The 56,428-nt window shown below is 70.2% G+C and carries 51 protein-coding genes (2 of these 51 cut by a window edge); 26 read left to right on the top strand and 25 right to left on the bottom strand.

Annotated elements, in window-relative coordinates; genetic code table 11:
- The 6 genes from OHS16_RS05485 to OHS16_RS05460 form a co-directional block, all read right to left on the bottom strand.
- A protein-coding gene (locus OHS16_RS05485; RefSeq protein WP_328536029.1) for a hypothetical protein crosses the window boundary here: on the bottom strand, positions 1-157 show its 5' portion. The gene continues 32 nt to the left of window position 1, outside the view; 157 of the gene's 189 nt are visible here — the first part of the coding sequence; the start codon lies at positions 155-157; its stop codon lies beyond the left edge, outside the window.
- Positions 154-1,851 carry a nitrite/sulfite reductase gene (locus OHS16_RS05480; protein ID WP_328536028.1) on the bottom strand — a complete coding sequence of 566 codons (1,698 nt, stop codon included), beginning with the start codon at positions 1,849-1,851 and terminating at the stop codon, positions 154-156. The genes OHS16_RS05485 and OHS16_RS05480 overlap by 4 nt, the downstream gene beginning before the upstream one ends.
- Positions 1,852-2,024: 173 nt before the next feature.
- Positions 2,025-2,108 carry a putative leader peptide gene (locus OHS16_RS05475; protein WP_328540725.1) on the bottom strand — a complete coding sequence of 28 codons (84 nt, stop codon included), beginning with the start codon at positions 2,106-2,108 and terminating at the stop codon, positions 2,025-2,027.
- 114 nt (positions 2,109-2,222) lie between these two features.
- Positions 2,223-2,792 carry a GNAT family N-acetyltransferase gene (locus OHS16_RS05470; RefSeq protein WP_328536027.1) on the bottom strand — a complete coding sequence of 190 codons (570 nt, stop codon included), beginning with the start codon at positions 2,790-2,792 and terminating at the stop codon, positions 2,223-2,225.
- 192 nt (positions 2,793-2,984) lie between these two features.
- Positions 2,985-4,280, bottom strand: coding sequence for a GAF domain-containing protein (locus OHS16_RS05465; protein ID WP_328536026.1), 1,296 nt, complete (start codon positions 4,278-4,280; stop codon positions 2,985-2,987).
- Between the two features lie 202 nt (positions 4,281-4,482).
- Positions 4,483-6,123 (bottom strand): acyl-CoA dehydrogenase family protein, encoded by a 1,641-nt coding sequence (locus OHS16_RS05460; RefSeq protein ID WP_328536025.1) that lies wholly within the window; start codon positions 6,121-6,123, stop codon positions 4,483-4,485.
- Positions 6,124-6,140: 17 nt separating this feature from the next.
- Here OHS16_RS05460 and OHS16_RS05455 point away from each other — a divergent pair, with 17 nt between their 5' ends.
- Both OHS16_RS05455 and OHS16_RS05450 read left to right on the top strand, forming a co-directional pair.
- On the top strand, positions 6,141-7,322 hold the full coding sequence (locus OHS16_RS05455; protein ID WP_328536024.1) for a YihY/virulence factor BrkB family protein: 1,182 nt from the start codon (positions 6,141-6,143) through the stop codon (positions 7,320-7,322).
- Between the two features lie 23 nt (positions 7,323-7,345).
- Positions 7,346-8,095 carry a DUF6597 domain-containing transcriptional factor gene (locus OHS16_RS05450; RefSeq protein WP_328536023.1) on the top strand — a complete coding sequence of 250 codons (750 nt, stop codon included), beginning with the start codon at positions 7,346-7,348 and terminating at the stop codon, positions 8,093-8,095.
- Here the strand turns inward: OHS16_RS05450 and OHS16_RS05445 are convergent.
- Positions 8,035-8,439, bottom strand: a complete 405-nt coding sequence (locus tag OHS16_RS05445; protein WP_328536022.1) for a VOC family protein — start codon at positions 8,437-8,439, stop codon at positions 8,035-8,037. The genes OHS16_RS05450 and OHS16_RS05445 overlap by 61 nt on opposite strands.
- Positions 8,440-8,891: 452 nt before the next feature.
- Positions 8,892-9,245, bottom strand: coding sequence for a hypothetical protein (locus tag OHS16_RS05440; protein ID WP_328536021.1), 354 nt, complete (start codon positions 9,243-9,245; stop codon positions 8,892-8,894).
- A gap of 388 nt (positions 9,246-9,633) precedes the next feature.
- Here OHS16_RS05440 and OHS16_RS05435 point away from each other — a divergent pair, with 388 nt between their 5' ends.
- Positions 9,634-10,617 (top strand): L,D-transpeptidase, encoded by a 984-nt coding sequence (locus tag OHS16_RS05435; protein ID WP_328536020.1) that lies wholly within the window; start codon positions 9,634-9,636, stop codon positions 10,615-10,617.
- A gap of 489 nt (positions 10,618-11,106) precedes the next feature.
- Here OHS16_RS05435 and OHS16_RS05430 read toward each other — a convergent pair whose 3' ends face one another.
- Positions 11,107-11,643 (bottom strand): PadR family transcriptional regulator, encoded by a 537-nt coding sequence (locus tag OHS16_RS05430; RefSeq protein WP_328536019.1) that lies wholly within the window; start codon positions 11,641-11,643, stop codon positions 11,107-11,109.
- A 109-nt stretch (positions 11,644-11,752) separates the two neighbouring features.
- Positions 11,753-12,235 (bottom strand): DUF1877 family protein, encoded by a 483-nt coding sequence (locus tag OHS16_RS05425; RefSeq protein ID WP_328536018.1) that lies wholly within the window; start codon positions 12,233-12,235, stop codon positions 11,753-11,755.
- 279 nt (positions 12,236-12,514) lie between these two features.
- On the opposite strand from OHS16_RS05425, the gene OHS16_RS05420 reads away from it, so the two are divergent.
- Both OHS16_RS05420 and OHS16_RS05415 read left to right on the top strand, forming a co-directional pair.
- The gene (locus OHS16_RS05420; protein WP_328536017.1) at positions 12,515-13,138 is read left to right on the top strand and encodes an RNA polymerase sigma factor; all 624 of its coding nucleotides are present in this window, start codon (positions 12,515-12,517) and stop codon (positions 13,136-13,138) included.
- Complete coding sequence (locus OHS16_RS05415; RefSeq protein WP_328536016.1) at positions 13,135-13,971, top strand: hypothetical protein; 837 nt, start codon at positions 13,135-13,137, stop codon at positions 13,969-13,971. Before OHS16_RS05420 ends, OHS16_RS05415 begins: the two co-directional genes overlap by 4 nt.
- Positions 13,972-14,399: 428 nt before the next feature.
- On the opposite strand, the gene OHS16_RS05410 is transcribed toward OHS16_RS05415, so the two are convergent.
- Positions 14,400-14,798, bottom strand: a complete 399-nt coding sequence (locus OHS16_RS05410; protein WP_328536015.1) for a VOC family protein — start codon at positions 14,796-14,798, stop codon at positions 14,400-14,402.
- A 91-nt stretch (positions 14,799-14,889) separates the two neighbouring features.
- Here OHS16_RS05410 and OHS16_RS05405 point away from each other — a divergent pair, with 91 nt between their 5' ends.
- Positions 14,890-15,891 carry a helix-turn-helix transcriptional regulator gene (locus tag OHS16_RS05405; RefSeq protein WP_328536014.1) on the top strand — a complete coding sequence of 334 codons (1,002 nt, stop codon included), beginning with the start codon at positions 14,890-14,892 and terminating at the stop codon, positions 15,889-15,891.
- A gap of 27 nt (positions 15,892-15,918) precedes the next feature.
- Here the strand turns inward: OHS16_RS05405 and OHS16_RS05400 are convergent, their stop codons facing one another.
- On the bottom strand, positions 15,919-17,037 hold the full coding sequence (locus OHS16_RS05400) for a serine hydrolase domain-containing protein (protein WP_328536013.1): 1,119 nt from the start codon (positions 17,035-17,037) through the stop codon (positions 15,919-15,921).
- A 170-nt stretch (positions 17,038-17,207) separates the two neighbouring features.
- On the opposite strand from OHS16_RS05400, the gene OHS16_RS05395 reads away from it, so the two are divergent.
- From OHS16_RS05395 to OHS16_RS05385, 3 genes are all read left to right on the top strand, one after another.
- A complete protein-coding gene (locus tag OHS16_RS05395) occupies positions 17,208-17,888 on the top strand; it encodes a TetR/AcrR family transcriptional regulator (protein ID WP_328536012.1) in 681 nt (226 codons plus the stop codon).
- 541 nt (positions 17,889-18,429) lie between these two features.
- A complete protein-coding gene (gene rsgA / locus OHS16_RS05390) occupies positions 18,430-19,557 on the top strand; it encodes a ribosome small subunit-dependent GTPase A (RefSeq protein WP_328536011.1) in 1,128 nt (375 codons plus the stop codon).
- Between the two features lie 58 nt (positions 19,558-19,615).
- Positions 19,616-20,944 carry a DNA-3-methyladenine glycosylase 2 family protein gene (locus tag OHS16_RS05385; protein ID WP_328540724.1) on the top strand — a complete coding sequence of 443 codons (1,329 nt, stop codon included), beginning with the start codon at positions 19,616-19,618 and terminating at the stop codon, positions 20,942-20,944.
- 16 nt (positions 20,945-20,960) lie between these two features.
- On the opposite strand, the gene OHS16_RS05380 is transcribed toward OHS16_RS05385, so the two are convergent.
- The 3 genes from OHS16_RS05380 to OHS16_RS05370 form a co-directional block, all read right to left on the bottom strand.
- A complete protein-coding gene (locus OHS16_RS05380) occupies positions 20,961-21,335 on the bottom strand; it encodes a PPOX class F420-dependent oxidoreductase (protein WP_328536010.1) in 375 nt (124 codons plus the stop codon).
- A 58-nt stretch (positions 21,336-21,393) separates the two neighbouring features.
- Positions 21,394-21,873 carry a DUF456 domain-containing protein gene (locus tag OHS16_RS05375; protein ID WP_328536009.1) on the bottom strand — a complete coding sequence of 160 codons (480 nt, stop codon included), beginning with the start codon at positions 21,871-21,873 and terminating at the stop codon, positions 21,394-21,396.
- 106 nt (positions 21,874-21,979) lie between these two features.
- The gene (locus OHS16_RS05370) at positions 21,980-22,951 is read right to left on the bottom strand and encodes a helix-turn-helix domain-containing protein (protein WP_328540723.1); all 972 of its coding nucleotides are present in this window, start codon (positions 22,949-22,951) and stop codon (positions 21,980-21,982) included.
- A 263-nt stretch (positions 22,952-23,214) separates the two neighbouring features.
- Here OHS16_RS05370 and OHS16_RS05365 point away from each other — a divergent pair, with 263 nt between their 5' ends.
- Together OHS16_RS05365 and OHS16_RS05360 are read left to right on the top strand one after the other, a co-directional pair.
- Positions 23,215-24,606 carry a protein phosphatase 2C domain-containing protein gene (locus OHS16_RS05365; RefSeq protein ID WP_328536008.1) on the top strand — a complete coding sequence of 464 codons (1,392 nt, stop codon included), beginning with the start codon at positions 23,215-23,217 and terminating at the stop codon, positions 24,604-24,606.
- 96 nt (positions 24,607-24,702) lie between these two features.
- The gene (locus OHS16_RS05360) at positions 24,703-26,445 is read left to right on the top strand and encodes a pyruvate dehydrogenase (protein WP_328536007.1); all 1,743 of its coding nucleotides are present in this window, start codon (positions 24,703-24,705) and stop codon (positions 26,443-26,445) included.
- A 46-nt stretch (positions 26,446-26,491) separates the two neighbouring features.
- Here OHS16_RS05360 and OHS16_RS05355 read toward each other — a convergent pair whose 3' ends face one another.
- Positions 26,492-29,557, bottom strand: coding sequence for an alpha-mannosidase (locus OHS16_RS05355; RefSeq protein ID WP_328536006.1), 3,066 nt, complete (start codon positions 29,555-29,557; stop codon positions 26,492-26,494).
- A gap of 160 nt (positions 29,558-29,717) precedes the next feature.
- Here OHS16_RS05355 and OHS16_RS05350 point away from each other — a divergent pair, with 160 nt between their 5' ends.
- Entirely contained in the window at positions 29,718-30,116 is a 399-nt protein-coding gene (locus OHS16_RS05350) for an ATP-binding protein (RefSeq protein WP_443042563.1), read from the top strand.
- 28 nt (positions 30,117-30,144) lie between these two features.
- Here OHS16_RS05350 and OHS16_RS05345 read toward each other — a convergent pair whose 3' ends face one another.
- Both OHS16_RS05345 and OHS16_RS05340 read right to left on the bottom strand, forming a co-directional pair.
- Positions 30,145-31,224 carry a DUF2637 domain-containing protein gene (locus tag OHS16_RS05345; protein WP_328536004.1) on the bottom strand — a complete coding sequence of 360 codons (1,080 nt, stop codon included), beginning with the start codon at positions 31,222-31,224 and terminating at the stop codon, positions 30,145-30,147.
- A gap of 166 nt (positions 31,225-31,390) precedes the next feature.
- Entirely contained in the window at positions 31,391-32,242 is an 852-nt protein-coding gene (locus OHS16_RS05340; RefSeq protein ID WP_328536003.1) for a (2Fe-2S)-binding protein, read from the bottom strand.
- A gap of 120 nt (positions 32,243-32,362) precedes the next feature.
- On the opposite strand from OHS16_RS05340, the gene OHS16_RS05335 reads away from it, so the two are divergent.
- Complete coding sequence (locus OHS16_RS05335; RefSeq protein WP_443042562.1) at positions 32,363-33,151, top strand: GntR family transcriptional regulator; 789 nt, start codon at positions 32,363-32,365, stop codon at positions 33,149-33,151.
- Positions 33,152-33,239: 88 nt separating this feature from the next.
- Here the strand turns inward: OHS16_RS05335 and OHS16_RS05330 are convergent, their stop codons facing one another.
- Positions 33,240-34,010 carry a hypothetical protein gene (locus tag OHS16_RS05330; protein WP_328536002.1) on the bottom strand — a complete coding sequence of 257 codons (771 nt, stop codon included), beginning with the start codon at positions 34,008-34,010 and terminating at the stop codon, positions 33,240-33,242.
- A gap of 148 nt (positions 34,011-34,158) precedes the next feature.
- On the bottom strand, positions 34,159-35,847 hold the full coding sequence (locus OHS16_RS05325; RefSeq protein WP_328536001.1) for a PucR family transcriptional regulator: 1,689 nt from the start codon (positions 35,845-35,847) through the stop codon (positions 34,159-34,161).
- A 265-nt stretch (positions 35,848-36,112) separates the two neighbouring features.
- On the opposite strand from OHS16_RS05325, the gene OHS16_RS05320 reads away from it, so the two are divergent.
- The 6 genes from OHS16_RS05320 (at position 36,113) to OHS16_RS05295 (ending at position 44,620) form a co-directional block, all read left to right on the top strand.
- Positions 36,113-37,012 carry an FAD binding domain-containing protein gene (locus OHS16_RS05320; protein WP_328536000.1) on the top strand — a complete coding sequence of 300 codons (900 nt, stop codon included), beginning with the start codon at positions 36,113-36,115 and terminating at the stop codon, positions 37,010-37,012.
- Entirely contained in the window at positions 37,003-37,596 is a 594-nt protein-coding gene (locus OHS16_RS05315; protein WP_328535999.1) for a (2Fe-2S)-binding protein, read from the top strand. Before OHS16_RS05320 ends, OHS16_RS05315 begins: the two co-directional genes overlap by 10 nt.
- Positions 37,597-37,598: 2 nt before the next feature.
- Complete coding sequence (locus OHS16_RS05310) at positions 37,599-40,007, top strand: xanthine dehydrogenase family protein molybdopterin-binding subunit (RefSeq protein ID WP_328535998.1); 2,409 nt, start codon at positions 37,599-37,601, stop codon at positions 40,005-40,007.
- Positions 40,008-40,225: 218 nt separating this feature from the next.
- Complete coding sequence (locus OHS16_RS05305; protein WP_328535997.1) at positions 40,226-41,677, top strand: NCS2 family permease; 1,452 nt, start codon at positions 40,226-40,228, stop codon at positions 41,675-41,677.
- A 36-nt stretch (positions 41,678-41,713) separates the two neighbouring features.
- Positions 41,714-42,865 (top strand): XdhC family protein, encoded by a 1,152-nt coding sequence (locus tag OHS16_RS05300; RefSeq protein WP_328535996.1) that lies wholly within the window; start codon positions 41,714-41,716, stop codon positions 42,863-42,865.
- A gap of 264 nt (positions 42,866-43,129) precedes the next feature.
- Positions 43,130-44,620 carry a DUF6056 family protein gene (locus OHS16_RS05295; protein WP_328535995.1) on the top strand — a complete coding sequence of 497 codons (1,491 nt, stop codon included), beginning with the start codon at positions 43,130-43,132 and terminating at the stop codon, positions 44,618-44,620.
- Here OHS16_RS05295 and OHS16_RS05290 read toward each other — a convergent pair.
- From OHS16_RS05290 to OHS16_RS05270, 5 genes are all read right to left on the bottom strand, one after another.
- On the bottom strand, positions 44,595-45,041 hold the full coding sequence (locus OHS16_RS05290; RefSeq protein WP_328535994.1) for a GtrA family protein: 447 nt from the start codon (positions 45,039-45,041) through the stop codon (positions 44,595-44,597). The two genes, OHS16_RS05295 and OHS16_RS05290, sit on opposite strands and share 26 nt — an antisense overlap.
- On the bottom strand, positions 45,038-46,021 hold the full coding sequence (locus OHS16_RS05285) for a glycosyltransferase family 2 protein (RefSeq protein WP_328535993.1): 984 nt from the start codon (positions 46,019-46,021) through the stop codon (positions 45,038-45,040). The genes OHS16_RS05290 and OHS16_RS05285 overlap by 4 nt, the downstream gene beginning before the upstream one ends.
- A 232-nt stretch (positions 46,022-46,253) precedes the next feature.
- On the bottom strand, positions 46,254-46,433 hold the full coding sequence (locus tag OHS16_RS05280; protein WP_328535992.1) for a hypothetical protein: 180 nt from the start codon (positions 46,431-46,433) through the stop codon (positions 46,254-46,256).
- Positions 46,434-46,574: 141 nt separating this feature from the next.
- Positions 46,575-47,081, bottom strand: a complete 507-nt coding sequence (locus OHS16_RS05275) for a MarR family winged helix-turn-helix transcriptional regulator (RefSeq protein ID WP_328535991.1) — start codon at positions 47,079-47,081, stop codon at positions 46,575-46,577.
- A 57-nt stretch (positions 47,082-47,138) separates the two neighbouring features.
- Positions 47,139-48,857: an FUSC family protein gene (locus OHS16_RS05270; RefSeq protein ID WP_328535990.1), complete on the bottom strand. Its 1,719-nt coding sequence runs from the start codon at positions 48,855-48,857 to the stop codon at positions 47,139-47,141.
- 420 nt (positions 48,858-49,277) lie between these two features.
- Between OHS16_RS05270 and OHS16_RS05265 the strand changes: the two genes are divergently transcribed.
- The 7 genes from OHS16_RS05265 to OHS16_RS05235 form a co-directional block, all read left to right on the top strand.
- Positions 49,278-50,534, top strand: coding sequence for an ROK family protein (locus tag OHS16_RS05265; RefSeq protein ID WP_443042744.1), 1,257 nt, complete (start codon positions 49,278-49,280; stop codon positions 50,532-50,534).
- Between the two features lie 450 nt (positions 50,535-50,984).
- Positions 50,985-51,488 (top strand): flavin reductase family protein, encoded by a 504-nt coding sequence (locus OHS16_RS05260; RefSeq protein WP_328535988.1) that lies wholly within the window; start codon positions 50,985-50,987, stop codon positions 51,486-51,488.
- Positions 51,489-51,558: 70 nt separating this feature from the next.
- Entirely contained in the window at positions 51,559-52,608 is a 1,050-nt protein-coding gene (locus tag OHS16_RS05255; RefSeq protein WP_328535987.1) for an ABC transporter substrate-binding protein, read from the top strand.
- Between the two features lie 3 nt (positions 52,609-52,611).
- On the top strand, positions 52,612-53,511 hold the full coding sequence (locus tag OHS16_RS05250; protein WP_328535986.1) for an ABC transporter permease: 900 nt from the start codon (positions 52,612-52,614) through the stop codon (positions 53,509-53,511).
- On the top strand, positions 53,487-54,299 hold the full coding sequence (locus OHS16_RS05245) for an ABC transporter ATP-binding protein (RefSeq protein ID WP_328535985.1): 813 nt from the start codon (positions 53,487-53,489) through the stop codon (positions 54,297-54,299). Before OHS16_RS05250 ends, OHS16_RS05245 begins: the two co-directional genes overlap by 25 nt.
- Entirely contained in the window at positions 54,283-55,689 is a 1,407-nt protein-coding gene (locus tag OHS16_RS05240) for an LLM class flavin-dependent oxidoreductase (RefSeq protein WP_328535984.1), read from the top strand. The genes OHS16_RS05245 and OHS16_RS05240 overlap by 17 nt, the downstream gene beginning before the upstream one ends.
- 70 nt (positions 55,690-55,759) lie before the next feature.
- Positions 55,760-56,428: the 5' portion of an aldo/keto reductase gene (locus OHS16_RS05235; protein WP_328535983.1), read on the top strand. 366 nt of this gene lie beyond the right edge of the window; only the first 669 of its 1,035 coding nucleotides appear in the window; the start codon lies at positions 55,760-55,762; the stop codon falls past the right edge of the window.

Genomic DNA, 56,428 nt, shown 5'->3' with positions numbered 1-56,428 from the left:
TGTCGCGCTGAAGTCCCCGGGCGAGCAGGCCGAGGAACTTCAACTGGAATGCGCGGTTGCACGCCGCGCATTCCCAGGCCCCGTGACCGCTCTCATGCGGGCGAAGGTCCTCGTCGCCGCAGTACGGGCAGAAGAAGGGCGCGGCTCGCTCGCTCACGAGAGGGCCTCCGCGGACGCGCGCGCCGCCCAGGTCGCGAACCGCTCGCCGTCCGCGCGCTCGGCCTGGAAACGCTTCAGCACCCGCTCGACGTAGTCGGGCAGCTCATCCGAAGTGACCTTCAGCCCACGGACCTTGCGGCCGAAGCCGGCATCCAGACCGAGCGCGCCTCCGAGGTGCACCTGGAAGCCCTCGACCTGGTTTCCGTCCTTGTCCAGCATCAGCTGGCCCTTGAGACCGATGTCGGCGACCTGGATGCGGGCGCAGGCGTTCGGGCAGCCGTTGATGTTGATGGTGATCGGCTCGTCGAACTCCGGGATCCGGCGCTCCAGTTCGTCGATCAGCGAGGCGCCCCGCTGCTTGGTCTCGACGATGGCCAGCTTGCAGTACTCGATGCCGGTGCAGGCCATGGTGCCGCGCCGGAACGGCGAGGCGTTGACCTTCAGGTCCAGCGACTCGAGAGCGGCCACGAACGACTCGACCTGGGATTCCTCGATGTCGAGCGCGATCATCTTCTGCTCGGTGGTCGTACGGAGCCGGCCGGAGCCGTGCGAGGCGGCGACATCGGCGATCTTCGCCAGTGTCGTGCCGTCCACGCGGCCGACCCGCGGCGCGAAGCCGACGTAGAAGCGGCCGTCGTACTGCGGGTGCACGCCCAGGTGGTCGCGCCAGACACCGGCGGGCTGCTCAGGGGCCGGTCCGTCGACCAGCTTGCGCTGGAGGTACTCGTCCTCGAGGACCTGCCGGAACTTCTCCGGGCCCCAGTCGGCGAGAAGGAACTTCAGCCGGGCGCGGTTGCGCAGGCGCCGGTAGCCGTAGTCACGGAAGATGCCGATGACACCGCCGAAGACGTCGGGTGCCTCGTCGAGCGGGACCCAGGCGCCGAGACGTACGCCCAGCCTGGGGTTGGTCGAGAGGCCACCGCCCACCCACAGGTCGAAACCGGGCCCGTGGTCGGGGTGGTTGACCCCCACGAACGCGATGTCGTTGATCTCGTGGGCCACATCGAGCAGCGGAGAGCCGGAGATGGCGGTCTTGAACTTCCGGGGCAGGTTGGAGAAGTCGGGGTTGCCGATGAAGCGCCGGTTGATCTCGTCGATCGCCGGAGTGCCGTCGATGATCTCGTCGGCGGCGACCCCCGCGACGGGGGAGCCGAGAATCGTACGAGGGGTGTCACCGCACGCCTCGGTGGTGGACAGACCGACGGCCTCGAGGCGGCGCCAGATCTCCGGGACGTCTTCGATGCGGATCCAGTGCAGCTGGATGTTCTGCCGGTCGGTGATGTCCGCGGTGCCGCGCGCGAACTCCTGCGAGATCTCGCCGATGATCCGCAGCTGCTCCGTGGTCAGCCGCCCGCCGTCGATCCGCACCCGCAGCATGAAGTACTCGTCGTCCAGCTCCTCCGGCTCCAGGATCGCCGTCTTGCCGCCGTCGATCCCGGGCTTGCGCTGGGTGTAGAGCCCCCACCAGCGCATCCGGCCGCGCAGGTCGGCGCCGTCGATCGAGTCGAAGCCGCGCTTGGAGTAGATCGTCTCAATGCGTGTCCGCACATTGAGACCGTCGTCGTCCTTCTTGGTCTGCTCATTGCCGTTCAGCGGGGTGAAGTGACCCAGCGCCCACTGACCCTCGCCACGGTGACGGCTCACCTTGCGGCGGGACGTGGCGGGAGCGGGAGTTTCCGGGCTGGCGGCCATGGTGGTTCGTCCTTCTGTGGCGGCTCAAGAGGGCGACGGATCAGGCGGAAAGTACCCCTGCGACCTGCGTGTTCACGGCAGGGCACAGCGGTTCGGGGGCTACTGGGCCCCGCTGGGGGACTTCGCTCGTCCGCAACGACGGGGACGGCGGGACACGGCGGTGCTGGTGGAGATCAGCGCGCCGGACAGATGGCGCTGGACACGCGGCCGAGGTCGACGTGGCGTCGACTAATCAAGGCAATTCCAGTTCCAGACATGACGGAAGCGTGTCACGGCGATCTCGTAGGAGTCCACCACTATCCACCATATGGACGTCATGGTCCCGCATCCCGAGACACTGTGGTGTCCGTCACGTGCGGCGGGGGTGGACGTCAGGCGTCTGCTCCGGGCCACGGACCCGGAGTCACGACCTCCGCTTCCTCCTCCGTCTCCGTTCGGAAGAGCCTGAAGCCCCGGCGCAGGTAGTTGTCCATCGCGTGCGGTCCGTCCTTGCTGCAGGTGTGCACCCAGACCCGCTTCGTCGGGGCCCGCCCCGGTGTGCGGTCGGCCAGATCCCAGGCCCGCCGGACACCGTGCGAGAGCAGGTGGCCGCCGATGCGCCGGCCACGGAACGCCGGGAGCAGACCGAAGTACATGATCTCCACGACGCCGTCGTCCTGCGGGTCCAGCTCCACGTACCCGGCCGGGGTGCCCCGCTCGTACGCCACCCAGGTCTCGACGCCCGGCCGGTCGAGCAGTTCCTGCCATTGTCCGTAGTTCAGCGAGAGCCGGTCGGTCCAGCGGATGTCCCCACCGACCGAGGCGTAGAGGAACCGGCTGAATTCGGGCGACGCCACCTCGGCGCGGACGATCCTGATGTCGCCTTCCGGCTCGGCGGCCGGCCTGACATCGGCGGGGGAGGTCTGTTCCAGGGACCAGGTGGTCACGGTGACGGTGCTCATGCACGCCAGGGAACCATGAGGCGGCGCGGTGGCGCACGGCGGTCTCACGGCGACGGCGCACTCACCGCACCCGACGCGGAAAGCCCGGCCGGGCGACACTCCCGTCGTGCCGTCGTGCCGTCGTGCCGTCGTGCCGTCGTGCCGTCGTGCCGTCGTGGGTTGTTCCGTACGCGTGACCCGCTGTGGTCCGCGTCAGCCGGCGGGGGGTACGGACCGCCGCACGGCCGGCGCCGTCGAGTGCGGAAGCAGATCGTCCGGACGCTCCGGACGGATCACCGTGACGTCCACCTCCTCGAGAAAGCGGTACGGGCGGTGTGCCAGGACCTCGGCCAGGGTGCGGCGCACCCGCGACATCTCGGCGCGTACCGTCACCTTCCGTGTCGGGTCCCCGAACAGATCACCGGCCAGTTCGGCTGCCGTGCGGCCCCCGCGGTGCAGGCTCAGTACGTACAGCAGCTCCGCATGGCGCGGTGTCAGCCCCTGCGTCCAGCTGCCCGCGGCGCCCGACACGGTGACCGACCACCGGCGCCGGCCGCTGAGATCGAGCACCACCCGGCCGGGCGGGGCCGGGCTCCCCGCTCCGGTGTTCTCGTCGTCGACCCGGATCAGCCAGCCGCCCGGCAGTGGCTCGACCGCGCACATCCCCAGGGAAGGAAGCCACATCCGTCCCGCCGCGAAGGACCTGGGCAGAGGCAGCCGGGCGACGGGCGGCATCCCGGTCACCGCGGCGGGCCAGCCGTTGGCGTCCACCGCCAGGGCCCGTCCGCCCAGTCGGCTCAGGATCGGCGACGCCACGGAGCGTAGCCCCTCGACCGAGATCAGATGCCGGTTGCGCAGCTCCGCCACGGCCAGCCGCGCCACGGATTCGACCAGCGCCAGAGTGGCGGGATGGAAGGTGTGATCGGGCCCGCTGACATCGATGACGCCCAGCAGCCTGCCGTCCCGCGGATCGTGGACGGGCGCCGCCGCGCAGGTCCAGTTCTGCAAGGTCCGGACGAAGTGCTCGGCGGAGTGCACCTGCAGGGGCCGCCCCGCCTCCAGTACGGTGCCCACCGCGTTGGTGCCGGTCGAGTCCTCGCTCCAGGCGGCGCCCTCCTCCAGACAGATGCCGTTGGCCCGGCGGATGACCGCCTGGTTGCCGTCGCGCCACAGCACCCGACCCTCACCATCGGTGATGACCACGATCTGTGCCGAGGCGTCGGCAGCCGGGATCAGTCCCTCGCTCAGCGCCGGGAGCAACTCGCCCAGCGGGGTCGCCCTGCGCCGGTGCTCCAGATCCTCTCTGTCCAGCAGCGCACTGCTGGTGCCCCGGTCGGGGTCGACGCCGATCCTCAGCATCCGCTTCCAGGACGCGTCGATGACCGGACGCGGGGCGGGCCCCGACCGGTCACCCGAGAGGGCGGCCTCGCGCAGTCCGTGCAGCGCACGCGCCGTCTCACGGGTGTGCGGGGCGGACAGACCAAACGCGCTCGGGGCCGTGGTCCTCATGGGAAGCTCCCCGCTTCTTTCCGGGTGGTGCGTGCACCGTCGGGGTGCTGTGCTTCATGGTGCCCGCCCGGCGGCCGCCGCGCCCGGCAGTCCGCACATCCGGTGCAACCCTCTGCAACCCTCGCGCCCGGGCGGCCCGTTGTACGAAACTGCTCGCACCAGCCGGGGTGGTGCCGTGTCGGCGCAGCACCAACCCCGGCTGTTATGCGTTGCCGGACGGCGCCGCGCGGTCGACGACCGACGCCAGGTCCAGGGTGTGCGGCAGGGTGCCGAACGCCGTTCCCCAGTCGCCGCCCAGCCGCGACGCACAGAACGCGTCGGCCACCGCGGACGGCGCCCACCGAACCAGCAGCGAACCCTGCAGAACCAGTGCGATGCGCTCGACGAGCCTGCGCGCCCGGGCCTCGATTCCCTCCAGGTCGGCGAGTTCGGTGAGCAGATCCCTGATCGCCCGGTCCAGCCGGTGATCGGCGCCTCGCGCTCTGCCGACCTCCTTGAGGAAGGCGTCGAACGCCTGGGGCTCCCGCTGCAGGGCCCGCAGCACATCCAGCGCCTGGACGTTCCCCGAGCCCTCCCAGATCGAGTTCAGCGGAGACTCGCGCAGCAGCCGCGGCATCCCGGACTCCTCGACGTAGCCGTTGCCGCCCAGGCACTCCAGCGCCTCGACGGCAACCGGGGTGCAGCGCTTGGTGACCCAGTACTTCGCGGCGGGTACCGCGAGCCGCAGCAGGGCCCGCTCCTCTTCCGTGTCGCTGTCGTAGGCCGCCGCCAGCCGCATGGCCAGCGTGGTGGCAGCCTCCGACTCCAGGGCGAGATCGGCCAGTACGTTGCGCATCAGCGGCTTCTCCGCCAACTTCCCGCCGAACGCGCTGCGGTGCGCGGCATGGTGCACCGCCTGCGCCACGGCCTGCCGCATGAGTGCCGCCGATCCGACCGCGCAGTCGAGCCGGGTGGCCGCCACTATCTCGATGATGGTGCGCACCCCGCGGCCCTCATCGCCCACCCGCTGGCCCCAGGTGCCGTCGAACTCGACCTCGCCCGACGCATTGGATCTGTTGCCCAGTTTGTCCTTCAGCCGCTGGATCGCGAAGACATTGCGCGTGCCGTCGGGAAGCACCCGGGGCACCAGGAAACACGTCGGTCCACCCGGCGCCTGCGCCAGCACCAGGAATCCGTCGCACATCGGCGCCGAGCAGAACCACTTGTGACCGGTGAGCAGATACTCGCCGTCGCTGCCGAGCGGCACCGCGGACGTCGTGTTGGCGCGGACGTCGCTGCCGCCCTGCTTCTCCGTCATCCCCATCCCGAACAGCGCACCGGGCTTGCCCCCGGCGGGCCGCAGTTCCTGTTCGTAGATGTGCGAGGTGAGCCTGGGCTCCCACTCCGCGGCCAGCGCCGGATCGGACCGCAGCGCCGGCACCGCCGCATGGGTCATCGACACCGGGCACCCGTGACCCGCCTCGACCTGCGACCACACCAGGAAGCCGGCGGCGCGGCGCAGATGGCCGCCCGGCCTGCCCCACGCGTCTGTGAGCCCCGCGGAAACGGCCTTTCCGAGCAGCCGGTGCCAGGCCGGATGGAACTCCACCTCGTCGATCCGGTGCCCGTATCGGTCGTGCGTGCGCAGCCTCGGCGGATGTTCGTTCGCCAGGGCTCCCCACTCCTGTACCTGCCCCGAACCGGCCGAGCGGCCGAGCGCGCCGAGCTCTTCCCTTACCTCTTCCGCGATCTCCCGCGCGGTGTGCCGGTCCACCGCCTCGGTCAGTACCGCGTCCGAGGTGAAGACGTCATGCCCCACCAGGGGCGGAGGCTGGTTGGACACGGTGTGGGTGGTGGCTGCCATGGGGCTACGGTAAGGAGGTGCAGGCAGCAAATGAAACAGGGGAGCGCCATTCAGGCCTGCTCCACCGCGCGAGAGCCCTCTACCGCAACGTCTCCAAGCGCCGGATGGCCTGGTTGCTGGTGAAGGACACCGTCAACTCGTGCATGGAGTACCGGATCCTGGGACTCGCGGCCGAGGCGGCGTTCTTCACGCTGCTCTCGCTGCCGCCGCTGCTGCTCAGTCTGATCGCTCTGCTCGGTTACGTCGACGGCTGGACCGACACCCACACCGTCGCGAGCCTCGAGCAGAACATCCTCAACGCCGCCAGCACGGTCCTCTCCGACCGGGGGGTCCACGAGTTCGCGAAACCGCTGCTGGAGGACGTCACCCACGGCAGGCGCCCCGATCTGGTCTCCATCGGCTTCGCCCTTGCTCTGTGGTCGGGCTCGCGGGCGGTCAATGTCTTCATCGACACCATCACGGTGATGTACGGCCTCGACGGCCGCCGTGGCATTGTCATGACCCGGCTGCTCTCACTGCTGCTCTACATCGTCGCGCTGCTGATCGGAGCGGTGGTGCTGCCGCTCGCGGTGGTGGGGCCGGACCGGGTGGTGGAGTTCGTCCCCGGCGGTGAGGAAGTCGTCGCCATCCTGTACTGGCCGGTGGTGGTCGTGCTGTCGATCGCGTTCCTCACCACCCTCTACCACGTGTCCGTACCGGTTCGGTCGCCATGGATAGAGGACATTCCGGGGGCTCTGGTGGCCCTCGGAATGTGGTTCCTGGGAAGTTTCCTGCTGCGGATCTACCTCACGGGTGAAGTGGAGGGGCCGACGATCTACGGTTCGCTCGCCGCGCCCATCGCGGTGCTGCTGTGGATCGGCATCTCGGCTTTCGCCGTTCTGGTCGGCGCGGCGGTCAACGCGGCCATCGACCGGGTCTGGCCCTCCGTTGCGACAGCGGCGGCCCGCGCGGCGAACGAGCGGCAGCGGGCAGCGCAGGCCGCCGGGACCGGCGCGTCCCCGTACCACCCCGGCGCCCCGGGCCCGGAGACCGCGGACGACGAGGAGGACGAGGAGGACGAGGGGGGCTCGGACATGCCATCCGAGTTCCCCGAGCGCTGGTCGCGGTTCCTGCCCCCGGAGGACGTCACGTCGCGGCTGCGCTCCAGGAGGCCCGACGACAAGCGGTCCCCCGAGCACACCACGCGCGACCAGGACTGACCCGCCCGGTCTACGCTGGAGGCGTGTACGCACAGTGGCCGTCCCGGCTTGAGGGCGCCGTCGTCTGGACGCGCACCGTGCAGGGTCCCGACGACCACCCGGTGCTGCCCGACGGATGCATGGACCTGATCTGGACCGATGGCATCCTGCTGGTCGCGGGCCCGGACACGCGCGCACACCTGCCGGAAGCCTCCTCCGCCACCCGGTACGCCGGGGTGCGCTTCGCACCGGGCTGCGGGCCCGCGCTGCTCGGCGTACCGGCGTACGAACTGCGCGACCGGCGCGTCGGACTGACCGATCTGTGGCCCGCCGCCGTCACCCGCAGGCTCACCGACCGGGTCGACGGGGCGTCCGACCACGTGGCTGCGCTGGAGTCCGTGGTGCTGCGGCGCGCTGCCGAAGCGGAGCCGCCCGATCCACTGCTGAGGGCCGTCGCCGAGCAGCTGGACACCGGCCGCTCCGTCGCCGGGACCGCGGAATCGGTCGGCCTCGGCGCCCGGCAGCTGCACCGCCGTTCGCTGGACGCCTTCGGATACGGGCCCAAGACCCTCGCCCGGGTACTGCGGCTCCAGCGCGCGCTGGCTCTCGTCGCCGCCGGGGCGCCGTACGCGTATGCGGCGATCGCGGCCGGCTGCACCGACCAGGCGCATCTCGCCCGCGAGATGCGCGGTCTGGCCGGGATGTCGCTGAGCAGCTATGTGGCGTCGAACAGCTATGTGGCGTCGGCGAACAGCGACACCTCGGATCCGTCGGGATCGAGCACTGTCGCGTAACGCTGTCCCCAGAAGGCGTCCCAGGGCTTGAGATGCCCCCGGTGGCCGGCCGTCATGAGCGTGTCGTACACGGCGTCGACGCCGGCGGCTGAGTCGCAGCGGAAACAGAGTCCGGCGCGTCCCGGGGACTCCGGCAGCTGCCGGCCCGGATCGAAGGAGCGGACCGTTTCCTCGGTGTCCCAGAGAATGCGCAGTCCGCCCGGCAGCGTCACTTCGACATGGGGCCGGGAGTCCTCCTCGGCCGGGATGTCGAGACCGAGCAGACGGTAGAAGGCGAGCGAGGCGACCATGTCGGCGACGACAAGGCCGATGGCATCGAGTTGCGGAGCAGGTGAAGGAGTCATGGGACCAACGTAGGCACGCGCACCGCCGCCGGTCTTGTACGAATCGGTCGGCTTTGCTGTCGGGGCGGACCGGACGCCGGCTGCGGCGGGCAGGAGCGCCGTTCCAGTGCTGTGGGAGGGCTGAGCCGGTGTCCGATGACGCCCTCAGCAGGATCGACGCCTCGGGCCGCACACGGCCCGGATCCGGAAACTGGACCGGTGGCAAGGAGAGCCGAGTCGTCGACCGCGAGGCGGGCGACCGGATACGCAACACCGCACCGTGGCATCGGCGACCACGCCCGTACGGACCGGCTCTTCCCCGGGCGCGCCGTGCGGTATCCCGTCCGTGCGGCGGGCATCCACCCGTTCCCGGGCATCGCCTCCCGGTGCGGCCGAGGCACAGGGGGGGCGAGCCCGGCGAGGCGCCATGTTCTGCGGGCCTGCCGCACGACGTGGCTCCGCACGCAGGCATCTCAGGGGCGCGGCTCCAGCTGGCCGCAGATCCAGGCGAGCGCGTCGTACACCCCCTGGATGTGGTCCTGCGGGATGCCGCGTTGGGCCGCGCCCTCCAACTGCACGGTCGCCGCATCCACTTCGGCGGTCAGCAGGCCGAGGCCGGGAGCTCCGGCGCTCACATCGCCGGTGACCGGAGCGGTGGTGGTGTGCCCCAGCGCCCAGCTGTAGGCGGTCAGCAGCCCGTTGGCGAGCGGGCTCTGCTGGTCGCCTGCGGAAGCTTCCAGCTTCCGGTACGCCGCCTCGACCTCCCAGCGGTATCTGGTGCCCACGTGCGGCTCTTCGAAGGGTTCGGTCGGTTCAGTCTCTGGCATGGTCATACCTCTGCGTGTGTCCGATTCCCGGGTGGTGATGTATCGGCCGTCCTCGCTGCGGATTACCGGCGGTGCCCAGGTGGGGTGCGGGCCGGGCGGCCGTTCCGGCTGCCGGACTTCCTGTTCATGCCTGCCGTCTCCTGACGAAGCTGCCCGGCCCCTGCGGCGAGGTCACCGTGGCCCGTCAGGCCAACGAGCAGCACCGCACAGGTGTACCGGCCATGCGGCGATTTTTTCGGGAGCGCCGGAACCGGCGGGCGCTTCCGGACACCCTCCGCGACCGGCAGACTTGGCCTGCGCTTTACGAGAGGGGCGCAACCGTTGCCGCGGAGTCCTTGTCTCTAGGGGTGTTGGATCTCGGAAGACGTGATGTGAGCGGAGCATGGGCATGGGCCGGGTCAAGGGCAGTATAGGAATCGCACTGCTGGTCGGTGTGGTGCTCGCCGGCGCGAGTGCCTGCGGCGGAAACGCCGAAGCCTCGGGTTCGGGGGCATCCGCGGGGAAAGCCTCCGGGAAGGCGCAGGCGAGCGCACATCCGAAGCCGGCACGTCCCGCGGGCCCGCCGATGCTGTTGAACACGATCGCGCCCAAGACCGGTGCCACCGTCGGGGTCGCCATGCCGATCTCGGTGGTCTTCAGCAACCCGGTGGGCACATCGGCTCGTGGCACGGTCGAGAAGCACCTCAAGGTGACCGCTTCGGTTCCGGTCACCGGCGCCTGGCACTGGTTCAGCAGCACCCGGGTCGACTGGCGGCCCGAGAACTACTGGAAGCCCGGCACCAAGGTGAAGCTCGATGCCGATCTGAAGGACGTGAGCAACGGCAACGGCCGCTACGGAACCCATGGTTACCAGCACACCTTCACGATCGGGGACGACGTCGAGGCCACCGCATCGGTGCCGGGACACACGATGCAGGTGAAGCGTGACGGCAAGCTGGTCCGCACCCTGCCCATTGACGCGGGCAGCCCGAGCTTCCCCTCCTGGGACGGCACCATGGCGGTCATCGACAAAGCACGCGAGGTGCACATGACCTCCTGCAGTGTCGGTATCAGCTGCACCAAGGGCAGCCCCGACTTCTACGACCTGACCCTGCCCTGGGATGTCCACCTGACCACGTCGGGTACGTACATCCACTACTCGACCGGCGACCCCTACCCGGGCCACAGTTACGGCTCGCACGGCTGTATCCACTTGTCCCTGGCGGACTCGAAGTGGTTCTACGACTTCGTCAAGCAGGGAGACCCCGTCACCATCACCGGGTCGCCGCGGGGCAAGGCCGCGGGGGACAACGGCTACGCGGCCTTCAACCTGTCCTGGTCGAAGTGGCTGGAGACCAGCGCTTCGGGTGCGCGGACGACGGGCGCCCTCTAGGCGGTGTGAAGCCCAGGCGCCGCGCGCCGGGCGGACGCCGCTACTTCTCCACACGGCCTACGGGCTGTCCTGCGAAGGGGCACCGGCACCGTCCCGGCTCGCGGCCCCGGCCGCGAGCCGGTCCGCGTCGGGTCGCCGGACCGCCCGCGCCGCGGAGACCAGCTCGAAGAGCCTGATGAGGCGCGCGCTGGAGTCGAGCCGGCCGCGTTCGCCGCCCGCATTTCCATTCCGGCGGCACGCACAGCTGGACGTAGGGGAAGGAGGAGTACAAGACGTCCTGGCCGCTGCTCTCCCGAGCGCTCGGCCTCAACGGTTCAGTGCCGCACGCCCGGTGGGCCCGCGAGGCCGGCGGGCAAGGGTCTCCTGAGTCTGCCGGACGGTCCTGCCCGGCGGGGCATCCCGATCGCGGTGAGCCGAACAGCCTTTGTGCGCACCGGTCCTGGGCCGCCCGCGAGCGGGCCCGGTGTGCGTCTGCATGGCCGGATCGGTTCAGGAGGCCGCTGGCCCACCGGTGTCGCGCAGCTGCCCTACAGCCCAGTTCGCCCACTCCTCGCGCATGGCGCTGAAGCGCAGGCCGAATTCGAGGGCGAGGGCCCCCTCGACGGCGAGCGGGCTGTCGTCCGATGCGATGGATTCCTTGATCGCTTCGAGCTTTGTGTGTTCATCGGCGGCGAGCTGGGCCCGGTGCCGCAGGAAAGCCACCGCTTCGTCGTGGCTGAGGACGCCGAGGAAGAAGACCCGCAACAGGACGTCGCTCCGTGTGGCCTGGCCGGATTCGGTGTCGACCAGCCAGGAGTGCAGCTCGGCCAGGCCTTCGTCGGTGAGGGCGTACTCCTTGCGGCCGCGCGGGCCCTCGCTGGCCACGGTGACCAGACCGGTGTCGGCGAGGCGCTTGAGTTCGCCGTAGACCTGGCTCTGGTTGGCGGACCAGACGTTGGCGAGCGAACCGTCGAAGAGTTTCATCAGGTCATAGCCGCTTGCCCGTCGATCGACCAGCAGGCCCAGCAGTGCGTGTCGAAGACTCATACGTCCACTGTACCTTCCATCATTGACAGGTCAAAGGCGACCTACTGGCGCTGACCTGTCGCAGGCCCGTCCCGGGATCCGTCTCAGGACCGCTGCGGGACGGTGGCGCTCAGAGCAGCAGCCACTTGACGACCGACCGTTCCTCGTCGGCGGCCCGCGCGTAGAAGGCCGTGAGCCCCTCATGGGCGCGCGCGAAGTGCTCGCGGATCCGGGGCTCGGGGACGACAGGTCCGTACGGCGCGGTGAGTTCCTTGCACACCACCGGCCACAGGGCATCGAAGCAGACCCCGGTCAGAAAGGCCGCGGCCTCCTCGACTCCCGGCGGGGTGAGGACTGCGAAGGACGGCAGCCGGTCGTCGTGATGCGGTACGGGACGGCCGCCCAGCACCGGCAGGCTGCCCGCATGGCCGCTGCCGTGCGCTGTGTACAGCCGGTCGACGTCGGTGAAGTCCTTCTGCAGCACGTCCGCCAGATGTAACGCGCAGAGCGCCTGTAAGTCGTCCCAGTCGTCATCGAACTGGGCGGCCAGCCAGTCGGGGTCGTAGGTGAGAGCGGCAGCGGGCACCGACCGGAGGTGGTAACGGTGGTTCACCGGGCGCTGCCCTTCCATGGCCGGTACGCGGGAGATGTGCGCGATCTCAATTGCTCCACCCTTCAGGCGACTTCGCGGGGAGCGCGTCTCGGACGGGCTTCCCGCACTGTCCAGCGCACCCCTTCGGTGAAACATCACTGCGACCGACCGGCGGACCGCGCACCGGTGGATTACGCTCCATGGACATCGCCGCCCGCGGGTGGGGGGAACGCCCCGGGTGGCTGCCAGCGATGGAATCAGCATGCCGAACGGTGCTGTCCAGGTCCTGAAGAGGGAAGTGTGATCCGAGGCGGGGAGCGGCCGGACGCGCCCGGCCACGACGCTGAGCTGACCGCCGCTGTGGCGCGTGCGCAGCAGGGCGACGAAGTGGCCTTCGCCGCGGCCTACCGTCTCGTCCACCCCGGACTTCTCGGCTACGTACGGGGGCTGGTCGGCACGGAGGCCGAGGACGTGGCGTCCGACGCATGGCTGGAGATCGCCAGAGACCTGTGGCGCTTCCGTGGCGACGGTGCGGGGTTCCGGGGCTGGACCGCGACCATCGCCAGGCACCGCGCGATGGACCATCTGCGCCGCCGCAGACGCAGACCGCTCACCGCGGCGATCGAACAGGACGTGCTCGATCTCCCGGACGGTCACGACACGGCGGCGGACGCACTGGACAACCTGTCGACCGGGCAGGCGCTCGCGATCATCGCGACGCTGCCGCCGGACCAGGCGGAGGCGGTTCTGCTGCGTGTGGTGGTGGGGCTCGACGGGCCGGCCGCGGCCCGTGTTCTGGACAAGCGGGTGGGGGCCGTACGGATGGCGTCGCACCGGGGCCTGAAGCAGTTGGCGGCGAAGTTCGCGGCCGGCCGGCCGGAAGTGACGTCCGGCGCTTCCCGGACACTGAGGAACGAGACATGACACGCGAAGCGGAGCGGTCGGCGGATGACATCCCGGAGCCGGAAACTGCGGCGCTGGGAGCTGCGTTGCGGCGACCGGGCCCATCCGGACGGGACCAGGAGGAGGCGGCTCTCGCGGCGTTCCGGCAGGCCCGCGACACCTGGCCCCGGCGCACCGTGCTGCGGGGGCCGCGCAGCCGCGACGAGTGGCGCTCCTCCCGGAGCGGACCGCGACCCCGCCTCTCGATACGAGCCGCGCTCGGCGCGCTCGTCGCGAGCGTCACCCTGGGCGGCGTGGCCCTGGCCGCCGGTGCGGGTGTCCTTCCCCAGCCCATGGACCGTAGCGGCCGGCCGTCCGGCCGGCCGGACGCGGCCCCGGTACGGACGGTGCCCCGCGCACCGTCCCGGACGGTCGCACCTTCCCGTACGACGGCCGGCGCCCCGCAGGGGACGGCCCGGACCGGGGCGTCCCCTGCGGTTCCGGTGCCCTCCGGGGCGCCGGGCCGCGCGCAGGTCCGGCTGTGCAGGGCGCTGCTGCACGGGAAGCGGGTACGTCACGGCAAGGCGTACGTACGCCTCGTGGCGGCTGCCGGGGGTCCTGCGTCCGTGAGTGCCTACTGCGCACGGATGCCGGTGGCGGCCTCTCCGGAAAGGCCGGCCGGGCCTGACGACTCCGGGCGCCACGGAGCCGACGCCGGGCGGAGGAAGCCCGTCGGCAAGGAGACCGCGGGCAAAGGCCGCAGAACCAAGCCGGGCACCGGGAGGCACGGAGCCGCGGGCGGGGCCGGGACGAAGCCCGACGTCAAGGTCGAGCACGGCAAGAGTGTTCACCGTGCAGGCGTGCCGTCCTCCTAGGTGTATTGCACCGCAGGGTTGTTGACTCGGCCGTCGGAGGCCGGCCTCCGACCACGGTGCGTCGGCTGGTGGAGGAGACCGGCAGGACGGCCGCCAGGTCGAACCGTTCGTCACGGTGGGCGGGCGCGCGCGGTGTGCCGGCGCACATCGCGCCGGTCCCGAACCGCCACGGCTTCGGCCACCGGATCCTGTCTCGACGACAGCCGGTTCGGCCTGCGCACCATCCGGTGCAACGGCGGCCTCGACCAGACATGGCGCTGAGCGAGTCCTTGCGCTGAGCGAGTCCTTGGGATACTCACAGCGGCCGCCGGCGGCTTCGTCGGACAGCCGACGGTCTGACCGTTCGCCGTCTCGTTTTGCAGGCGTAGACGGGTGAGCTGCCACTCTCCCGGGCATGCGGCCGGGAGCACCTGCCCGCCGGGTTCTCCTCAGCGAGCGAACTTTTCGACGGCTGCCGGCGTGACGGGAGTGAAGAAGTTGACGAGGTTGCCGTCCGGGTCGCGGAACAGGAGCGCCCGGTTGCCCCAGGGCATCGTGGTGGGCTCGTTGACGAAGTCCTCCACGAAGCCGGTCAGGTTCCTGTGCACGCTGTCCACGTCGTCGACGAGGAATTCCAGGATGACGCTGTGGTTGTCGGCCGGGCGTGCGGAGCCGGGCGCGAACAGGGGGACGGTGCGGGTGCTGCCGATCGCGAGGGTGGCGGACGTGGTCCTGAGCTCGGCGAAGTCCTCGTTGGACCAGTCGGCAGCCACACCGGTGGCGCGCTCGTAGAAGTCCACGAGGCGGGCGACGTCGTTCGTGATGATGCGGACAGAGACAAAGTTCATGGTGCTTCTCCGGTCGGGTCGGTGCTTCTGATCCGACGCTACGATGTATACCGGGCGGAACCCGCCCGGTATACAGGGGAGACTTCTGGGCATGCCTCGCCCCATCGCTCGCGTGCTCGCCCTGTTGGAGCTCCTGCAGTCGGGCGGCATCCGGACCGTGAACGAACTCGCCGACCGGCTCGGCGTCGACGAACGCACCGTACGGCGCTACGCCTGCCACCTCGTCGACCTCGACGTGCCCGTCGAGTCGGTGCGCGGTCGCTACGGCGGCTACCGGCTCGCTCCCGGTTACCGCATGCCTCCGCTCATGCTGAGCGACGACGAAGCGCTCGCCGTGCTGCTCGGCCTGGTCGCGGGTCAGCGAGCGGGCTTGACGACGGCCACCGGCACGGCGAATGAGACAGCGGCCGCGAAGATCCGGCGCGTGCTGCCCGAACGCCTGAGCCTCAGACTCGACGCCGTGCTCCGCTCCCTCGCCTTCACGGCTCCGGCCCGCGAGGCGGACTCCCCGGAATCCGGGGTCCTGCTCTCGATGGCCGACGCGGTGCACCATCACCGGCCGATCTCGGTCCTGTACACCGCCGCCGACGGCCGGCGCAGCGAACGCACACTGCACCCGCACGGGGTCGTCGCCCACTCGGGCAGGTGGTATGTCACGGCTGAGGACGTCACGGCCGGCGAGGACCGGACGTTCCGGCTGGATCGCATCACCGGTGTGAGGCCCCTGCCCGGCTCGTTCGAACCACCCGCAGGACTCGACCCTTCACAGCGCGTTCTGTCAGGGCTCGCCACGGCGCCGTACCGGCATGAGGTGACGTTGCGGGTCCAGGGGACGGCCCAGCAGATCCACACCCGGCTTCCCGCCGGCGTCGCGATCGTGAGGGAGCTGCCGTCCCCGAGCGGCGCACATCCGGAGACCGAACTCTGGTCCCGCGTCGACATGCGTGTGGAACGGCTCGACTGGCTGCCCGCTGTACTCGCCTCGCTGGACCGGCCGTTCGTCATCGAGCGCCCGGATGAACTCCGCGGCCTCGTCGAAGCTCTCGCCGAACGGCTCAGGAACTCCGCGCGGCGAATCCCACCCCACGAATGACGGTCAAAGCGGCTCTCTCCGGCCCGGTCAGCCGTACATGGCCACGCGGTACAGCGCCGCAAGCGCGTCGTCGATGGGATGGGGCTGCGGCTTGCCTGCCGGGTCGAGCCTGTTCCATCTCTGCGTGTTCACCGCGACCGCCATCTGGCGCTTGCCGTCGGCGCGGGTCATGGCCAGCGCTCCACCACCCCAGACCATGCCGCCGTGGCCCCAGAAAGTGCTCTGACCGGGACCGTCCATCGGGTGCAGGCCGAGGCCGTAGTCGATCGTCTTTCCCTCTTGGGAGACGACCGGGACAGTGCGTTGCATCTGCGCCAGCGACGACGGGCTGACGATCTCTCCGGCCAGGAGCATGCCGTAGAAGCGGTTGAGGTCCGCGACGGTTGATATGAGCGAGGCTGCGGGCCCCACCCATGACATGTCGTAGACGCTGTAATCGCGCGGCGGGTCGATCATGCCGAACCACGCCTCGTAGAGCTGCGAGTGCGGCCCGTTGATGTACGGTCCGGCGGGGAGTTCGGTGTCCCGGAGCCCGGCGCGCTCGATGACGTTCCCGGTGATGTACCGCTCGGCCGTGGTACCGGTCGCTTGTTCCAGGAGTTGGCCGAGGAGCAGGTAATTGGTGTTGGAGTACACCCCCGGTGTACCGCCCGGGGTGCCGACGGCTGGTGCGGTGACCCCCATCTCGATCAGTTCAGTGGGGTTGAACCGCGTGAGCCGGTGGTCGTCCAGGCTCTGGGGTCCGGTATCCGCGAGGGCGGGGTACGCCTTGAGGGAGGGGTAGGCGTACGGGAGGTACTCGGCGAGGCCGCTGGTGTGGTTGATCAGCATCCGGACCGTGATCGTGTCACCGCGTTCTCCGGGTACCAGCTTCGGAAGGTATCGGCCGATCGGTGTGTCGAGACCGATCCGACCGTTCTCGACCTGCTGCAGGACCGCGGCGGCGGTGAACGTCTTGGTGATGCTGCCGACGCGGTGCCGCATGCCGGCGGTGGCGGGGCGGCCCGTGGTGACATCGGCAACCCCGGCGGCACCGCGCCAGACCTGGCCGACGTCTCGGACCTCGGCGAACAGGCCCGGCATCCCGGCGCGGTGGACGTTTTCGATGGCTGCGTTCAGTGCTGCGGAATCCAGTGGGTTCTTCACGTCATGCGTCCTTTCGTATTCCCCGGGTTGAGCGCCGCATCGGTCGCCTGACCCGGGCAGCAGGGCACGCGTGGCATGCCGCCGTTCGGCATACTCATGTCCTCATTATGCACGCGGTGCGTGCAACGCCAAGTGCATGGGTTAGGCTGAGATCCGGCGAGAGGAGCAAAATGGCAGGCCGAAGGCGCTGGTCGACCGAAGAGATCCTGGATGCGGCGGCGGAGCTGCTGCGTACGAGCGATGCTGATTCGTTCAGCGTGCGCAAGCTGGCCGCGGCCCTCGGGACCGATTCCTCCAGCCTTTACCGGCACTTCCGCAGCAAGACCGAACTGCTGCGCGCCGTGGCCGACCGGATTCTCCTGGCCGCCATGAACGGCCACCGCGCCGAGGGCGACTGGAAGCAGCGCATCACGGCCCTGGCCCTGCGGGTGAGAGACGCCTTCGGTCGGCAGCCCCAGCTCGCCGCGGTCTGGGGACGATACGCGTCAGGCGGCGCCGGTTCCCGGCTGGTCATGGAAGAGGTGCTGCAGGCGCTGCGCGCGTCGGGGCTTCCCGACGAGGAGATCCCGGTGCACTATCACCGGATCGCGGTCCTCATCGCCGCATTGATCGCTTCCGAGGCCGGGGTCAGCGCGGTCACCCCGGAAGAGCACGAACAGGGCATGGAGCTGTTCCGCGTGGCGGTACTGGGCGCCGACCCCGAACGCTTCCCTGCACTGGCCCACTTCGCCCGCGACGTCCGCCCCCTCGGGGCGGACCGCCGCGCCGCATTCGAGGACATCCTCGCAGCCCAACTCGCCCGGATCGAAGCCGCGATTCGCTCGAGCCAGCAGCTCCGCACGGACGTTTGACCGGCCAAGAGGGTGGAGTCGAGGAGTCTTCGCCGGTGAGCGTGTGCGGTCATCAGTCACCTGGAGCAAGATCGGCTGGAAACAGACCGAGCCGGAGATCTTGACGAATCCGTGCGCCAAGCCGAGTGCGCCGGAGCGGGCCCGCCGGGACCTGCCGTGGAAGTCCAGCCGCACCGTCATGGTCGAGGGTGCACAGGTGAGTTGGTGCGGTGCCCGGTCACGACGCCTGCCGCGCCGTGCCGCCAACGGCGTAAGGCGGGCCGTGGGCGGGAGAGCAGGACCGTGCCGCCGGATAAATGAATGGACCCGCTCCTTGGACGGGGTTATGGTTCCCTCGTTCCGGGACACGGCCCTGTGCCGATCCCGCCGGATCGCGTGGGTCCACCAGGAAACAGGAGGTGAGGACATTGATGACTGTCACGGTGACGGGCGCTGCCCGCATTCAGGAGTTCATCGTTTCCACCCCTGTGGCCCGCGGCTGACATTCACTCAACTCCGCGCGAAGAGCGCGTTGCCGGGGCCACCCTGTGAAGGGTCACCCTTGTCTTTCTCTTTTCTCTCTCCCTCATCTCCGGCGACCGACAGTGCCCGCAGCCCCCTCGCCCCCTACGGCTGGGACGAAGGCTGGGAGGCCGAGTTCGCGCCGTACGCCGCACGGGGCCTGCTGCCCGGCCGCGTCGTACGGGTCGACCGGGGCCTCTGCGATGTCGTCACCCCGGCGGGCACGGTACGGGCCGACACCGAGTACGTGGTGCCGCGCGACCCGACGAAGGTGGTGTGCACCGGGGACTGGGCGGCCGTCGACCCTGTCGGTGATCCGCAGTTCGTCAGGACGCTGCTTCCCCGGCGGACGGCCTTCGTACGGTCGACGTCCTCGCAGCGCTCCGAGGGCCAGATCCTCGCGGCCAACGTCGACCACGCGATCATCGCCGTGCCGCTGTCCGTCGAGCTCGATCTGGCCCGGATCGAACGGTTCCTCGCCCTCGCGTGGGAATCAGGAGCCGTGCCGCTGGTCGTTCTGACCAAGGCCGATCTGGTCCCGGACCCCGTCGGGCTCTCGTACATCGTCGCGGACGTGGAGCACGCGGCCCCCGGTGTCCAGGTTCTGCCCGTCAGTTCGGCATCCGGCGCGGGTGTCGACGTGCTCGGGGCTGTGGTCGCCGAGGGCACCAGCGTGCTGCTCGGAGTCTCCGGGGCGGGCAAGTCGACACTCGCCAACGCGCTCATCGGCGAGGACGTCATGGAGGTGCAGGCCACGCGTGACATCGACGGCAAGGGCCGGCACACCACCACCACCCGCAATCTGCTCGTGCTGCCCGGCGGTGGAGTCCTCATCGACACCCCCGGGCTGCGCGGTGTCGGTCTCTGGGACGCGTCGAGCGGGGTCAGCCAGGTCTTCACGGAGATCGACGCCCTGGCCCAGGAGTGCCGTTTCCACGACTGCGCCCACGAGGCGGAGCCGGGATGCGCGGTGCTCGCCGCTTGCGAGGACGGCTCACTCGCGGTGCGCCGCCTCGAGAGCTACCGCAAACTGCTGCGCGAGAACCAGCGCATCGTCGCCAAGACCGATGCCAGGCTGCGCGCCGAGATCCGGCGTGACTGGAAGATGAAGGGTGCGGAGGGCAGGGCCAACCTGGAGGCCAAGCGCGGCAGGGTCCGCAAACCGTAGTGTCGTGTCCGAATCCCGCGAGCCCGGATGCGCGACGGAGCGCACACTGGGCCTCGTGATGGATGAAGAGACCAGGTACGAAGCGGTGAGCAGCCGCGACGCCCGCTTCGACGGAGAGTTCTTCTTCGCCGTGAGCACCACGGGGATCTACTGCCGGCCGAGCTGCCCGGCAGTGACCCCCAAACGCAGGAACGTCAGTTTCTATCCGACGGCGGCGGCGGCCCAGGGCAACGGGTTCCGGGCCTGCCGCCGCTGCCGGCCGGACGCCGTACCCGGGTCGGCCGCCTGGAACGTACGCGCCGATGTGGTGGGCCGCGCCATACGGATGATCGGCGATGGTGTGGTGGACCGCGAGGGTGTCCCGGGGCTCGCCGTGCGGCTGGGGTACAGCACCCGGCAGGTCCAGCGCCAGCTCACCGCCGAAGTCGGGGCCGGTCCGGTGGCCCTCGCCCGTGCGCAGCGTTCGCACACCGCCCGGATACTGCTGCAGACCACCGATCTGCCGGTCACCCGGATCGCCTTCGCCGCCGGATTCTCCAGCGTGCGGCAGTTCAACGACACCATCCGGCAGATCTACGCCCGCACCCCGAGCGAACTGCGCGGCGAAGCGGACGTCCCCGCCGCCGGCACCGCGGCAGGCATCCCGCTGCGCCTCGCGCACCGTGGGGCGTACGCCGCGCGCGAGGTCTTCGATCTGCTCGGCAGGGAGGCCATCGCGCGCATCGAGGAGATGGTCGGCACCCCTGGTGCCCGGACGTACCGGCGCACCCTGCGGCTGCCGTACGGCTGCGGTGTCGTCGCTGTTGCCGAGCGGTCCGCGGGCCACTGGCTGGATGCCCGGATCCAGCTGACCGATCTGCGGGATCTCACCACCACCGTGCAGCGGCTGCGCCGGCTCTTCGACCTCGACGCCGATCCGTACGCCATCAACGAGCGGCTCTCCGCGGACCCGCGCCTGGCTCCCCTGGTCTCCCGGCGGCCGGGGCTGCGCTCGCCGGGGGCTGCCGAGCCCGTGGAGTTCGCAGTCCGGGCACTGGCCGGGCGGGCGAAGTCCGAGTGGCTGGTCGAACGGTACGCAACACCGCTCGACCAGCCGTCCGGCGGGCTCACCCATCTTTTCCCCGCGGCCGCGGAACTGCCGGCGGACGAGCCCGCACTGCGCGCGGTGGCCGGAGTGCGGCTCGACCCGGGCGCCGACCGCGACGAGTCCGAGCAGGCGCTGCTCGCGCTGCCCGGCATGACACCGTTCGCGGCCTCACTGATCCGGATGCGCGCCCTGGGTGACCCCGATGTGGTCTTCCCGGGCGAGCCCGAAACGGAGGGTTGGCGGCCTTGGCGCTCATACGCTCAGCGGTACCTCTGGCTGGAGCGTCAGACCGCCCCCTGAGGCCCGCGGGAGGCGGCTAGCGATCCTGGTCAAGACCCCAGCTGTGGATCTTCTTGGGGTGGATACGGATCAGCTCCTCGCTGAAGTGCGGTCCCAGATCGTGCGGTCCGGTCAGCAGCTCGGCCTCACCCCTGATGTCCACTCCTCGCACCTTCCAGGGCTGCACGCTCACCACATCGTCGACCACCAGCGCGACCCGGGGGTTCGCCTGCAGATTGCGCCACTTCTTGGTCGTTCCCAGGGCGTAGCCGCCGATCAGGATCGTGCCGTCGTCCTGCGGGAAGAAACCGACCGGATTGGCCTGCGGCTGGCCCTGTGGATCGACCGTGGCCAGCCGTCCCAGATGCTGCCCGGCGAGATAGGTGCGTTCGACCTCGGTGAATTCGCTCATGTACCAAGCATCGCCCGTGCAGGTGCCGTCCTGGGCCGGCAGGGAAGCCCGGGATCCGCTAACCGGCGATCAGGGCGCCCAGCCAGCCGCCGAAGACCAGCAGGCAGGCGAAGAGCTCGACCAGCAGAGGCGTACCGACGGCCCGCATGACCGTACGGGTGGAGGCCCGGCCGGCGCCGTGGCTGCCGAGCCTGACCCGCTCCGCCAGGTAGATCCCGCCGATGAATCCGGCGATCGCGCCCATCACGGGCAGCACGAAGAACCCCACGATCCCACCGGCGCCACCGACGTAGACGGTCCTGCGCGGCACCCCGGCCTCCCGGGGGCGGCGAGGCAGCAGCGGCCGCAGCGCCTGACTGAGCAGCAGGACACCGGTCGCGCCGGCCAGCACGGCCCAGGCAAGCCCGGTGGTGTCGCTCAGCGCCCACCAGGCCGCAGCCGCCCAGACGATCGCCTGCCCCGGAACGCCCGGGATCAGCACACCGATCACGCCGAGCAGCATCAGCAGGCCCACCGCGAGCAGCTGCCACACACTCATCTGCCCAGCCTGACGGAAGTGTGCCGCTCCCGCAGCGCGGCATCCGACCTGCGGCAGCACGGCATCCGACCTGCGGCGGAGCATCCAGGAGGGCACCCGCTCGTGCTCAGCCGACCCGCGACACCCAGCCCCTCTCGTACGCGTGCCAGCCCAGCTGGAGCCGGGTGGTGACCCCGGTGAGTTCCATCAGCCCCTTCACCCGCCGCTGCACGGTCCGCAGTCCCAGCTCCAGCTGTTTGGCAACGCTGACATCCGTCATTCCGGCGAGCAGCAGCGAGAGGATCTCCAGATCGATGGCGTCGGGCCCCGGGCCTGTGTCCACGGCCGGTTCACCGCGGTCGCCGAGCCGTAGTGGCAGCGCATCCCGCCACACCGCTTCGAACAGCCACTGCAGCGACTCCAGCAGGCTGCTCTCATGGACCACGAGCGCAGCCGGTTCCTGACCCACGGCCAGGGGGACCATCGCCAGGGACCGGTCGGCGAGGACCAGCGCCGCCGGTACCCGGTCGGCGATCCTGACCTGCTCATCGTGGCCCAGCGCTTCCGTCAGCTCGGCCAGCCCGCCGGGCGCTTCGAGCACCACCCGCTCCAGCACCGTGCGGTGGGAGACCCCCGGCGCCGTCTCCCCGCCCCCGGAGCCGCCAGGGGCCGGATCACCACCGGTGACCAGCGCACAGACCTCGTCCACCGCCCCCAACCGCAACTGCAGAAGACGCTGGGCGACCGCGTTCGCCCCGGTGACCACCTCGACCAGGTCGAGCACGCCGGGCTCCGGCGCCTCCGTGCGGAACTCGCCGGCCAGCAGCTCCGCCGCCGCCTCGGCCTGCGCCAGCTCCCTGCGGTGCCGGCTGAGCAGCGCGCCCAGCGCGGCCCCGGGAGGGGCGGCGACCCACCGGCCGGTGCGGGCGGACGACCGGGAGGCCAGACCGTGCCGCTCCAGCCGCCGCAGGGCGCGCTCGGTATCGGACTCGGAGAGCGCGAGCCGGTGCGCGAGATCGGCGACCTCCGCCGCGCCCAGTGCGACCAGCGCGCGGTACGCCGTCTCCTGTGGATCGTCCAGACCTATGACGCCGAGCACGGGGACCTCGATCCAGTGGCGGAGATGAGTCACGGCGGATTCCCGCCGCGGCACATCATCCAGGTTCAACTCCACTTCCTGCCAGGGTGATCGGACCGATGGGGAAAACCGCAGGCGGCAACCCGCCCAGCTGCTCACGGTGACGGGGCACAACTGCGGTGCGGGCGGGCGATGTCGAAACCCGTACGGGTGAACCGGGCCCTGTGCGGGGGCAATAGGGCGCACTCTGTACCGCGACCACCCCATCGATGGACAATAGGGGCATGAGTCAACAGGGGGAGGAGCCGGCCGCCACCGACGACTGGTGGAGCCGGCTGTACGAGGAGACCGACGACGGTCAGGGGGCCGCCGCCGTCGGTGAAAGCCTCGACGACCGATTCGAATCCGTGGCCGACACGGTGAACGAGGCACCTGACGCCGGCCCGGAGCGAGAGCCGGAGGACGCGCGGCCTCCGTACCCTGTCGCACAAGACCCCGTCGCACCCGCGCGCGCCCCGTGGGAGCCGCCCCCCGACGAGTGGCCGCCGCTGGGAACCGTTCCACCGCGCCTGCCGGTCCGGCCGGTGGCCGCGCCCCGGAAGCCGGAGACCCCGGCTCCACCGCCACCCGCGGCGACTCCGTCCGCTTCTCCGCCGGCATCCACAGTGCCGGAGCCCGTGCACATCCCCCGGCAGAGTCCCGCCGTGACTCATGTCGGTGACGGCCCGCCGACCTACGCGGCCGAGCCCACCGCCCTGCCGGCCGCACACCCCGATGCCCTGGCCGATCTGATCTCCGACACCGTGCTGGACGGCGCGCGCTACGGCTCCTACACCCTGCGCGCCGCCTCCGTGCGCGGCGACTCCGCCCGCTACCGCGGCGAGCCGCGACGCGACGCCCTGTTCACGGCGCGTTTCGGCGAAGGCGCGAGTGCGCTCGTCCTGGTGGCCGTCGCGGGCGGTGCGCGTGCGTCGGACAGCGCGCATCTCGCGGCGGCCGCCGCCTGCCGCTGGATCGGCGGGGCCGTCGGACGCAGCCAGGTACGGCTCTCGGAGGACATCAGGGCAGGCCGCAGAGGCGATCTCAAATCGGGGCTGCACCGGCTCACCGGGCGGGGCTACGGCAAGCTGCGGGCCCGCGCCGCCGAGCTCGGCCTCGAGGCGGACGAATACACCGCGAGTCTGCGCTGTCTGCTGCTCTCCGCTGACCCCGATTGCCGCACCCGGGTCTTCTTCGGCGTCGGCGAAGGCGGTTTCTTCCGGCTCCGCGACGGAGTCTGGCAGGACCTGGAGCCGACGCCGCCCGGACGGTCCGCCGCCGCCGGAGATGCCGTCGTCGGCTTCGGATCCGAGCCGTCCGAAACCCCCGACGGCGACCGGCTGACCATGGATCTTGGTGTCACCGGGCCTCCGTCCCCGTTCGCCGGGAGCCCCCCACCGCCGCCCAGCGAGCCCTTTCGTTTCCGGGCCTCCGTCGCACGCCCCGGAGACACCCTGCTGCTGTGCAGCTCGGGCCTCGCGGATCCGCTGCGCGGTGAACCGGCCCTGGCCGGTGAGCTGGCCGAACGCTGGGGACCCGCCGAGCCGCCGGGCCTCGCCGCGTTCCTCGCCGATGCGCAGGTACGGGTCAAGGGATACGCCGACGACCGTACGGCCGCCGCGGTCTGGGAGGCGTAGCCGGCCGCGTTCCGCGGGCCGGGCCCCATGAGCCCGACTTCATGAAGAGGCGTAGTAATGCGGGCGCGAGCGCGGCGGTCATGGGTTGATGGAGTCATGGCCAAACAGAACGTTGCGGAGCAGTTCGTCGACATCCTCGTCAGCGCGGGTGTGGAGCGCCTCTACGGAGTGGTCGGCGACAGCCTGAACCCTGTCGTGGACGCCATCCGGCGAAATTCCGCCATCGACTGGATTCAGGTGAGGCACGAGGAGACCGCTGCCTTCGCGGCCGGCGCCGAGGCTCAGATCACCGGGAAGCTCGCTGCCTGCGCCGGCTCCTGCGGTCCCGGAAACCTGCATCTGATCAACGGTCTGTTCGACGCCCACCGTTCGATGGCGCCGGTGCTCGCCCTCGCCTCGCACATCCCCTCCAGCGAGATCGGCCTCGGGTACTTCCAGGAGACCCACCCCGACCGGCTGTTCCAGGAGTGCAGCCACTACAGCGAGATGATCTCCAACCCGCAGCAGATGCCCCGGCTGCTGCAGACAGCCATTCAGCACGCCGTCGGCCGCGGCGGCGTCAGTGTGGTCACCCTCCCCGGCGACATCGCGTCCGCCCCGGCTCCCGCCAAGGGCATCGAGCACGCGCTGGTCACCTCGCGCCCCTCGGTGCGGCCGGGCGAAGCGGAGATCGAGAAGCTGGCCCGCATGATCGACGAGGCGGAGCGGGTCACCCTCTTCTGCGGCAGCGGAACGGCGGGCGCGCATGCGGAGGTGATGGAGTTCGCCGAGCGGATCAAGTCGCCGGTCGGACACGCACTGCGCGGCAAGGAGTGGATCCAGTTCGACAATCCGTACGACGTCGGCATGAGCGGACTTCTCGGCTACGGCGCCGCCTACGAGGCCACCCATGAGTGCGATCTGCTGATCCTGCTGGGCACGGACTTCCCGTACAACGCCTTCCTCCCCGACGACGTCAAGATCGCTCAGGTCGATGTCCGTCCGGAGCACCTCGGGCGGCGCACCAAGCTGGACCTCGCTGTCTGGGGGGACGTCCGCGAGACGCTGCTGGCGCTGATGCCCCGGGTCCGGGCGAAGACCAGCCGCACATTCCTCGACAAGATGCTGAAGAAGCACGCGGATGCTCTGGAAGGTGTGGTCAAGGCCTACACCCGCAAGGTCGAGAAGCACATTCCGATCCACCCCGAATACGTGGCCTCGGTGCTGGACGAACTCGCCGACGAGGACGCGGTGTTCACTGTCGACACGGGAATGTGCAATGTCTGGGCAGCGCGATATCTCTCGCCCAACGGGCGGCGCAGAGTGATCGGTTCGTTCAGCCACGGCTCGATGGCCAACGCACTGCCGCAGGCCATCGGCGCGCAGTTCACCGACCGGAACCGGCAGGTCGTCTCCATGTCGGGCGACGGCGGATTCTCCATGCTGATGGGTGACTTCCTCACGCTGGTCCAGTACAACCTGCCGGTGAAGGTGGTCCTCTTCAACAACTCGTCCCTCGGCATGGTCGAGCTGGAGATGCTGGTGGCCGGCCTGCCCTCGTACGGCACGGCGAACCACAACCCCGACTTCGCTTCCATCGCCCGGGCCGCCGGCGCCTACGGCGTCCGGGTGGAGAAGCCCAAACAGCTGGCCGGTGCGCTGAAGGACGCCTTCAAGCACAAGGGCCCCGCGCTGGTGGACGTGGTGACGGACCCGAACGCGCTCTCCATCCCACCGAGGATCAGTGCCGACATGGTCACGGGCTTCGCGCTCTCCGCTTCCAAGATCGTGCTGGACGGCGGGGTGGGCCGGATGGTACAGATGGCCCGCTCCAACCTGCGGAACATGCCCCGGCCGTGAGCAGCGCCGCTCGCCCCGGCAACGGCACCGGGGCGAGCGGCGGCCGTCACGCCGGGCGGAGCCGCAGTGTCAGGATCTGGAAGGGCCGCAGACTGACCGCGAGCCCCTCCTCACCGGCTTCCGCGTCCTGCAGCGGCCGCTCGAGCAGATCGGTGATCTGCGTCCGCGCCACCGGAAAACCGATGCGTACCGTCGCGTCCGCACGGCCGCCGGCGGACTCGTAGAGCCGGACCACGACATCCCCGCTGCGGTCCTCCGCCGGCTTCACCGACTCGACCGTGACAGCGGGGTGGTCGGTGGAGATCAGCGGTGCGAGCTCCGGGGCCCCGCCGATCCGCAGCGGCAGATTGAGCGCCAGCCCCTCCCGGACCGCCTGTGTCGCATCGGCTCCCGGCAGCAGCGCGTAGCTGAAGCGGTGGGTACCGAGGTCCGTCTCCGGATCGGGGCTGTGCGGAGCACGCAGCAACGTCAGCCGTACGGTCGTGCCCAGACCGTCGGGGTGCGCGGTACGGGTCACATCATGGCCGTACGTCGAGTCGTTGAGCACCGCGACGCCGTACCCCGGCTCGGCGACCCGGAGCCAGCGGTGCGCACAGATCTCGAATCGTGCGGAGTCCCAGCTGGTGTTGGTGTGCGTCGGGCGGTGCACATGCCCGAACTGGATCTCGGCGGTGGACCGTTCGGCGTGCACATCGAGCGGGAAGGCGGCCTTCAGTACCTTCTCCGACTCCTGCCAGTCGACATCCGTGACGACATCGAGGCGCGGGCTCGCCGCGCTGAGCCGCAGCTCCTGGGTGATACGGGACTTCCCGAAGGTCCGCACCACCCGTACCGTCGCCCGGAGCGGCCCCTCCTCGGCCAGTTCCACCGAATCGGTGTCCGTGAGATCCGTGTGCCGGCGCCGGTAGTGCTTGTCGATGTCCCAGGCGTCCCACTGGTTCGGGTGGTCGGGATGCAGCTGCAGCAGATTGCCCCGGCTGCCTGGAGCGAGGACCTCACGGTCAGCGGTCAGATCCCGCACCGACGACAGCAGCCCGTCGCCGTCCACCACGACTCTCAGCAGCCCGTTGTCCAGGACGATTCCGGCCGGTTCACGGTGGGCGGTGACCGTATGAGGGCCTGCCGAATCGGTGACGGGAGCGGAAGCGAGCGGTGGTACGTCGACGAACCCCAGTGCGCCGCCCTCGATCTCCACGACCTCGCTGCGTCCGTAGGGCGACGCGTTGAGAGCCATCGGGCGGGCGGCAGTGCCGGGAAGAGTCCGGCCCAGGGCGGCCACCGCGTCCGAGATGATCCCCTCCAGCTCCTCCCGCACACGGGCGTACGTATCCCGCGCCTCGCGGTGCACCCAGGCGATCGACGAGCCCGGCAGGATGTCATGGAACTGGTGCAGCAGTACCGTCTTCCAGATGCGGTCGAGGTCGTCATGGGGGCAGACGTAGCCAGGCGCCCTGAGCGCGGCGGTCGTCACCCACAACTCGGCCTCACGCAAGAGGTGTTCACTGCGCCGGTTGCCCTGTTTGGTCTTCGCCTGAGTGGTGTACGTGGCCCGGTGCAGCTCCAGATACAGCTCACCCGACCAGACCGGTGCCTGCGCTCCGTACTCCTCCTCGGCCGCTGAGAAGAAGGCGGAGGGCTTCTCGATCTCGACCCGCGGAGAGCCCTCGAGATTCCTCAGCCTGCGTGCCTTCTCCAGCATTTCCCGGGTCGGCCCGCCGCCTCCGTCACCCCAGCCGAACGGCACCAGCGAGCGTGTCGCCCGTCCCTTGTCGGCGAAGTTCCGCTCGGCGTGGGCCAGTTCGGTCGCGTGGAACTGCGAATTGTAGGTGTCGACCGGAGGAAAGTGGGTGAAGACACGGGTGCCGTCGATACCCTCCCACCAGAACGTGTGGTGCGGCATCTTGTTCGCCTGGTTCCAGGACAGCTTCTGGGTGAGGAACCATTTGATCCCGGCAAGTTTGGCCAGCTGCGGGAAGGCCGCCGTGTAACCGAAGGAGTCGGGCAGCCAGATCTCTTCGGTCTCGACACCCAGTTCTTCGGCGAAGAAGCGCCTGCCGTGCACGATCTGCCGGGCAAGGGCCTCACCGCCCGGCATGTTGGCATCGGATTCGACCCACATGGAGCCGACGGGCGCCCAGTTGCCGTCCGCCACCGCCTTCTTGATCCGCTCCCAGATGTGCGGCTGGTGCTCCTTCACCCAGGCGTACTGCTGCGCCTGGGAGCAGGCGAAGACCAGCTCCGGGTAGTCCCCGGCGAGCGCGGTCACATTGGCGAAGGTGCGGGACGCCTTCCGCACGGTCTCGCGCAGCGGCCACAGCCAGGCCGAGTCGATGTGAGCATGGCCGGCGGCGGAGATCCGGTGGGCACTCGCCGCAGCGGGCCTGGCCAGCGTGTCCGCCAGCGCCTTCCGCGCGGCTGCTGCCGTGCCCGCCACATCGTGCAGGTCCAGCGCGTCGAGCATGTCCTCGAGGGAGCGCAGTATCTCGTGGTGCCTGGTCCGGTCGGCGGGCAGCTCCCGCATCAGTTCGGAGAGCACCTCGATGTCGAGCACCAGATGCCAGACGTTCTCGTCGAGCACGGCGAGATCGGCGGAGGCGAACCGGTAGACCGGCTGGTCGCCCGCGGTCAGTACGTCGCCCAGCAGGGTCGGCTCGTAGTCGTGCAGTACCGCCGGGTTGGCCGCCGCCTCCAGCAGCAGATGCACCTGCTCCCCACCGGCCGCCGGGGCCGCGACGGGCACATGCCGGTTGCGCGGATGGATGCCTTTGACGGGGATCCCGCCGGCATCGTGCACCAGCCCTTCGGCCTGGAACCCGGGGCCGTCCCCGGTGAACCCGGGGTCGATCACCGCCTCGACCCGGCGCCCGGCCCAGGAGTCGGGGACGGCGCCCTCCAGACGGAACCAGCTGGTGGACCAGGGGCTGCCCCACTCGGTGCCGGTCGCAAACGGTTCGTACCTGCCCTTCAGCGCCTCCGCCACGGGCACAGGTTCGCCCGGCGCATGCCACACGGACAGGGTGAGGGGCACCCGGTCCGCGTACTGCGCGGGGCGGATGAACTGGCGCAGGGCCCGCTCCAGGCGGCCCTCAACCAGCGCTCGGTCGTCGTGCATCGCGGCTCCTACAGGATCGGCTCGGCGAGACGTTCTTCGCTTCACTTCCCCGGCAGAGCACCCGGCACCCACCCGGCCCGGAAAGCGCTGTCATGCGTGAGCGCCCGGCAGCCGGGCATCCATCTCGTGAGGCCGATCGAGCGAGAGAGGGTTTTCCGACGTGCGGGTGGGGGAGACGACGGAGTTGCACAGCAGACTCGGGCATGCTGATCTGCCCGCGATCACCGGCGTACGGCGCGAACTGCGCGACCTGCTGCGGCACTGGGGCGGCCCGGGGGCCGCGGATGTGGCGGAGCTGCTGACCAGCGAACTGGTGACCAATGCTCTGATCCACACCGACCGGGGGGCGGAGGTCACCGCGAGCGTCGGGCCGTCGACCTTACGGGTCGAGGTGCGGGACTGCATGCCCGGCATGCCACAGCGGCCCACACCGGACACCGAGGGGGGTACGAGCGGCCGCGGCCTGGTCCTGGTGGAGGCGCTCGCCGACAACTGGGGCGTCAGGGGGAGCGAGGTGGGCAAGGTGATCTGGTTCGAACTCGACGGCGGCCGGGTGTGACGTACCACCCGGCCACCGTCGAACCGGTTCAGCCGAACTGCTGCTCCAGGTCCTTCAGTTTCTGCTCCAGGGAGTCGAGGCGGGGCAGGGTCTGGGTGTCGTCCTCGGCGGTGAGGTCGACGGGACCGGACTCAGCGCGGGTCACGGCCTGGAGGGAGGGCCGCGACCGTTTGCGTGGCGTCGGCAGCTCCGAGGGGGATGGCGCGGGTAAGGACGGCGGTTGTCCTGGCTCGGATATGGCGGGCTCCGCGACCGCCTGCGCCGCGTTCACCGAGGATGCCGTGCCCGCCACCTCCACCTGACGGCCGCCGCGCCCGAAGGCCCGGTGCTGACGGTTGATGGCCTTCAGATGGGCCCGCTCCAGCTTGTCGTGCTCGCGCCTGCGCAGACGGTCCTGTTCCTTCTGCCTGCGATCGTCACGGACCTCGTCGACCGCTTCGTCCAGGGTCCGCACACCCTCGAGGAGCATCAGCGACCAGGCGCTGAAGGTCTCCCTGGGGGCACGCAGCCACCGTACGATCCGGATCTGCGGCAGCGGACGCGGAACCAGCCCCTGCTCCCGCAGTGCGGCCACCCGGGTCTGCTTCAGCGCACGGTCGAACAGCACCGCGGCCGAGAGCGACATCCCCGCGAAGAACTGCGGGGCGCCCGCGTGGTCCAGCCCGCGCGGTGCGTGCACCCAGTTGAACCAGGCGGCCGCACCGGCGAACGTCCACACCAACAGGCGTGAGCCGAGCGCCGCGTCACCGTGGCTCGCCTCGCGTACGGCCAGTACCGAGCAGAACATGGCGGCGCCGTCGAGGCCGAAGGGAACGAGGTACTCCCAGCCTCCGGAGAGGTCGAGATTCTCCCGGCCGAAGCCGACCAGGCCGTGAAAAGAGAGCGCGGCGGCCACCGCCGCGCAGCAGAACAGCAGCAGATAGGAGGCGGTTCCATAGACCGCTTCCTTGTGCCGTCTGCGTTCCTCGCTGCGTTCCCAGCTGTCGTCAGGCGAGGCCTTGTCAGCGGCGCGCTTGCCGCGCGCGAGCACCGCCACCGCGACCAGGACCCCCGCGATCATCACGCCACCGGGGAGCAGCCAGTCCAGAGATATGTCGGTCAGTCGCATGCGGTGTCCCTTGCATCGCGTCAGTGCCTTGCGGCCGCCATATTGGCCCAGATCTCAGGGTCCTCAGGGGGTTTCGCGGCAACACGACGCCATCGTGGTCCGGGGAACACCGGATAGGTGCGATCTTTTCGAACTCCCCTCCGTACAAGGCGAGTTGCGTTCGAATTCAGTCAGCCGAAGGAGGGGTGTCGGCGCCGAGCGAGGCGACGCGGTCGGCATCGCAGGTGCGGGGACAGGTGATGCAGGTGCTCTCGGGGCGCAGGGTGTAGAAGAGACAACAGCTCGCCCGGTCACGGGTCGGCAGTGCGCGGCCCTGGGGCCCGGTCAGTTCGCGGAAGCCCGCGGTGCCGACGAAGGGCGTGGTGGTTCCCGGCAGGAGCTGTTCCAGCTCCGCGATCCCGCGCCGCTCATCGCCGAGCAGATGGGCCAGGTACCAGAGACTCTCGACGATCTCGTCGGTCGCCATGCCCCAAAGGGCCCGCCTTCCCCGCCGCATCCTGGGCGCGAAACCCTCCAGGACCGGCCCCAGGTGCTCGGCGACGGCTGCCCGCACCTCGGCGCGCAGCGCCTCCTCGTCCGGAACGACCCGCGCCTGTGGCAGTTCGGCCGCGGGATCGTCGGGCAGGCAGGCGAACGCACCGGTCCGTACCGCCATCCGGCCCTCCGAGCGCTGGAAGGAGACCGAGCCGACGGGGAGGCGGGGCACCCTGCGGAGCAGGAACCAGGGGACGGTGAAGAGCAGACAGGCCGGCCAGGCATAGCGGTGGAACCCGAAACTGGCGACGACATCCGGACGGGCCTGCTGCCCGTAGTCCCGCAGTACCTGGTCTTCGTCCCAGGCGAGGAAGGCGTCAACCGATTCGCCGCCGGCCGCGAGCCCGGCCGCCGAGACCCAGCCGCCGGACGCCGGGGGCTGCCCGGCCTCCCACAGCTCGGTCACCGACAGCCCGGGAAAGGCCTCGGACAGACGCTCGTAGGCGGCGGTGACAGGGGTGCGCAGCAGTGTGGGGACGGTCATGCAGGGACCACCGAATCGCGATCGTCAGCAGGTAAGCCTTACCTTATCGGATCCGATTGATGTTTGAACTGGCGCCCGGTGCGCCTATCGTGCTGAACAGGACACAGGAGGAGGACCCAGGTGGAACAGGGCGGAGCTCGCGATGCCGTACCCGCTGCGTCGGTGCGCCCCGCCGAGCAGGCCCTGTCCGCAGGACGGGCGTGCGTCCCGGAGCAGGCGAGGGGCGAGCACACCCATGGCGAGCCGACCGGGTCCGCCGTGCCGTGCGTGGCCGCCGGGACCGGGCAGGTCCGGCGCCACTCCGTGCGCGGCCAGATCCTCGATGCCCTGCGTGATGCCCTGGTCGGCGGGGAGCTTGTCCCCGGCGAGATCTACTCGGCGCGCGCGCTCGGCGATCGCTTCGGCGTGTCGGCCACCCCCGTGCGGGAGGCGATGCAGCAGCTTGCCGTCGAGGGGGCGGTCGAGGTGGTTCTCAATCGCGGCTTCCGGGTCGCCGAACGCAGTGCGCGGGAACTGTCCGAGCTGGCAGAGGTGCGCGCACTGATCGAGGTCCCGGTCATGCTGCGACTGGCCCGCGCCGTACCGGCCCACCGCTGGACCGAGCTGCGTCCCCTGGCGGACGCCTCGGTGGCGGCGGCGGCGATCGGGGACCGGGCGCGCTACGCGGAGGCCGACCGCGCCTTCCACGCCGCGGTGCTCGCGCTCTCAGGAAACCGGCGGCTGGTCGAGGTCGCCGACGATCTGCACCGGCGGGCCCAGTGGCCCCTGGTGAGCGCCCCTGCCCTCCGCCGGGCCGATCTCCTCGCCGACGCCTCGGAACACGCTGCGCTGCTCGACGCGCTCGTCGCCCGCGATCTGCCGGTCGTCCAGTCCCTGGTACGCGAACACTTCACGGGCGCGGCGGGCTGACCGCGGCCGGCTCGCGCGGGCCGAGGGGGCGGACCGGCAGATCGCGCGGCCCGAGCGGGGTGGACCCGCGCCCGGGCGCGGTCGGCACTCAGACCGCCGCGGCAGGCGGTGAGAGCTGCGAGGCGAGCCAGGTGGGCACACCGTCCAGCAGCCGGTACAGCCGGGCGGCCTCCGCGCGCAGCCGGGTGGCCTCGGGCTCGGGCTCGGTCTCGGCCAGCGAGGCCAGAGCCGGCGCCGTACCGACGAGGTAGCCCAGTTCTTCGCGGATCCGCAGCGACTCGGCGAACCCGTGCCGCGCTTCCGCCAGCTCACCCTCGCGCAGCGCGAGCGACGCCAGATGACGCCATGTGCAGGACAGCAGCAGCGTCTGGCCGTGTGCCGTCGCGCCCGCATGGGCCCGGCGGAAGGCCGCCCGCGCGGACTGAGCGGAGTGGGCCAGATTCTGTGCGATCAGCCCCCGGCGGAAGTCCAGCAGCGGTCTGCCCGGGGCGCCGGGGGCCAGCAGTGCCGCAGCCCTGCCCAGCGCCGCACGGGCCTCGTCGGCCCGGTCCCGCACCCCCAGCAGCGTGGAGGCGTATCCGAGCTGTCCGCGTTCACAGGCCGCGGCACCCCGTGCCTCGTCGTCCCTCGCGAGCGCCTCCGCCGTGCGCAGGGCGTCCTCGGCGTCCGTCCAGCCCTGCTCCGTGTACAGGCACCGCTCGATCAGCAACGCCGCCCTGTGCAGGGCCGCTTCGGCGTCATGCTTCGCGTGCGGTTCGAGCAGGGCGGCCGCGTCCACCCAGCAGCCGCGTGAGCGCAGCCGCCATACCGCGGTCTGGAGCGGAGGATCGTCAGCAGCTGTCGTTCCGTAACCAGACATGGCGGTATAGGCCACATCGCCCTCCCCGAGCGCGCCGTCGAGCCGTTGGGTCTGCGCGCATCTCAGCACGGAATGGCACGCCGGGCCAAGGGGTCGGGTGAATCAATTCACAATCTTGGTGCTCGCTGCGGCGCCCGGCGCCCGGGTGTCAGCTCATCCGCAGCGCCAGGAAGAAGTCGAGCTTGTCCTCGAGACGCGAGAGATCACGGCTCGTCAGCTGCTCGATCCTGCCCACCCGGTAGCGCAGAGTGTTGACGTGCAGATGCAGCCGGGCGGCACAGCGGGTCCAGGAACCGTCGCAGTCCAGAAAAGCTTCCAGGGTCGGGATCAACTCGGCCCTGTGGCGGCGGTCGTAGTCGCGCAGCGGGTCGAGCAGCCTGGCCGTGAAGGCGCGCCGCACATCGTCGGGAACGAAGGGGAGCAGCAGGACATGCGAGGCCAGCTCATGGTGTCCGGCGGCGCACACCCGGCCCGGCCGCGCCGCGGCCACCCGGCGTGCGTGCCTGGCCTCCTCGAGAGCGCCACGCAGTCCCTCGGCCGAGTGCACGCACGCGGAGACACCCAGCGTGAGCCGTCCGTCGCCGGCCAGTCCCGCCGAAAGCGGCTCGCGCACCGCGCCGAGCAGCGCGTCCGCGTGCAGTCCCGCGTCGTCGCCCCCGGTATCGGACGCAAGAGCCGGGAGGGGTACGAGAGCGATCGCCTCATCACCCGAATGGGCCACCGCGATGCGGTCGGAAGGGCCGGAAGCCGTCGCACCGTCCGACAGCGTCTGTTCGACGAGGATCTCCTCGAGCAGCGACTGTGCGACCGGGCCGGATTCGATCGCCGCGCCAACCCTCTCGTCCCACTCGACACGGGCCACCACGACCTGCCAGCGCGGCGCGGAGCCGAGACCCGGCAGCAGCACCGGGGCCGCAACCCTCAGCCGCGCCGCGATATCGGCGGGCGCCGCTCCCGACTGGACCAGTTCGAGCACTTCCTGGGCGAGCCTGCGCCGTACCGTGCGGGCCGCGTCTCGCCGGTCCCGCTCCACAGCGATCAGCTGGGTCACGCCCTGCAGCAGATCCAGCCGGGCGGCCGGCCAGTCGCCGGCGTCTGCCTCCACGGCGAGCAGCCAATCGGAGAGCACCGTCTCCCGCTCGTCGCGTGGCGCGGGTGCCGCGCCACGGTCGCCGCTGCGGACCGGGAACAGCGAGTACGCGGTGCCCTCGACCGTCACCCGGTGCGGCCCGCGGCGCCCGGTGCGGGTCGCCGCGAGATGCCCGGCCGCCAGCAGCGCACCCACATCCGCCGCCAGCGGGGCACCGGCGCCGGCGATCTGGCGGCCGGTGGGGGAGAGCACCCAGGCATGCAGGTCGAGATCGCTGGTGAGCAGGTCGAGCACCACATCGGGGCCACCGCCCGCCGGGCCGGACGTCATCAGCCTGCGGTGCCGGTCGACGACGGCCGCGAGATCCCCGGCCCGCTCGCCGGACACCTGGCGCACGACGTACTCGGTGATGGTGGCGAAGGCGACCGACTCGTTCACCGCGAAGAGCGGCAGCCGGTGGCGCGCGCACGCCGCCACCAGGTCGTCGGGCACATCGCCGAGCTCGGCCTCGCCCGCCGCGAGCCCGGCCACCCCGGCGCCCGCCAGGATCCTGACGAACGGTTCGGACTCCTCGGCGCTGTGCCGCCAGGCGAGTCCGGTCAGCACCAGCTCGCCACCGGTGAGATACCGGCTCGGGTCACGCAGATCCGTGGTCATCACACCGCGCACGGTGCGGTCGAGTTCATCATCGCCACCGAGCAGCCGCAGGCCCAGCGCATCGGTTTCCAGCAGTGCGCGCAGCCGCATCTCGTCGCCGCCGATCTGTGTAGTCCGCCGTGTCCGGAAGGTGCCGGTTCGATTAGGAGAGGTAACGGAAGCCGGTCTTTCGTTCGAACATACAAGACGACCAAGGTCACCAGCCAACTCCTTCATGGTTTCGGTGACTGCACCCGGCACGGTCCGCCTTGTGTACTTGTGCCATCAACCGTTAACAGCAGATGAACGTCCAGTCGAGGGCCGGCCGTCCCCGGGCCCCAGCGAACACCCCGAATGAGAAGAAGAGAGCCACCTCATGGACTTCCTTCGCCCCGCCAGCTGGGAGGAGGCGCTCGCCGCCAAGGCCGAGCACCCGACGGCTGTGCCGATCGCAGGCGGCACGGATGTCATGGTCGAGATCAACTTCGACCACCGCCGTCCCGAGTACCTCCTGGACCTGAACCGCATCGGTGAACTCAGCGAGTGGCTGGTCGGCGAGGAGAACGTCCGGCTGGGCGCTTCCGTCCCGTACGCCCGGATCATGGAGCACCTGCGCGCGGAACTTCCCGGTCTCGCGCTCGCCTCGCACACCGTCGCGTCGCCGCAGATCCGCAACAGGGGCGGGGTCGGCGGGAACCTGGGCACCGCTTCGCCCGCGGGTGACGCGCACCCCGCCCTGCTCGCCGCCGACTGCGAGGTCGAGGTCGAGTCGGTGCGTGGCGCCCGGCTGATCCCGATCGACGCGTTCTACACCGGCGTGAAGCGCAACGCGCTCGCCGAGGACGAACTCATCAAGTCGGTCCACATCAAGAAGGCCGACGGCCCCCAGCAGTACTCGAAGGTCGGCACCCGCAACGCGATGGTCATCGCCGTGTGCGCGTTCGGTATCGCGCTGCACCCCGAGACCCGCACGGTCCGTACCGGTATCGGTTCGGCCGCTCCGACCCCGATCCGGGCGAAGGCGGCCGAGGACTTCCTGAACGCGGCGCTCGAAGAGGGCGGGTTCTGGGAGAGCGGAAAGATCATCACTCCGTCGATCGCCAAGCAGTTCGCGGATCTCGCCGCCGGCGCGGCGAACCCGATCGACGACGTCCGGGGCACCGCGAGTTATCGCCGTCACGCCGTCGGCATCATGGCCCGCCGCACGCTCGGCTGGACCTGGGAGTCCTACCGCGGCAACGGCCGCGGCACTGAGGGAGACGCATCATGCGCGTGAATTTCACGGTCAATGGCCGTCAGCAGGAAGCCGACGACGTCTGGGAGGGCGAAAGCCTCCTCTACGTGCTGCGTGAGCGCATGGGGCTGCCCGGTTCCAAGAACGCCTGCGAGCAGGGCGAGTGCGGTTCCTGCACGGTCCGTCTCGACGGCGTGCCGGTCTGCTCCTGTCTTGTCGCGGCGGGACAGGTCGAGGGCCGGGAGGTCGTCACCGTCGAAGGCCTCGCCGACTACGCAAAGCACCGCGAGGACGCCCACCCCGGTACCGGCTGCGCCTCGGGCGCCTGCGGCACCACCCTGGACGCCGCGAAGCGCTGGGAGGCCAGGCCCACCGACGGGCGCACCGGCGAGGCCGCCGAACTCGCCCCGGTCCAGCAGGCGTTCATCGACGCCGGCGCGGTGCAGTGCGGATTCTGCACCCCGGGACTGCTGGTGGCAGCCGACGAACTGCTGGAGCAGAACGCCTCCCCGTCCGACGCGGACATCCGCGAGGCGCTCTCCGGCAACCTCTGCCGGTGCACCGGCTACGAGAAGATCCTCGACGCGGTCCGCCTCGCCGCCGCACGCCAGGAAGAGACGGTCTGATCATGGGTTCCCAGACACGGGCGACCACCGCTCCCAGCGGTTCCCCCACCAGCATCAAGCAGGGCTCGAAGACCAGAGGCGGCATCGGGGAGTCCACGCTCCGCCCCGACGGCACCCTCAAGGTCACCGGTGAGTTCGCCTACTCGTCGGACATGTGGCACGAGGACATGCTGTGGGGCTACACGCTCCGCTCCACCACGGCGCACGCCGAGATCAGGTCGATCGACACCTCGGAGGCGCTTGCCACCTCCGGTGTCTACGCCGTGCTGACCTACGACGACCTGCCCACCGGGATGAAGAACTACGGCCTGGAGATCCAGGACACCCCGGTACTCGCCCACGGCAGGGTCCGCCACCACGGCGAACCGGTCGCCATCGTCGCCGCTGACCACCCGGAGACCGCGCGCCGGGCCGCGGCCAAGATCAGGATCGACTACGCCGAACTGCCCGTCATCACCGATGAGGCGTCCGCGACCGCACCCGGCGCACTGCTGATCCACGAGAACCGCGACGACCACCACATCGGGCATGTTCCGCACCCCAACATCGTGCACCGCCAGCCGATCGTCCGCGGCGACGCGGCGGCAGCCGCCGAACGGGCCGATGTCATCGTCTCGGGCGACTACGTCTTCGGCATGCAGGACCAGGCTTTCCTGGGCCCCGAGTCCGGCCTCGCCGTACCCGCGGAGGACGGCGGCGTCGACCTCTACGTCGCCACCCAGTGGCTGCACTCGGACCTCCGGCAGATCGCGCCTGTCCTCGGCCTGCCCGAGGACAAGATCCGGATGACGCTCTCGGGTGTCGGCGGCGCGTTCGGCGGCCGCGAGGACCTGTCGATGCAGATCCACGCCTGCCTCCTCGCGCTGCGCACCGGCAAGCCGGTCAAGATCGTCTACAACCGCTTCGAGTCCTTCTTCGGCCATGTGCACCGCCACCCGGCGAAGCTGCACTACGAGCACGGGGCCACCAGGGACGGCAAGCTCACGCACATGAAGTGCCGCATCGTGCTGGACGGCGGCGCCTATGCCTCCGCGTCCCCGGCCGTCGTCGGCAACGCCGCTTCCCTCTCGGCCGGCCCGTACGTCATCGAGGACGTCGACATCGAGGCCGTCGCCCTCTACACCAACAATCCTCCCTGCGGCGCCATGCGCGGATTCGGCGCGGTCCAGGCCTGCTTCGCCTACGAGGCGCAGATGGACAAGCTCGCGGCGGAACTCGACATGGACCCGGTGGAGTTCCGCCGGATCAACGCCATGGAGCAGGGCACCCTGCTGCCCACCGGGCAGAGCTGCGACTCCCCGGCGCCGGTGGCCGAACTGCTGCGTCTGGTCAAGTCCCGTCCGCTGCCGCCCGAGCAGCAGTGGCTCGCGGCCGGCGAGCAGGCGGACGTCCGCGCGCTGCCGGGCGGGCTCTCCAACACCACCCACGGAGAGGGCGTGGTGCGCGGAGTCGGCTACGCGGTCGGCATCAAGAACGTCGGCTTCTCCGAGGGCTTCGACGACTACTCCACCGCACGGGTGCGGATGGAGGTCATCAACGGCGAAGCCGTCGCGACGGTGCACACCGCGATGGCCGAGGTCGGCCAGGGCGGCGTCACCGTCCACGCGCAGATCGCCCGCACCGAACTCGGTGTCTCGCAGGTGACCATCCGCCCGGCCGACACCCAGGTCGGCTCCGCGGGATCGACCTCCGCCTCCCGTCAGACCTACGTGACGGGCGGCGCGGTCAAGCACACCTGCGAGAACGTCCGCGAGAAGGTCCTGGAGCTCGGCCGGGTCAAGTTCGGCACCTATCACCCGGCCTGGGCGACGGCGGAACTGCTGCTGGAAGGCGGCAAGGTCGTCACCGACGGCGGTGAGGTCCTGGCGGACATCGTCGACGTACTCGAGAACGAGTCGGTGGACCTCGAACTGGAGTGGCGGCACCGGCCGACCGAGCCCTTCGACCTGCGGACCGGCCAGGGCAACGGCCATGTCCAGTACTCCTTCGCCGCCCACCGCGCCGTGGTCGAGGTGGACACCGAACTCGGACTGGTCAAGGTGATCGAACTCGCCGTGGCCCAGGACGTCGGGAAGGCGCTCAACCCGCTGTCCGTGCTCGGCCAGATCCAGGGTGGTACCACCCAGGGCATGGGCGTCGCGGTCATGGAGGAGATCATCGTCGACCCGAAGACCGCGAAGGTACGCAACCCGTCCTTCACGGACTATCTGATCCCCACCATCCTCGACACGCCGACCATCCCCGTCGACGTGCTCGAACTGGCCGATGAACACGCGCCGTACGGACTGCGTGGCATCGGCGAGGCTCCCACCCTCTCGTCGACCCCGGCCGTCCTCGCGGCGATCCGGAACGCGACAGGGCTCGAGCTCAACAGGACGCCGGTGCGCCCGGAACATCTCACCGGCACCTGACACGCTCCGGGCGGCGTATGCCACTCAGGAACGTCACACTTCCCGGCACACGCCGCCCGGAACCCACCAGTACCGCTCCGCTCGCGGTCCTCGCCCCCACAAGAAGTACCCAGTTCGTCTCGGGCCGTCCCCCGGGTCGTGCAGCCCATCGCACATCCCAAAACCCGCAGAACCGATTTCCCTGTGGGTGCCCCTTTGAACCTTGGGAGTTAGGCACCATGACCCAGCAGTCTGTGGAGCCGAGGACGACGGCCGAGGATGCAGGCAACGGAACACGCATCCCCGCCGGACGGTCCTGGCTCGACCGGTACTTTCACATAACGGACAGAGGATCCACGGTCGCGCGAGAGGTGCGCGGCGGCATCACCACCTTCATGGCGATGTGCTACATCCTCCTGCTCAATCCGCTTCTCCTCGGCGGCCCCGATGTCGCAGGGCACCGACTCAGCCACGCGGGACTGATCACCGCCACCGCCCTGGCCGCCGCCGTGTCGACCCTGCTGATGGGTTTCCTCGGCAAGGTGCCGCTGGCCCTGGCCGCCGGCCTCTCGGTCTCCGGAGTGCTGTCCACCCAGGTGGCACCCCATATGACCTGGCCGCAGGCCATGGGCATGTGTGTGATCTACGGTGCGGTGATCGTGCTGCTCGTCGTCACCGGCCTGCGCGAGATCATCATGAACGCCATCCCCCTGGCACTGAAGCACGGCATCACCATCGGCATCGGCATGTTCATCGCGCTGATCGGTCTGGTCAACGCGGGCTTCGTCGGCAAGGGCAACCCGGTCACCCTGGGTACCAACAGTCAGCTCACCGGCTGGCCGGTACTGATCTTCTGCGTCACGCTGCTGCTGATCTTCATGCTGCAGGCACGCAACATCCCCGGCGCGATCCTCATCGGCATCGTCGTCGGCACGGTTCTCTCCGTCATCGTCAACGCGGTCACCGACATCAGCCCGAAGGCCTGGGGCGGATCCGCCCCCGAGCTGAACGGCTCCGCCGTCTCCATGCCCGACTTCGGCCTCTTCGGCCATGTCGAGTTCGGCGGATGGGGCCAGATCGGCGCCATGACCGTGGGCATGATCGTCTTCACCCTCGTGCTGGCCGGCTTCTTCGACGCGATGGCCACCATCATCGGCGTCGGTACCGAAGCAGGACTCGCCGACGACAAGGGCCGGATGCCCGGCCTCTCCAAGGCGCTCTTCATCGACGGGGCGGGCGGCATGATCGGCGGCGTCTCCGGCGCCTCGGGCCAGACCGTCTTCATCGAGTCGGCGACCGGTGTGGGCGAGGGTTCGCGTACCGGTCTGTCCTCGGTCGTCACCGGTCTGTTCTTCGCCGGAGGCCTCTTCTTCACTCCGCTGGCCCAGATCGTCCCGGGGCCCATCGCGGCGGCGGCCCTGGTCGTCATCGGCGCGATGATGATGCAGAACGCCCGGCACGTGGACTGGTCGGACCGGGCGGTGGCGGTCCCGGTCTTCCTGACCGTCGCGCTGATGCCCTTCACCTACTCCATCACCGCGGGTGTCGGCGCGGGAGTCATCTCCTTCACCGCCATCAAGGCGGCACAGGGCAGATTCCGCGAGGTCGGCGTCTTCATGTGGGCGCTGACCGTGGTGTTCGTCGTGTACTTCGCGCTCAGCCCGATCGAGAGCTGGATCGGCGCCAAGTAGGCCCGCCTCTCTCCACACCCCCGTTAGGAGCCTCAGATGCTGGACATCGCCGAAGAACTCGATCGGTGGGTCGGGCAGGGACGCGAATTCGCGGTCGCCACGGTGGTGGCGGTCGGTGGCAGCGCGCCCCGCAGGCCGGGTGCCGCACTCGCCGTGGACAGCCGGGGAACGGCCATCGGCTCGGTGTCCGGCGGGTGTGTGGAGGGGGCGGTGTACGAACTCTGCCTTCAGGCGCTCGACGACGGCCGGACCGTCGTCGAGCGCTTCGGATACAGCGACGACGACGCCTTTGCCGTCGGCCTGACCTGCGGCGGAGTCATCGACATCATGGTCACCCCGATCCGTTCGCAGGCACCGTCGCGCACCGTGTACGCAGCCGCGCTGGCCGCTGCGGCGGCGGGAACGGCAGCAGCCATGGTCCGCATCACGGACGGCCCGGACGAACTGATGGGACGCGCCCTGCTGGTCCGTGACGACGGTTCGCCCGAAGGGACCCTCGGCGGCCATCCCGAGCTGGACCGCACGGCCGCGGGCGAGGCCCGCGCCATGCTCGACGCGGGCCGCACGGGCACTGTCACCATCGGCGAGGACGGCTCCCGCTGCGGCCGGCCACTCACTCTGCTGGTCGAATCGAGTGTGCCGCCGCCCCGGATGATCGTTTTCGGAGCGATCGATTTCGCCTCTGCCCTGGTCCGGGTGGGAAAGCTCCTCGGCTATCAGGTCACCGTCTGCGACGCCCGGCCGGTTTTCGCGACCGCCACCCGGTTCCCCGAAGCGGACGAGATCGTGGTCGACTGGCCGCACCGTTATCTGGCGTCGGCCGATGTCGACAGCCGGACGGTGCTGTGCGTGCTCACCCACGATGCCAAGTTCGACGTCCCGCTTCTCGAACTGGCCCTCACGCTGCCGGTCGCCTATGTGGGGGCGATGGGCTCGCGCCGTACCCATCTGGACCGTAACGCGCGACTGCGCGAGGCAGGGGTGACCGAGCTGGAACTGGCCCGGCTGCGCTCGCCCATCGGCCTGGATCTCGGTGCCCGCACCCCGGAGGAGACCGCGGTGTCGATCGGAGCGGAGATCGTCGCCAACCGGCGCGGCGGCACCGGCGTCCCGCTGACCGGGGCGCACACCCCGATCCATCACGACGCCGGGGCCGGACCGGCCGGCCGGATCGGCTCGGTCGCCTGAGGCTGACGCGGAGCGCGGTTCGCATAAGTCGTGAGTCTTGACCGGGCCAATCGGACGGACTGTGCCTGCGTGGCACGGCGGGGCCGGAGGATCCGGAGCGCGGGACGGTCGATCCGGCCGCGGGCGGCTGGTTCCCCCAGCAGGCCCTGGAACTGGCCCGACTGGCCCAGCCCCCGCTCCTGGGCTGAGCCGGCCGGGAACGGGATCGCAGCCAATCACGTCTTCGGGGCCGACCGGACAGAACCCCGAGAGGCAGTGGTACCCATGGCCGTCGGCGCATCGAGCGTCACCATCCCGCGGCAGCCGGACGACGACGCCCGGACGGCGACACGGACCGGCCCGCGCGGACCCATCGGGATGGTGGTGGAGTCCTGGGCCGGTGTGCTCTCCCTGCTGCCCATCGGGCTGCTCGCCCTGGCTGCCGCGCTGGGGAGGTTCGTGCGCCCCGGCGCCGACGAATGGTGCTTCCTGCCGTATGTACGCGACCACGGCATCTCGGGTCTCACCGGCAAGTTCTATTTCACCGACAACGGGCGTATCGCCAACGGCTGGCTCGTCGGTCTGTATGCGAAGCCGGGGGTGGCCGGCCATCAGTGGTACGGGCTGGTCAGTGGGGTGCTGATGCTGGCCCTGCTGTGGGCCGTGACGGCGCTCGGCCTGCGCCGGGCCGGGGTGCTGGTACCGCGCGGGATGCCGCTGCTCGTGGCGTCCATGACGGCTGCGGTCTTCCTCTTCGCCTCGGCGAACACCTACAAGACGTTCTACTGGCCCGCCGCCTCCGTCTCGCACACCCTCGCGCCGGTGCTCGCCTGCGCCGCGGCCATCCCGCCCCTGCTGGCACGCAGCCGCCACGGACGGATCGCCGCACTCGGCGCCGCGGCGGTCGCCGGCGTGTTCCTCGGGACGCTCTCGGAGGAGACCTCGGTCGTCGTACTGGTGGTGCTCTCGGCCCTGGTACTCATCGCGGGGCGGCTCTTCACCGAGCGGGTGCGGCGCCAGGCCCGGAGCTGGGCCGTCGCCACGATGGCGGGGGTCGCCGCCGGAGTGCTGCTGCTGGTCACATCGCCGGGCTCGCGCCATCGCCGCGAGAAGTTCGGCGCCGGGACGTCGATGCTGGACCCGCACTCGCTCGCGGCCTCGCTCGGGCAGTACGAGCACATCCTCGGCACGGTTCTCACCACCTGGCAGTACACCGGGGCGGTCGCCGCCGGGCTACTGCTCGGGATCGCCGCGCGCGGCCGGGCCGGCCAGGTCCTCCTGCCGTGCAGGCCGCTCCTGACGGCGGGCGCCGGGGTGCTCGCCCTGCTGGTTTCCGGCTATCTCTGCACGGTCATCACCTATCCGGTGTTCGGACGGCGCGTGGTGGTCACCGAGAGGACGTGGAACGACTATCTGCTGCTCTTCGTACTGCTGCTCGTCGGGATCGGAGCCCTGCTGGGAAGGGAGCTGCGCACGCGTCGCCCCAGGGCGGTGGCCGTTCTCGCGGCGGTGATCTGCGCGGCGGCCTGTGTCTCGCTGGCGGCTCCGCTGGATGCGCTGGGCAGGCGTATGGAGGTCAGGGCGCAGCAGTGGGACCGCCAGGACCACTGGCTGCGGGAGCAGTCGGCACGCCACCCTGGAGTGCTGCCGTACAAACCGCTGCACATCGCCCGGATGCTGGAGCCGTTCGGCAGCAAGCCGGGGGGCTGGCCGGCTGTGTGTGTCGCCCGCTACTACCACGTACCGAGGATCACGGAGTCGGCGCGGCTTCCGTGACCCGGTCGGGCAGTGCGGGCGCCGAACCGGCGGCGATGGCCCAGCGGGCCAGGAGGAACGACGCGGGGGTGACGAGGACTCCGGCCGCGACCGCGGCGATGTCCTCGTTCATCCCCAGCTGGCTCACCGCCAGGTAGAGCAGCACGCCGCTGCCCACGACGTTCACCGCACCCGAGAGCGGATAGCGGGCGAAAGCGCGCCACGTCGGGCGGGTGCGGCAGGTGATGTACGAGTTCAGCAGGAACGAGCCGGTGATACTCACGGCCCAGCCGAGGAGATGGGCAGTCAGATACGGCAGCCAGCGATTGAGTGACGCGTAGACGGCGTAGTAGACGGCGGTGTTGGCGATTCCGATCGCGGCGAAGGCGGCGAACTGTCCGAGCGTCCGGGATTTCGGCACACCGGCCGTGCCGGTGGTCATGCGGTCGGCCCGGTCCGGCCCGCGGTCTTCAGCGCGGAGCGGGAGGGGAAGAACGCGCCGGATCGCTCCGTCTCGCTGACCACGTAGTGCGGACGGCGTTTCGCCTCGTGGTAGATCCGGCCCACGTACTCCCCGATGACACCGAGGGTCGCGAGCTGAATTCCGCTCAGGGCGACGATCGCGGTGAGCAGAGTCGTATAGCCGGGCGTGTCGACACCGTCGAGCATCACGTTCGCGATGATCCACAGGGCATAGCCGAGCGCTGAAAGAAACAGACAGAGACCGGTGTGGATAGCCAGGCGCAGTGGCCGGCTGTTGAAGGAAAGCAGCCCGTCGATACCGTAGTTGAGCAGTCTGCGGCCACCCCATTTCGATTCTCCTGCCGCGCGTTCGACGTTACGGTAGGTGAAGCTGACGGAGTCGAAGCCGATCCAGGAGAAGATGCCCTTGGAGAAGCGATTGGTCTCGGGCAGCGACAGCACGCAGTCCACCGCCCGGCGTGAGAGCAGCCGGAAGTCCCCCGCCCCGTCCACGACCTCGACGTCCATGCAGCGGCGGACCAGCCGGTAGTAGAGACGGCTGAGCGCGGAACGCAGGGCCCCTTCGCCGGAACGGTCACGCTGCGCCACCACCTGGTCGTAGCCGTGCCGGTGCATCTCCAGCATGCGCGGCAGGAGTTCGGGCGGATGCTGCAGATCGGCGTCCATGAGGACGGCCACGTCGCCCCCGGACGCCCGCAGTCCTGCGAGCATCGCGGACTCCTTGCCGAAGTTCCGGCTGAAAGAGGTGAAGCGCACCCGGCAGTCCTCCGCCGCCAGTTGGCGCAGGCGCATCAGCGTCCGGTCACTGCTGCCGTCGTCGACGTAGCAGATCTCGAATGTCTCCCGGGTCGGTTCGAGCGCCGCGATGAGGGCGCTGTGAAACGCGTCTATCACCTCGGCCTCGTTGAAGCACGGTACGACAACCGAAAGATGGACCATCGTCATTCACTCCGTGTCTGTCATGCGAGCGGTGCTGTCCGGTGCAATTCCTGGACAACGGGATTCGCCACACATGAAGAACGGCGTCGAGGGCGCCGGGGTTGCCTGCCGTCACCAAAATGGGACGTCCCACGGCGAGGTCACACTGCGGCCGCCCGGCCGGACGGCCCCGGCGAGCGCTGTGGGCCGATGCTGCCCGCCCGGCCGCGAGTGCCGGCCGGCAGTAGCCCGCCTACGCCGACCTGGCGCCCTCCGGAGCGAGGTGCCAGGCGGGAGCGCTGCCCCAGTACTGTGCCGGGTCCGCCTGTTCCAGCGCCTCGATCGCCAGCTTGCGGGCCTCGGCGAGGACATCGCCGTGCTCCTGCACCAGTTGGTCGTAGATGGGGGAGCCAGGGGTGGGGTGGGAGTCCACTGTCGTACGTTCCTTCGATCGCGGGCGGTCCGGTCCTGCGGCTGATGCCCACCGGACGCCCGGGTATGCCCGCCGCACCCCGGGCACCACCGGATCTCCACGGAAGGCGCGAACGACCCCCATGACCTGCCGGGCAGCGGGTCAGCCCAGCAGGCTGCCCAGCCGCCCTTCGAGAAGGACAAGCAGTTCGCCCAGGGAAGCGGAGAGCTCCTCCCGGCTCTGCGGATCGATACCCTCCAGCAGGGCGGCCTCGTACGCCAGCTGGTCGGGCAGCAGCCGGTCGATGAGGGTGCGGCCTTCGTCGGTGAGGGAGAGGTGGGTGACTCTGCGGTCCCGGTCGTCGGGCCGCCGGGTGATGAGCCCGCGTTCCTCCAGCTGCCGTACGCGCTTGGTCACCGCCGCGCCGGAGGCGAACGTCTCCCGGGCGATCCGGCCGGGTGTGAGTTCGCGGTCGACCCTGCGCAGGGTGCCCAGCACATCGAACTCCGGCCGCGACAGCCCTTCGCGTCCCAGCGGTGCGTCGGCGGCCTGCTGCAGCAGTGCGGAACAGCGATTGAGCCGTCCGATCACCGCCATCGGACCGGTGTCCAGGCCCGGAAATACCTCCTCCCACTGCCGGATCACCCCCGCGACGATGTCCTCGGCCATCTGGGCCCTCCTCGGTCTTGGTCACGGTCGATTCTCCACCCTGCCGGGGGCCGCGGCTCACGCGGCGAGCGTGGCGGCCGCGGTGTGGCGTACCAGCAGGGAGAGGGTGCGGTGACCCTGCTGCTCGGCCACCGCGACGCGTTCGGCCGGAAGTGCGCGCTGCCACCATTCGCCTGATGCGATATCGACGGCTTCGCGCAGTTCGACCAGGGAGTGGGCGAGCCGGTCGCGGGCCCAGCCGGTTCTGTGATCCGGGACTGTCCGCGGTTCGAGCAGCTGCCGTGCGGCGGCCTCTGCCGCTGTGACGTGTTCGAGGGCCTCCTCGATACGGTCGGTGGCGCGGCGGTTGGTGATGAGCAGGCAGCACCCGAGGCCGATGACCGCACCGGTCAGCGTGTCCAGCGCGCGGTCCGAGATCAGGGTGCGGGCCGGCGCCGTGTTGCCGAACTCCGTGAGCAGCAGCGCCATCGGGGTGACACACACCGAACCCAGCCAGTAGTTGCGCGTGATGAGCGCCTCGGCGCCGATCTGGAAGGCCAGCGCCAGCAGGACCATCGCCGGCTGTCCGGTGTGGATCAGCGGCAGCAGGGCGAAGAAGAGGGCGAGCCCCAGCACATTGCCCAGGAAGCGCTGCACCGCCCGCTGCCAGGACAGGGTGGTGTTGGCCTGGAAGACCGAGGCCGCGGTGACCACCGCCCAGTACGGGTGTCCGACGCCGGCCGCCAGTGACGCCCAGCCCGCGAGGCAGCACCCGGCAGCCACCCGCGCGCCGATCGGCAGCAGAGGTGAACCCGGCCCGAGCCGGGCCAGTACGGATCGCACACCGGAGTCTCGGCCGGGGGCCGGGATCCGCGGCCGGCCGGCGGGTTCGCGGTCCTCGGCGGGGCTGGGTCCGATGGCAGGCACCGAACTGCGGGCGTGTCGGAGCGCATGGGCCAGATCCGCGCAGCGGCGGGCCGCGCGCACCGGGTCGGCGGCCGGGTCCGGCGTCGGCGCCGCGAGGGCCGATTCCGCATGGACCAGGAGGCGTTCGAGCCGCGCCCGGACCTCGTTGCGCCCCCCGTCGGTTGCGGGGACCAGGAAGAGGGTCTGCCAGGCGGCACCGACCGCGGCGGCGGTGGACTGCCGACCGGTCAGCGCGCCGGTGCCTTCAGCCCGCAGGAGCGCTGCCGCGGCCTCCAGGGCCCGCGCGACCGCGATCGTCTCGGGCCCGTGCGGCCTGATCAGCGAGGGCGCCATTCCGACCAGCCAGGCGACGGCACCGCCGGCCACGGCGAGGGCGAGATGGGCGGGGACCTCAGAGGCGTGTTGCGGTGCGAAGAACGCGGAGGCCGCGATGAAGGTGACGATCAGGTTTCCCGGTGGGCCGATGCGGGTGGCGTCGCAGGCCATTTTGTGGACCGCGGCGAGCAGCGAGGCGAGCAGGACAAGCAGCCCCGGTGAGGAGACCGACGACGCGGCCAGCAGGGCGATCCCGAGGCTCGCGACCATGCCGGCGACCACCCGGGCCAGGGTGCGGGCCCGTGCGGCGTAGGGCAGGCCGTGTCCGTAGAGGGCGCACATCGCACCCGCCGATGTGTAGAGGACGAGATCCATCCGGCCCAGGGCGAGGAGGGCCATGTCCGGCACCGCGAGTGCCACCGCCGCACTCAGCGCGGGCTTGTGCCAGATGTCGACGGGGCGGCGCAACTGGACGGTGGTCCTGACCGGCAGCGGGCGGACCCGCGGGGTGTGCGCCGGGCTGTTCTGTCGGGTGGGTCGGGCATGTCTGGACACAGGAAAAGCTTAGCAGGTGTTTTACTTGTGAAGTATATGCCCCGATCGCTGCGGGTGTCCATGATGTGGTCGGTGGTTTGACCCCGTTCCGCACGGCCGGATACGTTGCGCGCCATGCAGCGTTCCGCACACCTGACGACGCGAGGTCATGTCGACCTGAAGCGCGTGTGCTCCGCGGCGTGTCACCGGGCCTGAAGTCACAGCGCCCGCGCGGGCCGGCCACCGGGGTGTACGCCTGACCCGGTATCACCCGCCGATCCCCTCCCCGCCGGATCCCCCGGGCGCCATTTCCATGGAGAAACGGAAGAACCGGGCCCACGCCGCGTCCTGCTGATGGACGCGCCGGCACGGTCTCTGCCGCAGGGCTCCTGCCCTGAGCCGTAATGGAGTGCCGTCATGCCGAGGACCGGGATGTCATCCGTGGACAGTCTGCCTGCGCCCGCCAGCCGCCCCACCCCCGTACGCCGTTCGGAGATCACGTCCGGCGGCCGGCCCCGCCGGGCCTCGGGCACCGGATCGGTGCTCGGGGCGATCCTTGATCACGGCCCGGTCGCGCGCTCGACGGTCGCCCGGCTCACCGGGCTGTCCCCGGCGTCGGTGACCGGTCACTGCGGGCAGCTCCTCGGCCGCGGTCTGATCCGGGAGAGCGAGGAAGTGGTCGGGCCCCGGGGGCTCGGCCGCCCGCATGTCCCACTGGAGATCGACACCGCTCGCTATCTGGTGGCGGGTGCGCATATCGCGGTGGCCCACTCGACTCTGTCCCTGATGGATCTGCGCGGCCGGATCGTCGCCGAGGACCGGCAGCCGCACCGGGAGACCGGCGCGCCGGAGGTGCTCGGAGATCTCGCCGAACGCCTGCCTCGGCTGATCGGCGCACATGCCGCAGGGCGGACCGTCCTCGCACTGGGTGTCGCCACCGGACACCGGGTGGATCCGGCGGCCGGAACGATAGTGGAACACCCGCAGCTCGGCTGGCGGGACGTGGCGGTGCGCGAGCATCTCGCCCGGGCCACCGGCCTGCCGGTTCATGTGGACAACCACTCCCGGGCACTGGCCAGGGCCGAGCAGATGTTCGGCGATGTGACGACCCGGTCCAGTGCCGTACTGCTGTTCATCGGCACGGTCGTCGACGCGGCGTTCGCGACCGGGGGGACCGTTCACCGGGGGCCCCGCGCGGGAGCGGGCAGTGTGGGGCATCTGCCCGTCTGGCCAGGGCGCGGGGCCGGTGCCCAGGAACCCTGTGTCTGCGGCAGGCCCGGCTGCCTGCACGCCGAGGTGTCGGAGCCGGCCATGGTGCGCAGGGCTGCCGAACAGGGCCTGTTGGTACCGACCTTCGGACATCTGCTGGATCTGGCGCTGGCCGGCGAACCCCGTGCGGCGGGCATCTTCGCGCACCGCGCCGCGCTCGTGGGCAGGGGTGCTGCCCTGCTGCTGGACATCTTCGACCCCGATGTCCTGGTGGTGGTCGAGCCGGGCGTCGCCCGGATTCCGGAGTGTCTGGCCGTCCTGCGGGCGGAGGTCGCCCGGCACTCGCTGGTCTGCGACGATCCGCAACGGGCCGTGGTGCCGGGCAGTTTCACCGGATCCGTACTGGCCACCGCGGGCGGGGCGGTCGCCCTCGGTGCCCTGTACGCGGACCCGCTCGGATCCTGGCCCGCTCCGAGAGCTGTCCCGTAGTCACCGGCGGGCGCACGATGACAGCTGCACCTCGCCGCGTCGTCGGGATGCCTCATGCATCCAGCATGCGGGCGGCCCTCCGCCTTGCGGGTGCGCCTCATCCGATGACGTGCGCTGATCCACCACGGATTACGGGACAGCCCTTGGGTGAGGTGCTGACTTAATTCAGGACGTTGCATTGTTGACCGATCCGGAACTCGAACGGGATAATGGATTCATGACCAGCCGTCAGCGGATTTTCCAGCCAGTGCCCCGCGTGGCACAGTGCTGCCGCACGGCCCTGCCGGTGATGGATTCCACCCGGCGTTTCTGTTGTTGCTTCTGTCCGGTTTCTCGATAACCGACAAGCATTTCCACGGCTGACGTTCGTCGGCGCCCTTCACGCATGCATATGTGTTCTCTTCGTGCTGCGATCCCGCCCTGCCTCTTTCGTTATCCCTAGGGGAAGTCATGACTTTCACCGCGCCTGCGTACTCCGCAACCGGCATCGCTCCGCAGCGGTTCAGGCAAGTGTTCCGCAGGTATCCCGCCGGAGTGGTCGCCGTGACCGCGGACTCCGGCGGCGGCCCCGTCGGATTCACCGCCACCTCACTCACCTCGCTGTCACTCGATCCGCCGCTCGTGTCGTTCGGCATAGCGGAGACGGCCTCGTCCTGGCCGCACATCGAACGCGCCGCCACGGTCGTCATCAACTTCCTCGGAGCCCAACAGGAGCTCCTGGCGCGGAGGTTCGCGACCAGTGGCATCGACAGGTTCGCCGCTCCGACGGAATGGCACAGGCTGCCCGACGGTGAGCCTGTGCTGGAAGGCGTGGCCGGCTGGATCAAGGTCGCCGTCGAGCAGATCGTTCCCGCCGGTGACCACCGCATCGTGGTCGCCCGGGTCGAGGACTCCTGGCTCGACGACACCCGAGGCCCGCTCCTGTTCCACGACGGCGACTACCACTCCGTCTGACGCGTCGGCCCGCCGGCCGGCACACGGAAATTCCATTCACGCCCAACCGAGCAGAAATACACGGAAATCCATGAGTTCCTCAGGACCACTTGCCCGCCGTTCGTTTTTCGCCCTGAGCGGCGGCGCCGTTCTCGCGCTGGCCGGCTGCGCCAAGGGAACCAGCACATCGGTCGGTTCCGCATCCACCAGAAAACTGCCGTCCGGTGCGCCGCCGCCCGGCACCGAGCTGAGCATCTCCATACGCTCGACCCAGCTCCAGCTGAAGGCCTCGGGCAAGCTCGATGAGCTTCCTTTCAAGGTCACGCACTGGCCCAATTTCACCGCCGGGCCCGATGTCATCCAGGGCTTCCGCGCCAAGTCGATCCAGCTGGCCAACAATGCGGGGCTCCCGCCCATCCAGGCCCAGGCGATCGGATTCGACACGAAGATCGTCGCCGTGCAGCTGCACGAGAAGCCACTCTACGAATTCGCCACCGCGCCCGGCACGAGCATCCGTTCCGCCAAGGACTTCCGCGGCAAGAAGATCGGTTTCTCCCAGGGCCAGGCCCAGGGAGCGGTGGTGCTGCGCGCGGTCAAGGAGGCGGGGCTGAGCAAGGGGGACGTCACGCTGGTGCCCCTGACGAGCAATCAGTTCCTCACCGCGCTGCAGACCAAGCAGGTCGATGTCGCGCCGCTTGCCGAGCCCGTACTGACCAAGTATGTCGGGCAGTTCGGCAAGGACGGCGCACGGCGGATCCCGACCGACGTGGTGGACCTGCTCTCCGTACTGTGGGCGCCGGCATCGGTGCTGGAGGACGAGGACAGGCTCGCCGCGGTCAGAAGCTTCATTCCCTTCTGGGCGCAGGGCTCCGTCTGGGCCTGGGAGCACAAGGAGCGCTGGAACCAGGTCTATTACGTCAAGGACCAGGGCGTCACCGCTGAGGACGGCCGCCGCATCGCCCGGTCATCCTCGGTGCCCGTCTTCCCGGAGAGCTGGGACAAGGCGATCGCCTGGGAGCAGGAGACCGCCGATCTGCTCGCGGAGAACGGCTTCATCCCCAAGGCCGGGGTGGACAGTCTCTTCGACCGCCGCTTCGAGACCATCGCCGCTCGGTCCGTTCCCGCCAAGTACCGGAAGTGAGCCATGACTGACGTCACAACACGGGTGCGCGGCGCCTCTCCCACCGGCCTGCCGGTCCGGGGTCCGTACAACACCGCACACGCACGCGAGGACAGCGGCCGGGGCTCGAAGGTGCGGGGTCCGCAGCGCCGGAGGCTGAGCCCCGGCAAGCTGTTCCGCTACGGCAGGCTCACCGGTCCGGCGCTGCTGATCGGTGTCTGGGCGGCCGGCGCGGGCCTCGGCTGGATCGACACCCGGATCCTGTCCGCGCCCTGGACGGTCGTGAGCACCGCGGGTGACCTGATATCCGACGGCAGACTCCAGGACAATCTCCTGGTCTCCCTGCAACGGGCCGGTCTCGGTCTCGGTCTCGGTGTCCTGGTCGGCACGGTACTGGCGATCGCGGCGGGTCTCAGCCGGGCCGGCGAGGCCACCATCGACGGCACCATGCAGATCAAGCGGGCGATCCCGGCTCTCGCGCTGCTGCCCCTGCTGATCCTCTGGCTGGGCATCGGCGAAAGCATGAAGGTCATCACCATCGCGCTCGGAGTGATGGTCCAGGTGTACATCAACACCTACGCGTCCCTCACGAGCATCGACAACCGCTACGTCGAACTCGCCGAGGCACTCGGGCTGAGCCGGGCGCAGTTCGTCCGCAAGGTCGTCGTGCCCGGCGCGCTGCCCGGCTTCTTCGTCGGCCTGCGGCTCGCGGTCACCGCATCCTGGCTGGGGCTGATCGTCGTCGAACAGGTCAATGCCACCGCCGGTATCGGCTACATGATGTTCCAGGCCCAGCAGTACGCGCAGACCGACATCATCCTGGTCGGTCTGCTGGTCTACGGGATTTTCGGATTCGCATCGGACGCGCTGGTGCGTGCCGTCGAGAGGAGGGTCCTGTCATGGCGACGTACACTGGCGGGCTGACCCGTACACCCGCACCCGCCCATGGGCCCGAGCCGGTGCGGCGGGGCCCTGCCGTCCGGACGGACCGGCTGGTCCGTGGTTTCGGCGACAGGACCGTGCTGCGGGAGCTCGATCTCACCCTGGCCGCAGGTGAGTTCACCGCCCTCCTCGGGCGCAGCGGTTCAGGCAAGTCGACCCTGCTGCGGGCCGTGGCCGGGCTCGACCACGAGGTCCAGGGCTCGGGGCTGCTCGAGGTGACCGAGCGGGTGTCCCTGTCCTTCCAGGACTCGCGGCTGCTGCCCTGGCTGCGCCTGCTCGACAATGTGGTGCTGGGCGTCCGGGGGGCCGGCGCGCAGGAGCGCGGGCTCGCCGCCCTTGCCGAGGTGGGTCTCGAAGGCAGGGACCGCGCCTGGCCGCACGAACTGTCCGGTGGCGAACAGCAGCGAGCCGCACTGGCCCGGGCACTCGTCCGTGACCCCGAACTCCTGCTGGCCGACGAGCCGTTCGGAGCGCTGGACGCGCTCACCCGGATCAGGATGCACGGTCTGCTGCGGGAACTGTACGAACGCCACCGCCCGGCGGTGCTGCTGGTCACGCACGACGTCGACGAGGCGGTCGAGCTCGCCGACCGCGTTCTGGTGCTGGAGGAGGGCCGCATCTCGGTGGATCTCACCATCGACCTCCCGGCGCCCAGGACCCGGCGCGATCCCCGTTTCCAGGAATACCGCGACACGCTGCTCGGCGCCCTCGGCGTGGCACAGCCCCTGACCGACCCTGAGGAGAAGCACCGTCATGACGCACACGTCTGAGAACCGGCCGGCCGAACCCGGCCGCAAGCCACTGCACCTCAATGCCTTCCTGATGTCCACCGGCCACCACGAGGCATCCTGGCGGCTTCCCGAGAGTCCGGCACGGGCCAATGCCGACATCGAGCACTACAAGAACCTGGCCCGGATCGCCGAACGCGGCAAGCTCGATTCCGTGTTCTTCGCGGACAGCCCGGTTCTGATGGGAGACCCCGGCCGGCGCCCGGCCGCCAAGCTGGAACCCACCGCCCTGCTCACGGCGCTGGCCGGCGCGACCGAGCACATCGGTCTCATCGCCACCGCCTCGACCAGTTACAACGAGCCCTACAACCTCGCCAGGCGGTTCGCCTCGGTAGACCATGTGTCGGGCGGCCGGGCCGGATGGAACATCGTCACCACCGCAGGCGCCGACGCCGCCCGCAACTTCGGCCTGGACGACACACCGCTGCACCACGACCGCTACCGGCGGGCCGCCGAGTTCGTCGAGGTGGCCACCAAACTGTGGGACAGCTGGGCGGACGACGCGGTCGTCGCCGACAAGGAGAACGGAGTGCACGCACTGGCGAGCAGGGTGCGGCGCATCGACCACAACGGCGAGTTCTTCCGGGTGGACGGCCCGCTCAATGTGGGACGCCCCCCGCAGGGCTATCCGCTGCTGGTCCAGGCGGGATCGAGTGAGGACGGCAAGGACTTCGCCGCCCGTTACGCGGAGGCGGTGTTCACCGCCCAGCAGACTCTGGAGGAGGGCGTCGCCTTCTACAAGGACGTCAAACAGCGCGCCGAGACGATCGGCCGGAACCCGGAAGGCATCAAGATCCTCCCTGGCATCGTCCCGGTCATCGGGGCCACCGAGAAGGAGGCACAGGAACTCGACGACGAACTCGACCGGTTGATCGTCCCCGAATACGCCAAGCGCCAGCTCGCCAAGACCCTGCGGCTCGATCCGGACGCCCTGGCGCTCGACGAGGAGCTGCCGGACGGGCTCCCCGACGAGGACGAGATCGAGGGGGCCAAGAGCCGCTACACCCTGATCGTCGAACTGGCCAGGCGTGAGCGTCTCACCGTACGCCGGCTCATCGGCCGGCTCGGCGGCGGCCGTGGCCACCGCACCTTCGCGGGCACCGCGGTCCAGGTGGCCGACACCATCGAGCACTGGTACGACAGCGGCGCAGCCGACGGCTTCAACATCATGCCCGCGGTGCTCCCGTCCGGGCTGGAGGTCTTCGTGGACCAGGTGGTCCCGATCCTTCAGGAGCGCGGTCTGTTCCGCACCGAGTACACCGGCAGCACCCTGCGCGGGCACTACGGTCTGCCACGCCCCGCCAACCGGTTGTTCGACACCGTGGACCGCAGTGAGGGCCACTTCGGTATCGGTCTCGCGGAGGCGGGATGATCCGCCTCACCGGGCACTCCGGCCCGCCGGGGCCGCCGGAAACCGACCAGCTCGCCGAGGGAAGGGCACGATGACGGAGTACCGCAACTTCGGACGCACGGGTGTCAAGGTCAGCCCGCTCTGCCTGGGGACCATGATGTTCGGCCCCAGGGGGAACCCGGATCACGAGGACAGCATCCGGATCATCCATCACGCCCTGGACTCGGGGATCAATTTCATCGACACGGCCGATGTCTATTCGGCGGGGGAGTCGGAGAGCATCGTCGGCAAGGCCCTGGCCGGCGGCAGACGCGACAACGTGGTGCTGGCCACCAAGTTCCACGGCAGTCTCGGCGACGACGTCAACCAGCAGGGGAACTCACGTCGCTGGATCATCCGTGAGGTGGAGAACAGCCTGCGCCGGCTGGGCACCGAATGGATCGATCTCTACCAGGTGCACAGACCGTCACCCGGCACCGACTTCGACGAGACGCTCGGCGCGCTGTCCGACCTGGTCCACCAGGGCAAGATTCGCTACATCGGCACCTCCACCTTCGAACCCTCCGCGATCGTCGAGGGCCAGTGGACAGCCGAGCGCCGGGGCCGGGAACGGGTGGTGGCCGAGCAGCCCCCGTACTCGCTGCTGGCCCGCGGCATCGAGCGCGAAGTACTCCCGGTCGCCCAGCGCTACGGGCTCGCGGTGCTGTCCTGGAGCCCGCTGGCGGGCGGCTGGCTGTCAGGCCGCTATCGCAGGGGCGCC

The organism is Streptomyces sp. NBC_00344, assembly GCF_036088315.1.
GTDB lineage: Bacteria > Actinomycetota > Actinomycetes > Streptomycetales > Streptomycetaceae > Streptomyces.
The sequence above is the reverse complement of the archived record's forward strand: the minus strand, read 5'-3'. Positions and strand labels throughout refer to the sequence as shown.

Coding starts and splice junctions, on each gene's coding strand:
- OHS16_RS05480 (WP_328536028.1), bottom strand. CDS start 1,851: ATGGCCGCCAGCCCGGAAACTCCCGCTCCCGCCACGTCCCGCCGCAAG.
- OHS16_RS05475 (WP_328540725.1), bottom strand. CDS start 2,108: ATGTCTGGAACTGGAATTGCCTTGATTAGTCGACGCCACGTCGACCTC.
- OHS16_RS05470 (WP_328536027.1), bottom strand. CDS start 2,792: ATGAGCACCGTCACCGTGACCACCTGGTCCCTGGAACAGACCTCCCCC.
- OHS16_RS05465 (WP_328536026.1), bottom strand. CDS start 4,280: ATGAGGACCACGGCCCCGAGCGCGTTTGGTCTGTCCGCCCCGCACACC.
- OHS16_RS05460 (WP_328536025.1), bottom strand. CDS start 6,123: ATGGCAGCCACCACCCACACCGTGTCCAACCAGCCTCCGCCCCTGGTG.
- OHS16_RS05445 (WP_328536022.1), bottom strand. CDS start 8,439: ATGACTCCTTCACCTGCTCCGCAACTCGATGCCATCGGCCTTGTCGTC.
- OHS16_RS05440 (WP_328536021.1), bottom strand. CDS start 9,245: ATGCCAGAGACTGAACCGACCGAACCCTTCGAAGAGCCGCACGTGGGC.
- OHS16_RS05435 (WP_328536020.1), top strand. CDS start 9,634: ATGGGCCGGGTCAAGGGCAGTATAGGAATCGCACTGCTGGTCGGTGTG.
- OHS16_RS05430 (WP_328536019.1), bottom strand. CDS start 11,643: ATGAGTCTTCGACACGCACTGCTGGGCCTGCTGGTCGATCGACGGGCA.
- OHS16_RS05415 (WP_328536016.1), top strand. CDS start 13,135: ATGACACGCGAAGCGGAGCGGTCGGCGGATGACATCCCGGAGCCGGAA.
- OHS16_RS05410 (WP_328536015.1), bottom strand. CDS start 14,798: ATGAACTTTGTCTCTGTCCGCATCATCACGAACGACGTCGCCCGCCTC.
- OHS16_RS05405 (WP_328536014.1), top strand. CDS start 14,890: ATGCCTCGCCCCATCGCTCGCGTGCTCGCCCTGTTGGAGCTCCTGCAG.
- OHS16_RS05395 (WP_328536012.1), top strand. CDS start 17,208: ATGGCAGGCCGAAGGCGCTGGTCGACCGAAGAGATCCTGGATGCGGCG.
- OHS16_RS05385 (WP_328540724.1), top strand. CDS start 19,616: ATGGATGAAGAGACCAGGTACGAAGCGGTGAGCAGCCGCGACGCCCGC.
- OHS16_RS05380 (WP_328536010.1), bottom strand. CDS start 21,335: ATGAGCGAATTCACCGAGGTCGAACGCACCTATCTCGCCGGGCAGCAT.
- OHS16_RS05375 (WP_328536009.1), bottom strand. CDS start 21,873: ATGAGTGTGTGGCAGCTGCTCGCGGTGGGCCTGCTGATGCTGCTCGGC.
- OHS16_RS05365 (WP_328536008.1), top strand. CDS start 23,215: ATGAGTCAACAGGGGGAGGAGCCGGCCGCCACCGACGACTGGTGGAGC.
- OHS16_RS05360 (WP_328536007.1), top strand. CDS start 24,703: ATGGCCAAACAGAACGTTGCGGAGCAGTTCGTCGACATCCTCGTCAGC.
- OHS16_RS05355 (WP_328536006.1), bottom strand. CDS start 29,557: ATGCACGACGACCGAGCGCTGGTTGAGGGCCGCCTGGAGCGGGCCCTG.
- OHS16_RS05345 (WP_328536004.1), bottom strand. CDS start 31,224: ATGCGACTGACCGACATATCTCTGGACTGGCTGCTCCCCGGTGGCGTG.
- OHS16_RS05340 (WP_328536003.1), bottom strand. CDS start 32,242: ATGACCGTCCCCACACTGCTGCGCACCCCTGTCACCGCCGCCTACGAG.
- OHS16_RS05330 (WP_328536002.1), bottom strand. CDS start 34,010: ATGTCTGGTTACGGAACGACAGCTGCTGACGATCCTCCGCTCCAGACC.
- OHS16_RS05325 (WP_328536001.1), bottom strand. CDS start 35,847: ATGCGGCTGCGCGCACTGCTGGAAACCGATGCGCTGGGCCTGCGGCTG.
- OHS16_RS05320 (WP_328536000.1), top strand. CDS start 36,113: ATGGACTTCCTTCGCCCCGCCAGCTGGGAGGAGGCGCTCGCCGCCAAG.
- OHS16_RS05315 (WP_328535999.1), top strand. CDS start 37,003: ATGCGCGTGAATTTCACGGTCAATGGCCGTCAGCAGGAAGCCGACGAC.
- OHS16_RS05310 (WP_328535998.1), top strand. CDS start 37,599: ATGGGTTCCCAGACACGGGCGACCACCGCTCCCAGCGGTTCCCCCACC.
- OHS16_RS05305 (WP_328535997.1), top strand. CDS start 40,226: ATGACCCAGCAGTCTGTGGAGCCGAGGACGACGGCCGAGGATGCAGGC.
- OHS16_RS05300 (WP_328535996.1), top strand. CDS start 41,714: ATGCTGGACATCGCCGAAGAACTCGATCGGTGGGTCGGGCAGGGACGC.
- OHS16_RS05295 (WP_328535995.1), top strand. CDS start 43,130: ATGGCCGTCGGCGCATCGAGCGTCACCATCCCGCGGCAGCCGGACGAC.
- OHS16_RS05290 (WP_328535994.1), bottom strand. CDS start 45,041: ATGACCACCGGCACGGCCGGTGTGCCGAAATCCCGGACGCTCGGACAG.
- OHS16_RS05285 (WP_328535993.1), bottom strand. CDS start 46,021: ATGGTCCATCTTTCGGTTGTCGTACCGTGCTTCAACGAGGCCGAGGTG.
- OHS16_RS05275 (WP_328535991.1), bottom strand. CDS start 47,081: ATGGCCGAGGACATCGTCGCGGGGGTGATCCGGCAGTGGGAGGAGGTA.
- OHS16_RS05260 (WP_328535988.1), top strand. CDS start 50,985: ATGACTTTCACCGCGCCTGCGTACTCCGCAACCGGCATCGCTCCGCAG.
- OHS16_RS05255 (WP_328535987.1), top strand. CDS start 51,559: ATGAGTTCCTCAGGACCACTTGCCCGCCGTTCGTTTTTCGCCCTGAGC.
- OHS16_RS05250 (WP_328535986.1), top strand. CDS start 52,612: ATGACTGACGTCACAACACGGGTGCGCGGCGCCTCTCCCACCGGCCTG.
- OHS16_RS05245 (WP_328535985.1), top strand. CDS start 53,487: ATGGCGACGTACACTGGCGGGCTGACCCGTACACCCGCACCCGCCCAT.
- OHS16_RS05240 (WP_328535984.1), top strand. CDS start 54,283: ATGACGCACACGTCTGAGAACCGGCCGGCCGAACCCGGCCGCAAGCCA.